The sequence below is a fragment of the Daejeonella sp. AP26 genome (genome assembly GCF_056680515.1).
Window position 1 is genome coordinate 2,939,270 of sequence record NZ_CM155286.1, and the last position, 57,671, is coordinate 2,996,940.

A 57,671-nucleotide genomic window follows, 5' to 3' on the forward strand; every position below is an offset into this window, starting at 1 on the left:
CAATATGACGTAGAAAGCGAATTCCTAATCCTTTTCCTTTTGACGCTCCTTCGATTATGCCGGGGATATCGGCCATCACGAATGACTTGTTATCGCGATAAGACACAATTCCCAGGTTAGGTACTAAGGTAGTAAAAGCATAGTCTGCAATTTCAGGCTTAGCGGCTGATACCACTGAAAGCAAGGTTGACTTGCCGGCGTTAGGAAATCCAACAAGTCCGACATCAGCCAGAATCTTTAATTCCAAAACCATCCACTCTTCTTTACCCGGCTCGCCGGGCTGGCTGTATCGTGGGGTTTGTTGTGTAGATGTTTTAAAGTGGGAGTTTCCCTGACCACCACGGCCTCCGGGGGTTAAGATCTTTGTTTCGCCATCCTGCGTTATCTCAAATACAACCTCTCCGGTTTCAGCATTCCTGGCAATAGTTCCCAGAGGAACCTCTAAGATTTCATCCTCACCGCTCCTGCCCGATTTGTTTCCGCTTGAACCCGTTTGGCCGCTTTCTGCAATAATGTGCTTGCGATATTTTAAGTGTAGCAATGTCCAGAGCTGGCTATTGCCTTTGAGGATAATATGACCTCCCCGGCCACCGTCACCCCCATCAGGTCCACCCTTAGATGTTAGAATATCCCGATGCAAGTGCGAGGAACCTGGTCCACCGTGACCAGACCGGCAACAAATCTTAACGTAATCAACAAAATTGGAGCCCTGCGACATATTGGGAAATGAGATAAAATTAGATGAGGTTGTAAAGACTACCTTTAAAAAGGTGTAAAATTAAAAAAAGCGGACGAAGATCTCATCCGCTTATATTTTATTAGGGAACTGCTTAAAGATCGCTGATCACTCTGCAGATAGAAGCGAATATATCATCCATGTTACCCACTCCGTTTATGCTGCTAAACTTATCCTGAGCCTTGTAATAGCTGGCAACCGGGGCTGTTTTATCATTGTACTCTTCAATACGGCGTGCAATGATCTCCGGGTTAGCATCATCAGGACGACCTGATTCTTTACCACGCAATAGAAGGCGGCCTAAAAGCTCCTCATTACTTACCTCCAGGGCTATCATACAGCAGATCTCTGCATTCTTGCTTTTCAACAATGCATCTAATGCTTCGGCCTGCGCTACCGTGCGAGGAAAACCATCAAATATAAAACCGGCTGCATCTTTATTAGAATCGAGTTTGTTGCTGATCATCCCGATAACTACCTCATCAGGAACCAGAACACCCTGATCCATCAACTTCTTAGCTTCAATCCCCAACTGCGTTCCCTGAACAATTTCGCCTCTAAGGATATCTCCGGTAGAAAGATGAACGAGATTGTATTTTTCAATCAGCTTTTGCGATTGGGTTCCTTTACCAGCGCCCGGTGGGCCAAATAGTACTAGATTCAGCATTCTAATTGGGTTAAAATTTAAAAAAGCCTTTCCGAAATAACGAAAAGGCTCTTGTTTAGTACCGCCTTCGCGGATTGTGCTATGTGCACCTGAAGGGAGTCGAACCCCTAACCTCCTGATCCGTAGTCAGGTGCTCTATCCAATTAAGCTACAGGTGCAATTTCATCTTTTTAAAAACCGTTAGGGAGTTTAAACCCTACACGTGCTTTTCAAACGGATTGCAAAAATATGTTTTCTTTTTAGTTTTATATAAATTATTTTAAAATACAGCTTACCAACCTCATTTTGAATCTTTTAGATACGCGTTTAACTGCTTATTTACAACATCAAGCCCCTCTTCAAAAGAGTGCGGAGCATACCCCAGGTCCGCAATTGTCTTATCCAGCACAAATCCTGTTCGCTTTGGCCTCTTCGCGGATTGATTCAAACTGGCTGAACTAATCGGGTTGATTAACAACTTGTTGAGCTGCCAGTAGTCGGCCACCTTTTCCACGATCTCCAAAATACTCATCATATCTTTCCCGCAAGCATTATACACTCCCTTCGCATTCTTCTTTGCTACTAAAATGCAACAGTCAGCTAAATCCTCGGCAAGTGTTGGCATGCGCCACTGATCATTCACCACATTGATGGAACGTCCATTCTCCAGTTCGCCCTTAGCCCATAATACAATATTTGTGCGGCTCATATCATTCACCACTCCATAAACTATAATGGTTCTTAAAATCGCCCACGAACAATTAGAAGATCTGATGAGCATTTCGCCCTCCAGCTTGGTCGAGCCATAATAACTTAATGGATGAGGTTCTGCCTCTTCTGAATACGGTCCCTCCTCGCCATCAAATATAAAATCAGTTGAAAGATGAATCAGATGCACCTTCAGTTTTTCACAAGTTGCTATCAGGTTTTTAATTGATTCGACATTTGCCGCCCAGCATTCATCCTTATTATTTTCACACTGATCCACGTTGGTCATTGCAGCAGTATGAATGACTGCATCAGGCTTGTATTTGCTGAACACTTCATCAACTTGCTTGCTATCGGTAACATCCAACATCACATACTCATACTGTCCAGTTTGCGGAAACCGGTTAGGCCCTCTACTGGTAGCAATCAATTCGAGTTCCGAATCAGCTGAGATAGCTTCAGTTAATTTCTGACCCAGCAGGCCGTTGCTGCCAGTAACCAGTATTCTTTTCATACTTCAAAGAACACCATTTCTGCCTTAGTATACAATATCAATATCGAGTTTTTAGGTGGCTATCCAATCGTCCGGCTCGCTATTTTAAGCTTTTAATCCTCTGAGATCGTCGTGTAGATTTCGATGCCCGAGCTTATACAGCTCTGATCTCCGGCTTTCGCTTCCATTCACTTTGATCCCATACTTACCATATGCTTACTATATGCTTACTATGTGTTCACTATGTCATCCTTAGATCAAAAACCTGTGAGCACATTGTTATCATATGGTGAGCATATACCTAATTACCTTTCTGAATTGAAGAAGAACCCAATCGCTTCTTTGGCCTGAACAGACAGGTCAAAAAAAAAGCCCCGAATAACGGGGCTTTTGGCGATTATAAAAATTTAGACTAAGCACTTTTATTATTACTCCGGGTAATTGCCACAATAATGACAATAAAAATAGCTACCCCTACTGCCCATACCCACGGTTGCCCGTACCAAACAGCGCCACCGCCATTGGTATTGATATCAACGTCCACTTTTTCAGGAACGGATTGCGCATAAGATGCAACTGAAGTAAAAATTGCGGACACTGCTACAGCGAATGCCACAAAAAAATTAAAGGATCTAAGGTTTCTCATGATGTTGGTTTTAAATTTAATTGATGACATTGATATTACAAATAACTTGCCAGAAACAATATTTCAAATCGGTCAAGAAGCTTAATCAGATAGCAATCATTCCGGATCTGTTTCAGGTGAGAAAAATCTTTTCATTAAGTGTTTGATTTTCGGCTATAAACACTATTTTTGCAGACCCAAAAAACGCCCATATTAGGCGAAACTTTGATTTAATTAAGTTTTACAAAATTTATATGCCAAACTCTGGAAAAATAGCGCAGATCATCGGACCAATAGTGGATGTTAGCTTTACGGACAACGCCAAGCTTCCAAAAATTTACGATGCATTAGAAATTCTTAAGGAAAACGGACAAAAAATCGTTTTAGAAGTTCAGCAACACTTAGGTGAAGATCGTGTTCGTGCTATTGCGATGGACTCTACTGACGGACTTGTTCGTGGAATGCCAGTTACTGATACCGGTTCTCCTATTAAGATGCCTGTTGGCGATCAGATTAAAGGTAGACTATTTAACGTAGTTGGTCAGGCTATTGATGGCATTGGCGAAGTAGATAAATTGGGTGGTTACGCCATTCACAATACTCCACCAAAATTTGATGAGTTATCTACCGATACGGAAGTATTATTTACAGGTATCAAAGTAATCGATTTATTAGAGCCTTATGCAAAGGGTGGTAAGATCGGATTATTCGGTGGTGCCGGCGTAGGTAAAACTGTATTGATCATGGAGTTGGTTAACAACATTGCGAAAGCTTATGCTGGTTTGTCAGTATTCGCCGGTGTTGGTGAGCGTACCCGTGAAGGAAACGATTTACTGCGTGAATTTATTGAGTCAGGTGTAATTAACTATGGTGATGAGTTCAGAGAGTCGATGGAAAAAGGCGGCTGGGATCTGAATTCAGTAGATAAAGAAAAATTAAAAGAATCAAAAGCAACTCTTGTTTTCGGACAGATGAATGAGCCTCCTGGTGCACGTGCACGGGTAGCTTTATCAGGATTAACGGTTGCTGAATATTTCCGTGATGGAGAAGGTGAAGGACAAGGAAAGGATATTTTATTCTTCGTTGATAATATCTTCCGCTTTACCCAGGCAGGATCTGAGGTATCGGCCTTATTAGGTCGTATGCCTTCAGCGGTAGGTTACCAGCCAACTTTGGCAACAGAGATGGGTTTGATGCAGGAACGTATTACTTCTACAAAAAGAGGTTCAATTACATCTGTTCAGGCGGTTTACGTGCCTGCGGATGATTTAACTGACCCTGCACCGGCTACAACATTTGCTCACTTAGATGCTACCACTGTATTATCTCGTAAGATTGCTGAGTTAGGTATCTATCCTGCGGTGGATCCATTGGATTCTACATCACGTATCTTAAATGCTGCTACCTTAGGTGACGAGCATTATGGTACTGCACAACGAGTCAAAGAAATTTTACAACGTTATAAAGAACTTCAGGATATCATCGCCATCTTAGGTATGGACGAGCTTTCTGAAGAAGACAAGTTAGTTGTTGGACGCGCTCGTCGTGTTCAGCGTTTCTTATCTCAACCTTTCTTCGTGGCCGAGCAGTTTACAGGTCTTAAAGGAGTTTTGGTTGACATTAAAGATACTATCAAAGGTTTCAATATGATCATGGACGGCGAAGTGGATGAATATCCGGAAGCTGCTTTCAACCTGGTTGGAACAATTGAAGATGCCATTGAAAAAGGCAAAAAATTAATGGCGGAAACTAACGCTTAACAATTTGCCAATTTGTTTTTGTGCTAATTTGTCAATCAATTAACATACTAACACATTTGCACATTTGCATATTAGACTATGACATTAGAAGTATTAACTCCCGATAAAACAGTTTATCAAGGTCCGGTGACCTCGGTAACGGTTCCTGGTTCTGTTGGATCTTTTGAAATCCTGAAGGATCACGCACCTATAATTTCGACACTCGAGGACGGGAAAGTAATTATTCGCGGCGGAAATAAGCCGGAAGAAATATTGTTTATCACAGGCGGAGTTGTTGAAGTGTTAAATAACAAGATTATAGTACTAGCTGAGGGCGTAGGAGAAACAGTATAATTTCTTTTAACCCCTTAAAAGGCAAACCCGGCAAATTTAAATTTGCCGGGTTTTTTCGTTTGTAAAAATCAAGTATTTGTGATGGCTCCCTAATTTTAAGCAGAAAAAGGCATCAAATTGCCTCTGCCTGTATTTATATACTGAAAACCGAATATGGAATTAGTCTACCCAGTGCAAATTATAGTTCGGCAAAGTCTGATTTGTGTTTAATTTAATTTCGACAATATCGTAACTACCAAATTATGTATCTATTTGATAAATATGCAATTAGGTATTGATTTAATCAGCTTAAGCGTCTACATTGAGAATATCAAAATCACAACAAATAATGAAGGCGCATAACAACATACCCACCGCTGTAATTTCTACTTCCATATTGACCGATCTGGTTCAAATTCGCCTGGTCTATTTATTAACTATTACTCTACTACTAATTATTAGGCAGGCGCTTTAGAGAACCCATAAATACTTTGTATCCGGCGCCTTCTCAATAAAAAGAAAGGCGCTTTTTTTTAAGCGAAAAATTCAAATCATGCATTATTATAACAGCGAGACAGCACTATACTTAAACGGTAAATTCTTAAAAGCTGCACAGACTGGCACTGATCTTTTTGGACAGTCACTTCATTATGGATATGGTGTTTTTGAAGGCATCCGGGCTTATCAAACTCATAATGGTATCCGGGTTTTCAAAGCAAGAGAGCACTATGAGCGCCTCCAGCGTTCATGTGAACTTATTAATATTCCGTACACGTTTGACAATGAGAAACTAATAGACGCCACCTACCGGTTACTGGAACTTAACAATCTTAAAAATGCATACATCCGGCCGTTGATATTTTGCGGTCCGAACATGTCGCTGACCAGCTCTGATAAATCATCCATTATGATCTGCGCATGGGAATGGGATGCTTACCTCGGTAACCGGTTGTTAAAGATGTGTATCTCGAGCTACCAGCGTCCAAATCCAAAGTCTATTAAAGTAGAAGCAAAAGCAACTGGCTATTATGTTAACTCAATATTGGCCACCACAGAAGCGAAAGACCGAGGCTTTGACGAGGCCTTATTGTTGGATATAAATGAAAATGTAGCTGAAGCCCCCGGTGCGAATTTCTTTCTGGAAAAAGACGGCTGCCTGTACACCCCTTCAAAGGGAAGTATCCTTCCCGGCATAACCCGCGCTACCGTTTTTGATATAGGACGTACTCTTGGAATTCCCGTTTATGAAAAGACTTTGACGATAGATGATATTAAAACTGCGAATAGCGCCTTTCTATGTGGTACTGCAGTTGAAATCGTTGGGATTCAGTCAATTGATGACAAGGTTTTCGAAACCGATTGGAAAGACTCATTGGGAGCTATGATTCAACGGACGTACAAAAACCTGGTATTGGAAAAAGAAAATTATGAAGTCATCATTTAATATATGGAACTCAACAGATACAGTAAGACGATAACCTCCGACCCTACTCAGCCAGCTGCCCAGGCCATGCTATATGGTATTGGACTGACGGACGAGGATATGAAAAAAGCCCAGGTGGGTATTGTAAGCATGGGTTACGAAGGTAACACCTGTAACATGCACCTGAACGATCTGGCAAAGACCGTGAAGACCGGCGTGCTGGATAATGAGCTGGTCGGCTTGATATTTAACACCATTGGTGTGAGCGATGGAATATCAAATGGCACCGATGGGATGCGTTTCTCTTTAGTCTCCAGGGATATCATCGCTGATAGTATTGAGACTGTTTGCGGTGCTCAGTATTACGATGGGTTGATCGCCATTCCGGGTTGTGACAAGAACATGCCGGGATCAATTATGGCAATGGGTCGTCTGAATCGTCCTTCCATAATGGTTTACGGTGGGAGCATCCATTCCGGGAAATATAAAAACCAATCATTAAATATAGTTTCGGCATTTGAAGCGCTTGGTCAAAAATTGGCAGGCAACTTAAACGAAGAAGATTACCAGGGAATCATCCGCAATGCCTGCCCGGGTGCCGGCGCATGCGGCGGTATGTACACGGCGAATACTATGGCTTCAGCTATAGAAGCTTTGGGCATGAGTCTTCCTTACAGTTCTTCCTATCCTGCTCTAAGCGAGGAGAAGCAGAAAGAATGTCGGGAAGCAGGCAAAGCAATCAGAAACTTGCTGGAAAAAAATATTCTGCCATCGGATATTATGACCAAAAAAGCGTTCCACAACGCTATTGTTGTTGTAATGGCTTTGGGAGGTTCAACAAATGCTGTGTTGCACCTGATTGCGATGGCCAAGTCGGTCGACCTGGTTTTAACGCTCGATGAATTTCAGGAGATAAGTGATAAGACGCCTGTGATCGCTGATCTGAAACCCAGCGGTGAATATCTGATGGAAGACGTGCATAACGTTGGCGGAGTGCCGGCAATCTTAAAATACCTGCTTAAAAAAGGTATGGTCTATGGCGACTGCATGACGGTAACTGGGAAAACACTAGCTGAAAATGTTGCTGATGCGCTTGACCTTGACTTTGAAAAGCAACGGGTGATTCTGCCAGTTGAAAAAGCGATAAAAGCGACAGGCCATCTTCAGATGCTTTACGGCAACTTATCTCCTACTGGTTCAGTAGCAAAGATCAGTGGTAAAGAAGGCGAACGCTTTGAAGGACCTGCTCGCGTTTTCGATGGAGAGAAGGCTCTGATAGCCGGAATTCAAAGCGGCAAGGTGAAACAGGGCGATGTTGTAGTAATCCGACAGGTTGGTCCCAAAGGCGGACCAGGAATGCCTGAAATGTTAAAGCCTACCTCGGCCATTATTGGTGCAGGACTCGGCAAGTCGGTGGCGCTCATTACAGACGGCCGTTTCTCAGGTGGAACTCATGGCTTCGTGGTCGGACATATCACCCCTGAAGCATGGGAAGGCGGGACAATAGCCTTAGTAAACGATGATGACAGGATCGTTATTGATGCTAAGAACAACTCAATAGACCTGATGATAAGTGATGAAGAATTAGAACTGAGACGCAGCAAATGGCAGCAGCCGAAGCCGGCTGCCACTAAGGGCGTATTATTTAAGTACCTAAAACAAGTGAAAAATGCTAGTGAAGGATGTGTTACCGACGAAGACTAAGGTAGAAGAGACGCTGATCAGTTGCAGCGGATCTCAGATGGTCTTAAAATCATTGATCGAAGAAGGAGTAAGTACGGTATTCGGGTATCCGGGCGGAGCAATCATGCCAATATACGATGCCCTGTACGATTTTGACTCAGCATTAAAGCATATCCTGGTAAGGCATGAGCAAGGCGCTATACATGCAGCTCAGGGATATGCAAGGGCTTCGGGAGAAACGGGGGTAGTATTTGCTACCAGCGGTCCGGGTGCAACAAACCTTGTAACCGGTTTGGCTGATGCTCAAATAGACAGTACTCCGCTGGTATGTATTACCGGGCAAGTGTTCGCTCACCTGCTCGGCACAGATGCTTTTCAGGAAACGGATGTGATCAATATTACCGCGCCTGTTACTAAGTGGAATTACCAGGTTACAGATGCGCGGGAGATTCCGGAAGCTTTAGCAAAAGCTTTTTATATAGCCCGCAGCGGCAGGCCGGGACCGGTGCTGATAGATATTACTAAAAACGCACAGATACAGCTGGAGCAGTTTGAGCCTTACAAAAAGTGTACTCATATCCGCAGTTATAGACCTGCTCCAAAAATAAGGATCGCCCCTATCGAGGAGGCCGCCCGGTTGATCAACGCAGCAAAACAGCCTTTCGTAATATTTGGCCAGGGAGTAATTCTGGGCGGAGCGGAAGAAGAGTTCAAAAACTTCATCGAAAAGACTGGGATACCTGCCGCCTGGACAATCTTAGGTGAAAGTGCGATTCCTACGGACCATCCTTTAAACGTTGGTATGTTGGGTATGCATGGAAACTATGGGCCTAACGTTCTAACCAATCAGTGCGATGTTTTAATAGCGATAGGAATGCGCTTCGACGACCGCGTGACAGGCCGATTAGACAAGTATGCAAAACAAGCCAAGATTATCCACCTGGATATAGACCCAGCAGAAATTGATAAAAACGTTAAAGCTGACGTAGGGGTTTGGGGCGACTGCAAAGCAACCCTTCCTTTATTAACAGACTTAGTTAACGCAAACAAACATCCTGAATGGTTGCAGCGGTTTGCTGATCATGAGAAAGAGGAGAGAGAAATAGTCATTCATGATGAGCTGAATCCACTCAGCGGAGAAATGACCATGGGTGAGGTTATTCGGAATTTAAACGAACTAACTGGTGGCGATGCCATCATAGTTACCGATGTCGGACAGCATCAAATGGTGGCCTGCAGGTATGCTAAGTTTAATTCTACCCGTTCAAACATAACCTCGGGAGGCTTAGGAACTATGGGCTTTTGCCTTCCCGCTGCTATCGGAGCCAAATTTGGCGCCCCTGAGCGAACTGTTGTTGGCATTATCGGCGACGGCGGATTTCAGATGACGCTTCAGGAATTAGGAACCATTATGCAGTCGAAGGTTGATGTTAAGATCATCATCTTAAATAACCGCTTTCTTGGTATGGTTCGCCAGTGGCAGCAGTTATTTAACGACAAGCGCTATTCATCTGTAAATATAGAGAGTCCCGATTTTGTGGCTGTTGCGAAGGCCTATCGGATTGAGGGACAATGTGTCGAGACACGCGATACGTTGAGATCGGCACTGGAAACAATGCTAGCCCATCCAGGATCTTATTTATTGGAAGTGATGGTAGGTAAAGAAAACAATGTTTTTCCGATGGTGCCACAGGGTTGCAGTGTGAGTGAGATTAGATTAAAATAAATAGCCTTGATGCCCTTTAGCAAAGAAAATTATGACAGTCATTAAGATCAATAATTTATCACCCGTCAGCCCGGCGACCGCGAACGGTTCGGCAGATGTAAAACAGCAATATACTTTTACAGTATACACCGAAAATTCAATTGGCATTCTAAGCCGGATAGCGATCATCTTTTCGAAAAGGAAGATCAATATCGATAGCCTGAATACTTCGCCATCAGAGATTGAAGGAATCCACCGCTTCAATATTGTCATTGATGAAACCGCGGAGGTAGTGAGGAAGCTTGCCCGGCAGATAGAAAAGCAGGTAGAGGTTCTAAAAGTATACTTCAATACCAATGAGGAGATCATCTGGCAGGAGCTTGCACTTTACAAAGTGCCCACAGATGTTATTGCTGAAAAAGTAGCGGTAGAACGCTTGCTGAGAGAGTTTGGTGCTACAGCGGTGGTTATCAGAAAGGACTATACCGTGTTTGCTGTTACCGGCCATAAAGAAGAAACAGAGAAACTGGTTGTTGCTTTGGAACCATATAATCTGATAGAATTTGTGAGGAGCGCCCGCGTAGCAATCATAAAAAACAGTCGTGGCTTCCATGAAAAACTGAAGGAGTTCGAGGCATTAGAACCGGGAGAAGAAGTTATTGAAAACGAGTTTCTAAACAAGGGAGACGATGTGTTTACAATGTAATCAGGTTCTGATTAACTAAAAGTATTCCCTTTATAAAGGGTTTGCAAGAAATATAAATCAAAATACAATCAATAAAAACTAAAATAAAAGACATGGCACAAATCAATTTCGGCGGAACAGTTGAAAACGTTGTTACCCGCGAAGAATTTCCATTAGAAAAAGCGCAGCAAGTACTGCAAAGTGAGACAGTGGCTATTATAGGCTATGGTGTTCAAGGTCCCGGACAAGCTCTTAATCAGCGGGATAACGGCATCAACGTAATTGTTGGTCAGCGTAAAAATTCAAAGACCTGGGATAAAGCAATTGCCGACGGATTTGTGCCGGGTGAGACTCTATTTGAGATTGAAGAAGCATTAGAGCGTGGAACCATCATCTGTTATTTGCTAAGTGATGCTGCCCAAATCGAACTTTGGCCAACCGTTAAAAAGCATTTAACACCTGGCAAAGCACTTTATTTCTCTCATGGTTTCGGAATAACGTTCAATGAGCAAACTGGTATAATTCCTCCTGATGGTGTAGACGTATTTTTAGTAGCGCCAAAAGGTTCAGGTACTTCTTTACGCCGTATGTTTTTACAAGGTCGTGGACTTAACTCAAGCTACGCTATCTTCAAAGATGCTACCGGAAAAGCTAAAGACCGGGTAATCGCATTGGGTATTGCAGTAGGTTCGGGTTATCTATTTGAAACAGACTTTAGAAAAGAAGTTTTCAGCGATTTAACGGGCGAACGTGGTACTTTGATGGGTGCGATCCAGGGAATATTTGCGGCGCAATACCAGGTTTTACGTGATAACGGCCACTCCCCTTCTGAAGCTTTCAACGAAACGGTTGAAGAGTTGACTCAAAGCTTAATGCCTTTAGTTGCTGAAAATGGGATGGACTGGATGTATGCCAACTGCTCTACAACTGCACAGCGTGGAGCGTTAGACTGGTGGAAAAGATTCCGTGATGCTACGCAGCCACTATTTGCAGAATTATATGATAGCGTTGCAACAGGTAAAGAATCTCAGAGATCAATTGATTCTAATAGCCAGCCTGACTACAGGGAGAAGCTGGAAGTTGAGTTAGCTGAACTTCGCGAAAGTGAATTATGGCAGGCAGGCAAGGCTGTTCGCAGCTTACGCCCGGAAAACCAGGAGGTTAAAACCGAAGCATAATCGTTTTTTACGGATAAAGTATCTGGTTTTTTAATCTGATGAATTCTTAAAAGGTTAACAGATCCTGATACTTTATTCATTATTATACTAATATCAATAACATGTTACACGACCCTAACCGTATATTTATTTTCGACACCACACTTCGGGATGGCGAGCAGGTACCCGGTTCACAATTAACTACTCCTGAAAAGATTATTATCGGCGAAGCACTGAGTTCGCTGGGGGTTGATGTTATTGAAGCAGGCTTCCCTATTTCTAGTCCCGGCGACTTTAAGAGTGTGATGGAACTATCCAAGATAGTGCGGGAGCCTATTATATGTGCGTTAACTCGTGCTAACAAAGGGGATATAGACTGTGCTGCTGAGGCCCTGAAATACGCTAAACATCCGCGGATACATACAGGTATCGGCGCTTCGGATATACATATTCAGCACAAGTTTAAAAGTACCCGCGAAGAGGTATTGCAACGCGCAGTGGATGCAGTAAAATATGCAAAGACTTTTGTTGAAGATATCGAGTTTTACGCAGAAGATGCAGGTAGGGCTGATAACGAGTATTTAGCTCAAATGATTGAGGCAGTAATTGCAGCAGGTGCAACGGTAGTTAATATTCCGGATACAAATGGTTACTGCTTACCAGAGCAATATGGTGAGAAGATCCGGTTTTTAAAGGAGAATGTTAAAAATATCGATCAGGCAATCATATCTGTGCATTGCCATAACGATTTGGGACTGGCAACTGCAAACAGTATCATAGGTATACAAAACGGCGCACGCCAGGTAGAGTGCACGATTAATGGCATTGGCGAACGTGCGGGTAATACCGCTCTGGAAGAAGTAGTGATGATCCTTAAAACTCATCGCGCTTTAAATTTTCACAATAACATTAACAGTAAACACTTAAGCGAAATAAGCGGAATGGTCAGTCGCATGATGCGAATGCCTGTGCAGGCTAACAAAGCAATTATTGGAAAAAACGCATTTGCACACAGCTCCGGCATTCATCAGGATGGTGTATTGAAGCATCGTGAAACTTATGAAATAATCAATCCTGAAGATGTGGGAATCGACCAGTCAGAGATTATCCTAACTGCCCGTAGTGGACGACATGCACTTAATCATCATTTAGTCCGTCTGGGATATACTCTGGATAGAATTGATTTAGACCAGGTATATGAGCGCTTTTTGGCTGTAGCGGATCTCAAAAAGGAAATCAAGGATGATGATATCTTATTCCTGATGAGTGATGAGACTGATAAGAATTTCAAGAATGGCTTAAAGATTCAACTACTGCAGGTAAGTTGTGGCGATCAGGAAAGCCCGCAGGCGGTTGTACGGTTAAATTACAGAGGCGCAGAACATGAAGCTACTGCCTTCGGTAACGGGCCGGTAAATGCCACCATAAATGCCATCGAAAGCATAGTCGGAAAATACATAGAAATAAAAGAGTTTAATATTCATGCTATGAACGGCGGAAGTGATGATTTAAGTAAAGTAGATATGCGGGTGAGTTATGAAGATCAATCCTATATGGGATATGGCTTCAGTACTGATATCGTAAGGGCTTCTGCAAATGCTTACCTCGATGCGCTAAACAAATTTGTGTAGATCGAATCCTTCAAAAAAACGAGTTCTTTCTAAAAAATAAATCACTATTACTCTGAGCAAAATGAGCAAGACATTATTTGATAAAGTGTGGGACACGCACGTAGTACGTAAGATTGAAGGTGGCCCGGATGTGTTATTTATTGACCGTCACCTGATCCATGAAGTCACAAGTCCGGTTGCTTTTCTAGGATTAAAAAGCAGAGGCATAACGGTTCTGTACCCCGAACGCACGTTCGCTACCGCAGATCACAATACCCCGACGATCAACCAACATTTACCAGTTGAAGACCAACTTTCAGCTAATCAATTGAAAGCACTGGAGTCAAATTCGAATGAATATGGTATCAGTCACTGGGGACTTGGTCATCAAAAGAATGGCATTGTGCATGTTGTGGGTCCCGAATACGGCATCACGCAACCTGGAGCAACTATAGTTTGCGGTGACTCACATACATCAACCCATGGTGCTTTTGGCGCTATTGCATTTGGAATAGGTACTTCTGAAGTGGAAATGGTGCTGTCTACACAGTGTATCATGCAGGAGAAGCCTAAGAAAATGAGGATTAATGTTAACGGCGCGTTAGGTAAAGGAGTTACTCCGAAAGATGTCGCTCTGTTTATTATTTCACAGCTTTCTACTTCCGGTGCTACCGGCTACTTTGTAGAGTACGCCGGGGACGTATTTGAGAACATGAGTATGGAAGGGCGTATGACTGTTTGCAATTTAAGTATTGAGATGGGCGCCAGAGGGGGAATGATCGCACCGGATGAAACAACCTTTGATTACGTGAAAGGTCGCGAATTTAGTCCGAAGGGGGAAGCATGGGATAAAGCAATGGCTTACTATAAAACCCTAAAAACTGATGCTGACGCTACGTTTGATAAAGAGCTATCTTTTGATGGTTCCACTATCGAGCCGATGATCACCTACGGTACAAACCCTGGTATGGGGATGGGTATATCCCACCTTATACCTGATGCGGCTGATGTTGAGGGAGGCGAGGCGACCTATGCTAAATCATTGAATTACATGAATTTCTCTGAAGGGGAATCAATGATCGGCAAGAAAGTAGATTTTGTTTTTGTGGGCAGCTGTACAAACGGCCGCATTGAGGATTTCCGGGCATTTACATCAATTGTGAAAGGGAAGAAAAAGGCAGATGATGTGACCGTGTGGCTAGTTCCCGGTTCGCACATTGTAGAATCGCAAATTAAAGAAGAAGGCTTACTGGACATTTTAACCCAGGCAGGTTTTACATTGCGTCAGCCGGGATGCTCAGCATGTTTAGCTATGAACGATGACAAGATACCCGCAGGAAAATATGCTGTAAGTACGTCGAACAGAAACTTTGAAGGCAGACAGGGGCCGGGCTCAAGAACCATGCTGGCTAGTCCTTTAGTGGCTGCCGCCGCAGCGGTAACAGGAGTAGTAACTGATCCGAGAACCTTTATTTAACCGATTCATTTTCGCGGCATTCATCCGCTCAATATTATCAATATGGCTTACGACAATTTCAACATACTAAGAAGCAGCGCGGTTCCTCTTTCAATCGAGAATGTTGACACCGATCAGATTATACCGGCGCGTTTTCTAAAAGCAACCGAACGAGTCGGTTTTGGAGACAACCTATTTCGCGACTGGCGATATAATCCGGATAATTCGCCTAAGGCGGATTTTGTACTTAACAACCCGGTGTACAGCGGGAAGATACTGGTGGGAGGCAAAAACTTTGGCTCTGGCTCTTCCAGAGAACATGCTGCGTGGGCTGTTTACGATTATGGATTCCGGTGTGTAGTATCAAGTTTCTTCGCTGATATTTTCAGGAATAACTGCTTGAATATCGGAGTACTCCCTGTGCAGGTAAGCGCAGAATTCTCTGACAAAATATTCCAAGCCATCTATAAGGATCCCAATACTGAATTGGAAGTAAATCTTCCTGAACAAACGATTACTCTACTGGCCACAGGCGATAAAGAGCAATTTGAAATCAGCTCGTACAAAAAGGAAAATATGCTGAATGGATTTGATGATATCGACTACCTGCAAAACATCAAAACAGAAATTCAGGAATTTGCCCAACATCTCCCTTTTTGATTGAGATAATTTTATCAAGTACCCAAAAAACGAATAAGCATCGCTATTAATGACTAAACGGAAAATAGAGATAATGGACACTACTCTTCGGGATGGAGAACAAACATCCGGAGTTTCATTTTCCATTTCCGAAAAACTGACAATCACCCAGTTACTTCTGGAAGAACTGCATGCAGATCGCGTTGAAATAGCCTCAGCTAGAGTGTCAAACGGTGAGTTTCTGGCTGTAAAAACAATTATGGACTGGGCGACGGTCAATGGCTATTCTGACAAAATCGAAGTTCTTTCATTTGTAGACAATGGGGTATCTATAGACTGGATGGTGAAGGCAGGTGTTAGAGTTCAGAACCTGTTAACTAAGGGTTCCTTAAATCATTTAACTCATCAACTAAAGAAAACACCTGAACAGCATTTCTCGGAAGTTGCCGATGTCATTGCATTAGCTCACAGTAAAAACATTTTAAGCAATGTTTATCTGGAAGACTGGAGTAATGGAATGAGAAACTCCCCTGAATATGTGCTGGATTATATTGCTTTCCTGGCATCCCAGCCAATTGAAAGAATTTTGTTACCTGACACCCTTGGCATATTAACCCCTTCAGAGACGTTTCAATATGTCTCAGCCCTTACATCAAAATATCCGCATATACATTTTGATTTTCATGCGCATAATGACTACGATCTGGGTACCGCAAACGTCCTAGAAGCAGTTAAAGCCGGTGCAAATGGGTTACATTTGACCGTTAACGGCATGGGTGAAAGAGCAGGAAATGCCTCTATGGCTAGTGTAGCCGCTGTAATCAACGATTTTCTTCCTGAAGTTGAGATTTCTATAAACGAATCTTCAATATATACAGTCAGTAAGTTAGTTGAAACGTTTTCAGGAGTAAGAATCCCGGCCAACAAACCTATCGTGGGCGATAATGTGTTCACCCAAACAGCAGGGATTCATGCCGATGGGGATAGTAAGAACAATTTATACTTCAATGACCTGCTTCCTGAAAGGTTTGGAAGAAAGCGTAAGTATGCATTAGGAAAAACTTCCGGAAAGGCTAATATTGAAAAGAATCTGCAGGAGTTAGGTTTGAAGCTAAACCCTGAGGATTTAAAGAAAGTCACTGAACGCGTCATCGAGTTAGGCGACAAGAAAGAAACGGTAACTACGGAGGATTTGCCTTATATCATTTCGGATGTGTTGAACAGTAATCTGTTCGAAGAAAAGGTTATCGTAGAATCATATGTATTAACAAATTCAAAGGGATTACGCCCCTCGGCAACAATATCTGTGTGTATAGAGGGTACCCTTTTTGAAGAACAGGCGCAGGGTGACGGGCAGTTCAACGCTTTTATGAACGCATTGAATAAAGTTTATGCAAGCAAAAACAGGAGTCTTCCGAAATTGATAGATTATAATGTCAGGATAGCTCCGGGAAGCAATTCAGATGCTTTGTGCGAAACCATTATAACCTGGGAAACAGACTGCAAGAAGTTTGTTACCCGGGGACTGGATTCTGATCAAACAGTGTGCGCGATTAAAGCGACCCAGAAAATGCTCAACATCATTTAATAAGATTAAAACAGATAGAAACTTAGATATCAGGAAATGAAATTAAACATCGCTCTTTTAGCGGGAGACGGAATAGGACCCGAAGTAATAGATCAGGCAGTAAAAGTATCAAATGCAGTTGCAAAGAAGTTTAATCATGAGATCACGTGGACGTCGGCCTTAACAGGCGCTTGTGCAATAGATGCCGTTGGTGAACCCTACCCCGACGAAACCCATGAGATCTGCATGGCAGCCGATGCTGTTTTATTCGGAGCTATCGGACACCCACGTTATGATAATGACCCAAGAGCGACAGTTCGCCCTGAACAAGGTTTACTGAAGATGCGGAAGAAATTAGGCCTTTTTGCTAATGTGCGACCTACTTTCACCTTTCCCTCTTTAATCGATAATTCACCCCTGAAAAGGGAGCGAATAGAAGGTACTGACCTGGTTTTCCTGCGCGAATTAACCGGAGGCCTGTACTTTGGCGAAAGAGGCAGGAGGGATGATGGTAACACTGCCTTTGACACATGCATTTATACAAGAGCTGAAGTTACGCGATTGGCCAAATTAGGCTTTGAGATGGCAATGACACGTAAGAAGAAGTTATGTTGCGTGGATAAAGCGAACGTCCTGGAAACCTCCCGCTTATGGAGGGAAACAGTTCAGGATATGGAGAAAGATTACCCGGAAGTTGAGGTATCCTACGAGTTTGTAGATGCGGTAGCTATGCGTTTGGTGCAGTGGCCTAATTCGTACGACGTCTTGATTACTGAAAACCTGTTTGGCGATATTTTAACGGATGAAGCATCCGTGATCTCCGGCTCAATGGGGTTGATGCCATCGGCATCAATTGGTACTCACACCTCGCTGTTTGAACCCATACACGGCTCTTATCCACAGGCAACGGGAAAAGATATTGCCAATCCATTAGCTACGGTATTGTCGGCCGCTATGATGTTTGAAGATGCTTTTGGCCTGAAAGAAGAAGCAGCTCTTATCCGTGCTGTTGTTAATCAGTCTTTAAACGAAGGTATTGTCACAGAAGATCTGTCGGGCAATGGGAGAGCTTACAAGACTAGCGAAGTTGGTGACTGGCTAGCAAGCAACATCTAAAGTTTACCTTTAGAGGATCATATTTAATATTAACTACTTTGTATCAAAGTCGTTAATCTTAGGAGAGTTATTATCCAAACATTGCAGTAATGAATACCACCTTTGTAATTGTAAACGAAGAAATAATCCCTGCAGCAGAGGCTTCTATTAATATCAGCGATCTCTCGATACAACGCGGCTACGGGATCTTTGACTTTTTTAAGCTGGTTAACGGCAGACCAATATTTTTGGACGATCACCTTGATCGCTTTTACCACTCGGCAGAGCAAATGCGTCTGCCTGTTAAACAAAACAGGGAGCAGCTTAAAAATCTTCTGTATTCATTAATCTCCAAAAATAACCTCCCTAATTCCGGTATCCGCATAACTTTAACAGGGGGGTACTCCCCAGATGGGTTTAGTATATCGAGTCCGAATCTTTTAATTACTCAACAAGCATTCAAAGCTAACATCGAGCTTGCTTCAAAGGGCATTAGACTGGTAAGTTATTCGCATCAGCGCCAATTCCCGCACGTTAAAACCATCGATTACTTAATGGCAATATGGCTGCAAAATTATATTGCCGAAAGTAATGCGGACGATGTTCTTTACCAGCATAACGGCGTAATCGCTGAATGTCCCAGGGCAAATATATTTGTTATTTCAGCTGATGGAGTTGTGTTAACACCTGAGAAAAATATTCTTAAAGGCGTGATAAGAAAACAGGTATTGTCTTTTGCTAGAGCCCGTTATGCCGTTGAGGAAAGAGATATAAGTTTGGATGAGTTATACTCTGCAAAAGAGGTATTTATCACCAGTTCTACCAAGAACATTCTACCAGTCGTTCAGGTAGACGGTCGCATAATTGCGGATGGTACACCGGGCAAAACAACTACTTCCTTACTGGAAGAATTGCTGCAGATCATTTCCCGCCCCACTGATGTGCCAGAAATAGATACAAAGTGAAGGTATGCGAACTCGACCGCACCTTACGTGTTTTTTTCAATCAAATTCTAAAAACTGATTCAGTAAAACCTGAACGCTCTCCCCTTTCTTAAAGGTTCCCGGTTGCAGATTAACTGCTCTTATCTTCACATGCTCACGTTCAAGAAGGAGCTCTTCATAAAAACCTTTGAAAAATACGTCCTTAATCAGATATCGTCGGCTGCTCCAGCTATTTTTAAGCTGAACCCATTCCGGGTAGATCATCACCTTATCTTTAACAGGTTTTAAGCCCAGGCTGCGTGCTTCAGAGGAAGGCAGAACGAATGCGTTGCCCAAAAGACTGGCAGTATAGGTATGCAAAGGGTTAGCATAGATCTCCGACGGGTTACCGCGCTCCATAACCTTACCATCCTTTATAATGATCATATCGTCAGCTAAGGTCATTCCATCAGCAGGGTCGTGCGAAACTAAGATCATGGTAATACCGAGGAAAGAACAAAGGCGGCGGAGATCAGCCCGCAGCTGATTTTTTAGAACCGCATCTATTTGACTGAAAGGTTCATCGAGCAATAGGACTTCGGGTTCGGTAATGATCGCTCTGGCTATGGCTACTCTTTGCTGTTCTCCGCCACTCAATTCTACGATCCGCTTTTCAGACAGGTGATCAATTCCAAGAAACTCCATCATCTCCCAAGTCTTCTGTTGCTTGCCCTTGATGTCTTCGTTAGAAAGCATCCCAGAAATATTATCGTAAACACGGGCGTACAGATTCAGATTGAAATCCTGTGTCACCATCTTCATTGACTCGTGCCCCGGGATTAACTTCTCATGAGGCCCGTCAAGATGTTCACCTTTATATAATATCTCACCCGAATTGGGAGCAAGCAAGCCATAGATCAGTTTTAGTAAAGTACTCTTCCCGCTACCGCTTTCCCCAACAATAGCGACGAAGTCTCCTTTCTTAATTGATATGCTAATATTACTAACGCCGGCTGCCTGGCCTACCTGATAATGTTTACTAACGTTTGATACGGTAATGATCTGATCTGACATGTTTTCAAATATAGCGAAAAGGGACTTCTGAGCCGAAGTCCCTTTGTATTATTGCTCCTTAAAAGTGGTGCTACACAGATTTAAAAGCCGAACATCAACCCAAAGGAAAAATTCTTGAAGTCAACAGGTCCCTGATCATCAGCAAAAACATCATTCATATAGTATTTGGCATATACACCCATTCCACTGTAACCTAAGCGAGCGAATGCTCCATATCTGAAGGGGTTGAAATTATAGTCATCCTTAAACTTTTCCTTTCCCCTGTCATTACTCACCTGTTTAACTTTTCCGTTCAGCAGGAAGCCTACTTCCGGACCGAACACAAAATGGAACTTATTGCCTTTCTCATCATCTTTTGAACGCAACTCGAGGGATAGAGGAACCCGAAGATATTGGCTTGAGAAACGATTCTTCTTAAACTCGATGGGTTCCTGAACATAAGTAAGAGTAGGTTGCTTTTTCTGGAAGGTAATATTCTCTTTCAACCGGATATGATTCCAATCCAGCCCTGCTGCCAGGTACACCTTAAAATAACTGTTAAAGCGATAGCCCATTTGGAACACTTCAAAACCAAAGTTACTTGATTTCCAGGTCTCACGCTCCAGATATGAATTTGCAGGCGACAATGTGAAACTGCCGTTATCTGTATACGTACTTAAGCCAATATCCACACGCGCAAGTGTGAATTGAGCTGAAAACTTGCTTGACGGTTTGAATTCCTTTTCCACGGTGTCCTTCTCAGTAGTATCCTTCTTGCCGAACTCAATAGTGATCCGGTTCCTTTTCTCTTTCTTTAACGTGTCAGCTGTTATTACTACTAAAGTATCCTTTGCTGGTTTCGGCTTTTCCTGGGCTGTTACTGCCCCTGTGCATGCGCATATCAGCGCTGCAATAAATGCTTTTTTCATGTGTTTTGGAATTATTGTGGTTCGGTTGTATGGATATTGCGTATAGAGTCTCTAACTTGATTGCTATTTATTTCTGCTTTTAAATTTTAATGGCCCGATGTTAATTCCTGATACAGTCGAACCTTCCTCGCCGTCTCTGAATTCAATGATCTTATCATCCCGTTTGTCTACCTGGGCAATTACAAAGTTGACCAGTCCCCCAACGCTTTTAATTCTCGGATTTGTTGTTTCGGCCTCTCTGTAATCTTCCACTTTGTTTTCATTAACCTTAGCCATCACTACTTCATCTCCTTCATTCGTTACTGCTTGTTGTTGCTTTGGCACATCGACACTTACCTTTTGGGTAGCAAAAAGAGTCTCTGTGTTGACTGGAGCTTGCGGACTCACTTTTTCTGGCTGGGCTGCCTTATTCAACTGCTTTACTTCACTCTTGGTTACTTGACGCGATACTAAAGAACTTGCCCGCTCAGGTTGAGCTAAGATATTCGCCTTCCTGGAAGATTCATCGATGACCTGGTTTTTAACAGCCTGTCCGTCCAAAGCAGTCACCTTCGTTTGCTTAACCATCACCTGTTCTTGTGGTTTCCCCTGAAGTTTGATCACCTCTGCCGGCTTACTAAGCCACAAGACAGCTGACGTCAATAACACTACACTTGCCGCTGCCATCCAATAAGGTGTAAACGTCTTCTTCCTTTTTTGAACAGGTGTATCTAACTCTTTAGTGATTTTCTCCCATACACTGTTAGAAGGTTCGATTTCCAAGGCCTCAAACCGATCCTTGAATAACCGGTCAAAATCTTTATCCTGCATAGGTTGCATAATTTGAGCCCTCCATTTTGATTAATTTTTCTTTTAAGATTGTCCGTGCCCGGGATAATTGTGATTTAGATGCCCCTTCGCTTATCCCAAGAGTCTCGCCTATTTCCCGGTGAGAATAACCTTCAATCACATACATATTAAACACCATCCGGTAGCCGCTTGACAGCTGCTGCACCAGGTTCATAAGATCCTTTGTTTCCAGCTGGCTCATGTCGAAGGTGCTTTGTGGCTGATCATAAACTTCCTCAATATCCACCACCTTCATGGAGCGCATATTTTTTCGATATGTTTCAATAGCCGTATTAACCATAACCCTTCTTATCCAACCCTCAAAAGAACCCTCACTTCTGAATTCAGAAACCTTGCTGAACACTTTTACAAATCCCATTTGCAGGATGTCCTCAGCTTCATAATTGTCTTTTGCATACCTCATGCAAACACCCATCATTTTGGAAGACAGAGCTTTATACAGATGCTCCTGAGCTTTCCGTTCCCCGCGTTTACATCCGTCAAGTAAACTATCAATTGTAAAAGTCGGCTTCAAATTCATTGGCTTTAAATGTAAGATGATAGAAGCGATAGAAAGGTTGCATGCTAAACAAAAATATATAACATGATTTGAGCCTACTGCAGGTGTTGAACCCATTAAATGATTGTAAGCCCCAAATTTTGCAAGTAGGTATCAGTAGCTTTACAATATCAAAATTTAGAGTTAAATTAAAGTTATGGCATTTATTGATTACTATAAAGCATTGGGCATAGATAAAAAGGCGACTGAAAAAGAGATAAAAGCCGCCTATCGCAAACTGGCTCGAAAATATCACCCTGATGTTAACCCCAACGATAAGGAAGCCCATAAAAAATTTCAAGAAATTAATGAAGCCAACGAAGTATTAAGCGATCCGGAGAAGCGCAAGAAGTATGATCAGTATGGGAAAGACTGGAAACATGCGGACCAGTTTGACAGTGCGCGTCAATCCAGGCCTTATGCTTCCCAGAGTGCAGGTCAGCAGGCACATGGTGAGGGATTTGAACAGGATGATTATTCAGATTTCTTTTCATCAATGTTTGGTAGCGCCTTTGGTGGTGCGGGGAGGCGAACCCAGCCAAAGTATAAAGGGCAGGATTTTAATGCGGAGTTGCAACTTAATTTGAAGGACGTTTATCAAACACATCAGCGAACCCTAACGGTTAATGGTAAAAACATTCGTATCACTATCCCTGCAGGAATTGAAAACGGGCAAACTATAAAAATTAAAGGTCATGGCGGCCCTGGCGTAAACAATGGCCCTAACGGTGACCTGTTCATCACGTTTGTTATCCCTAATGATCCTGAATTTAAACGTATTGGAAATGATCTGTATAAGACCGTAGATATGGATCTCTATACAGCCGTTCTGGGCGGGGAAATTACTTTAGATACCATGAGTGGCAAGGTTAAGCTAAAAATACCACCTGAAACTCAGAACGGGACAAAAGTCAAGCTAAAGGGCAAGGGTTTCCCGAAATATAAACTTGAGGGTCAGTTTGGCGACTTATATATTACCTATAACATTAAAATCCCCACCCATCTAACCGAAAAGCAAAAGCAATTATTCACAGAATTGTCTAAAACTTAATTTAAATCGTCATGCAGGAAGAACTACTCATATCAGCGGATGAATTTTGCACCTGTCATAATATTGAATTTTCATTCATGCGTAATCTCGAGGAATTTGGAATGATTCAAATGATTACAAGACATGAGGCGAGTTATATTCCGGAAAACCAGCTCGAGAAAATAGAGCGTATCCTCCGTCTGCATCAGGACCTCGATATCAATATAGAAGGCATTGACGCTATTTCCCACTTATTGAATCGAATAAACCGGATGCAAACAGAAATCATCACCCTGAGAAATAGGCTTAGGCTCTATGAAGAGTTTTAATAATCAGCTATCCGGCTGAAAATGTTTGCTGGATCTCTTAATCGTGAAAAAAGGTAACATTTCAATGTACAACTCTATTTTCTCACTGGCTATTCCATTCTGTATTCTTTAAATTTATAAGAAAAGCATCATGGAAACAAAGAAATTAATTGCAGTAGTGGGCGCAACAGGCTCGCAAGGCGGGGGTCTTGTTCGGGCCATATTGAATGATAAGAATAGTGAATTTTCTGTCAGGGCAATCACTCGGGATCCCCAGTCTGAGAAAGCCCGTGAGTTGACAGCACTCGGAGCTGAAGTGGTAGAGGGCAATATTGATGATCCCGAAAGTATTAGAAAAGCATTTGAAGGAGCTTATGGAGCTTACCTGGTTACTTTCTTCTGGCATCACATGTCTCCCGAAAAAGAGATAGCGGAGGCAAAGAACCTCGCCCAGGCAGTGAAAGACGCCGGAGTTCAACACGTAATCTGGTCAACGCTGGAGGACACGCGCAAATTCATTCCGCTCGATGATGACCAAATGCCTACGTTACAGGGTAAATATAAAGTTCCTCATTTTGACGCTAAAGGAGAATCTAACAAATTTTTTACTGAGCTACAGGTACCAACAACGTTCCTTCATACTAGCTTCTACTGGGACAACTACATAAACTTTGGTATGGCTCCTAAAACGGGAGCGGATGGAAACCTGGCGATCACTTTTCCGATGGGCGATAAAAAACTTCCAGGCATGGCGGCCGAAGATATTGGGAAATGCGCTTATGGCATTTTCAAACGTGGTTCAGAGATGATCGGTAAAGATGTAGGAGTCGCCGGCGAGCATATTACAGCTGCTGAAATGGCTGAAGCCTTTTCCGAAATCCTTGGCAAAAAGGTAGTCTACAACGAAGTGACCCCAGAGGTCTACGGAAGGTTTGGTTTTCCCGGAGCGGATGATCTGGCCAATATGTTCCAGTTTAACCGAGACTTCGAAGAGGAGTTCTGCCGTAAGCGGGATATTGAGTTCTCGAGGTCATTAAATCCGGAGTTGCAGGACTTCAAGGCATGGTTAACCAAAAATAAAAAGCTAATCCCTATTGAAGAATAATGTCGACGAGAGCTATTGTTTGTTGCCTTTCAACCGGTAATATTTAACAATTTTTACCGTCATCATGATTATTGCAGCAAATAATACCAAGCCAGCTAGTCCATACATCCAGTCGACCGCACTTTTCAATATCACCGTAAAGACAATTGCAACAAGCAAGATTGTAGCAACTTCATTCCAAAGCCTTAGCTGAGTTGACGTCCAGCGGAATACTTCCTGCTTGAACTGGTTCATAATATTCTGACAAAGGAAGTGATAAGCCAGCAAGGCAACAACAAAGCCGATTTTGACCAGCATCCAGTTTAAAGACAATAGAGAGGGGTTTACATAGAGCATTCCTATTCCGGCAAGTACAGCAAGTACCATAGCCGGAGTAGTGATGTAATACCAAAGTTTATGCTCCATTATAGCAAACTGCTTTCTGAGAATCAACTTTTCCTGCTCAGGTTTATCATTTGCTTCAGCATGATATACAAACAGACGAACAATGTAAAATAACCCAGCCATCCAGCTAATAACGAAAATGATATGGATCGCTTTTAAATACAGGTAGGCCATTGGGGTTAATTGTTACTGGTAGCTTCTATTTTCAACGGACTATTTTTTCGACGTTTTGAAACTTGTTTTATCACATCGCTATGGTCAACCACATTTCCTTCCTCCATATCGTTTAACCCCTCTTCAATCTTAGCTATAAAGATTAATCTTTCAATCAGATCTTCAGATTAAAAGTCTCGGGCATCTGGCTGAGAACGTTTATAACTTTGCTCTTTTGCATGAATTAAATTTAAGGAAACTAGCAAGGTTAATACCTGAATTCCTTTACCACCTCCACTGCATATTTCACGTTATCAAACGGAATATCCGGCATTATTCCATGCCCGAGATTGCAAATAAAACCATTCTGTCCGCGCATCCTTTCGAACAGGCGATGAATCCGCTCCTTGATCACTTTTTTATCTGCGTACAACACATGTGGATCAAGGTTACCCTGAACAGCTATATTCTGAGGCAAACGGTTTTTAATGTCCAGAAGATCGGCATTCCAGTCAACAGAAACAACATCCGGATTCGCTTCAGCCATCAAAGGCGCAAATACTGAGCTCCCTTTACAGAAAGAAATTACAGGAATATCTTTGCGATTTAAACCCGCAATAATTTCAGTGACATACCGATGTGAAAACTCTTTATAATCATCCCAGCTTAAAGCTAACGCCCAGCTATCGAAGATCTGGACTGCATTTACACCGGCAGCAATTTGCATATTTAAATAGTCAACCGTAACCTTCGCAATCTTTGACAATAAACTATGCGCCATTTCAGGATGGTTGTGCAACATCAGCTTGGTCAGTTTGAAGTCTTTCGATGACCCACCCTCAACTAAATAACTCATCACAGTGAATGGAGCACCGGCAAAACCAATTAAAGGTATCCGGCCGTTTAACCGCTGCTGAATAACCTTTATAGCATCCGCAACATACTGCAATCTGTCGCCAACATCAATCAGCAGGTTATCTACATCCGATTGATTGCGTACAGGGTTTGCAAATCTCGGGCCCACTCCCTGCGTAAAACTCAGGTCACCGCCCATGGCCTCACCTGTAACCAGGATATCAGAAAACAAGATAGCTGCATCAATATCTAAAAGATCAACCGGCAGCATCGTTACATCAGCAGCTAATTCCGGAGTTTTGCACATCTCCAGGAAAGAATATTTATTTTTTATTTCCCAATACTCAGGCATAAAACGCCCGGCCTGGCGCATCATCCAAATAGGTGGCCGCTCTGTTTGCTTCGAAAAAGCAGCCTTCATGAAAAGGCTGTCGCTTATATTTTGATTATTCAAACCCGTTGTAAATTAATTTCCTGTTCTATATTCTGTATAATACTTTTTACTCTCGATGTGATCTTAAAGGTTTTCGCTTTTTCCACATAAATCTTCGCCCGCTCCGAATCCTTCTTCCTTAGATTTAAATTCGCAAGATGCACCAACACGATAGCCTTATCGTTCTGGTTGCGCAGGGGGAAATTGCTGGCTATCTGAAAATGTTTTTCAGCCTCCGCATAATTGTGCCGCTGAAGTTCCAGGTTGCCGTAAATAAACTCGTAAAAACCGCGGCGATGACGACCTAGCTTATCCGGATCTTCAATCTCTTTAAGCAGTTCCTCAGCTTCAGCGTAGTTCTTCTCATGAAATTTGCGGGCAGCAATTACCACGGTACCTTCCTTAAAATAGCCCCAAATCAGCAGAACTATACCAAGTGCACAGACTGCCGAAATTTCATAGACCTGTTCATAAAGTGTCCATGCTAATAGAATAACTCCTACCGCTATAACCCAGATTCGGGCCTTCCTTGTTAACATTTATTATTGCGAGTTATCCGTGAATTTATATCCTACTCCCCTGATCGAGTGAAAATATGTAGGATTCTTTTGATCAGGTTCAAAGTATTTACGGAATGTCAGAATAAAATTATCAATAGTTCTGGTTGAAGGATAAACGTCATAATTCCAGACTGTCTCAAGGATTTGCTCCCTCGACACGGCTTCGTTCCGACGCTCTATCAGAAGCTTTAGTAGCATTGTCTCCTTTTTGGTCAGCGGGGTAATGCTTCCGTCTTCATTCTTTAATTCGAATGAATTAAAATAAATGGTTTTATCGCCAATCTTATAAGAATTAAGTTCTTTTAAGTCGTCTCCCTTTAAGCTTCTTTTCACCAGAATACCGACACGAAGGATCAATTCCTCGAGGTTAAAAGGCTTTACCAAATAATCGTCAGCACCCTTTTTAAGACCTAGAACGCGGTCTTCACTGGTATTTTTAGCTGTAAGGAACATGATCGGGACCTCGGAATTTTCAAGCCGGATGGTTTCAGCCACCTGGAAACCGTCGATCTCTGGCAACATTACATCCAAGATGATCAGGTTAAAGCGTTCCTCTTTGAAGATCTTGAGTGCTTTCTTACCATCAGTTGCTGTTGACACCTTGTAGCCTTCCAGCTCAAGGTTTAATTTGATGGCTTCCAGAAGATGCTCTTCATCTTCAACCAAAAGGATACGTTGCTTACTTGCCATGTGCGTTAAATATAACTTCGAAAACCGTTCCCGAAGGATGATTGTTTTTCACTTTAATATGAGCCTGGTGTTTATCCAAAACCTGTTTAACAATAAACAGGCCTAATCCAGTCCCCTTTGTCTTACGTGTGTCCTCACTTCCTACCCGGTAAAACTTTTCAAAAATACGCGATTTTTCCGTATCCGAAATTCCGATCCCCTTATCTGCCACTTCAAAGTGCACATGTCCATTATTCGAAAAAAGTTTAACGACTACTTCTGCGCAAGGCGGAGAATATTTAACCGCATTCTCAATCAGGTTGGTTACAACTGACGTTAAAGCAAATTTATCTCCGGTCATCTTGATATTTCTTTGCAGCTCAGTTGCTATAATCTGCGAATTACAACTGTGAACCTGAAGGCGCTCGGCAATTCTTTCCACAAGCTCAGAAAAATCAAATACTTCCTTTGGGAACGTATATGAGTTATTCTCGATCTTGGTTGCGATAAGCATATTTTCAACCAGGTCATCCAGACGTTCGATATCCTTAAGCGAATTATTAATGAAATATTGCTGCTTCTGCAAATCCAGATCTCGTTTTAATATGGTTTGCAAGTACAATTTTATCGACGCCAATGGAGACTTTAACTCATGAGTTACAGACAGCAAAAAGTTATTTTGCTGAGTATGCAGCTTACGTTCCTTGTTAAGTGCCCTGTGCAATTTATAAGCGCCTACTATAAAGATCATAAGGAATACGGCAGTCTCTCCGAGGATCATCCCCATACGCTGAGGTTCTGACTTGATCAGCAAAACACCCCACCACACCAATTGCGCAAAGGCATAAATGATCAGGAAATTAAAAATAACTAATGGCTTCTTCATTTCTTATTTCCGAATCTTCTTAAATCGAATGGGCTATTTATTTCTGAATACAATATCAAGACTTTCAACAATAGCCCGTTTCGCTTTTTCAAGTTCTACTTTAGTGTGTGCCGAGGAAACAAACCCAACCTCATAGCCAGAGGGTCCCAGATAAATATTCCGGTTTAACAATTCCCGGTGCATAATCTTGAACTTTTCCATGCTTGAGGGATCAATTTCCTCTGCAGTCTTTATAGTTTCTTTATCTGTAAAGGCAAACCAGAAAATAGAACCGATAGAAAACACTTTGAATTTATAGTTCCTCGCTGTTGCAAAACGCTGAATAGACTCAGTAAATTCTTGAGTCTTTTTGTTCAGATCCTTATAAAAAGAAGGTCGCAATAACTCGGTCAACTGAGCCAGACCTGCTGCCATTGCCACCGGATTACCGGATAGAGTACCTGCCTGGTAAACCGGTCCCTCAGGTGAAATATGACTCATTATTTGCACAGATGCACCATACATTCCCACCGGCAACCCTCCGCCTATAATTTTGCCGTAAGTAACGATATCCGGTTTAACATCGTAATGCTTAGCGGCGCCTTCAAAGCCAAGCCGGAAGCCGGTAATTACCTCATCAAGGATTAGAAGCGTTTGATTTCTTGTACAAATGTCTCTTAAAAATGCAATGTACTCTGCATCCTGGATCAGTAAGCCATTGTTAGCCGGTACACCCTCTATAATTACCGCAGCAATCTGGTCTTTGAACTGTTCGAAAGCCTGCTCTACAGCTGACCTATCGTTCAGTGAAACCACTATCGTTTCATCTGCAAATGACTTCGGGATACCAGCTGAAGAAGTTTCACCAAAAGTAACCAGTCCTGAACCAGCCTTTACAAGCAGCGAATCAGCGTGCCCATGGTAACAGCCTTCAAATTTTAAGATCTTATCCCGTCTAGTATAGCCCCTTGCCAGCCTGATAGCCGACATAACAGCCTCTGTTCCAGAACTAGTAAAACGGATTTTTTCAACGTATTTATTATTCTTTAAAATGAGAGCAGCAAGATCGTTTTCCAGGGCCGTAGGAGCGCCAAAGCTCATCCCATTTTGCATTGCTTCAGTAACAGACTCTCTTACTTTTGCATTGTTATGCCCCAGGATTAATGGGCCCCATGATCCGCAAAAATCAATAAATTGATTTCCATCTGCATCCCATACATAACAACCATCGCCTTTTTGAATAAAAAGAGGCGTTCCGTGTACTGACCGGAATGCCCTTACCGGTGAATTTACTCCCCCGGGGAAATACGTTTTTGCCTTTTCATAAAGTTCGGCTGATTTTTCTCTTACAATGTCCGGTTTTCCGGTTGTTGAAACCGGGGGGTCATCTTCCGATCCTGAGAATATTTTTTTTAGAGAGTCTAACATGATAAAAATTGAAAAGCGTCAATTCAAAAACAAACGGCAAAAAGGTTAGTGGTAATTCTTAATTTATAATTGTCTACATCCAGCCATTCTCTAATATCTCGCGGGCATGATAGGTAATGATGATGTTCGCACCTGCACGGCTAAAAGCGTACATGTTTTCCATTATCACTTTTTGTTCATCAACCCAGCCATTTCTGGCCGCAGCCTTAACCATCGAATATTCACCCGATACATTATAACAAGCTACAGGCAAATTTGTATTTTCTTTTAAACGATGAATAATGTCCAGGTAAGCCAAAGCAGGTTTTACCATCAAAATATCAGCTCCTTCTTCCTCATCTAAAAAAGCTTCCCTCATTGTTTCACTCGGGTTTCTAAAATCCATCTGATAGGCTTTGCGATCACCTTTGCCCGGAGCTGAATCGGCTGCTTCGCGGAAGGGGCCATAATATGCGGAGGCAAACTTAATGCTATAACTCATAATGGAGGTATTTTCAAATCCCGCGCCATCCAGTTTCTGACGAATACCCAGGATACGGCCATCCATCATGTCCGATGGCGCAACCATATCAGCCCCTGCTTCAGCATGAGATAAAGACATCTTAGCCAACACTTCAACGGTTGCATCATTTTGCACATAGTCATTGTGTAATATACCACAGTGCCCGTGAGTAGTATAAGCACAGGTACATACATCGGTAACTACATACAGGTCGTTTCCAAATGCTTTTTTCAATTCGGTAATTGCGTTTACAACTACCGACTTTTCGCTGTAGGCCGAGCTTGCATCCTCGCTTTTTTCCTCGCCAACGCCAAATAGCAAAACCTTGTTGATGCCTAGTTTCAGCGATTTCTCAACATCCTTAACCAGAGTGTCAACCGAGAAGTGGTTAATCCCAGGCATTGCATCAATGCCATGAGTGATATTGTTCCCGGGTACCACAAAATGCGGATAAATGAACATATCTTTCGATAATCGGGTCTCGGCAACCATCTCACGCACTATAGGTGATTTTCTTAATCTTCGCGGACGAATTAGCATAGGGATAGTATTTATAAGATTTTGCTCATGAAAATCTCCGGGTAAATATTTTAGAAATCCAGGCCAAATACAGCTTCGGCAAGCCCAATTTCGTCTGGAGAGTACGGCAGGGTATAAGAAACTCCCATTTCATCAAACTTTTTACCGGTAGATTTGCCGATACAAACAACTTTCTGTCCCGGCTCGAGTAGATTGTCCTGGAAGTAAGCCTCCACATTTGACGGACTCGTAAAGATCAGCACTTCGGCAGAAGAACCTTCTACCCGCTCATCCATAACCGTTTCGTACACTGGAAGGTCTATAATTTTACTCTCTGAACTTAGTGCCTGCTGCACAGTACGCAAAGAATCTTTAGCACCAGGGAATAAAACCGTTGATCCATTTGCCCGGAGAGCAAATTTTTCAGCGATATCTGAGGTATCAATTCCCTCATCCTCACCGTTGAAATCTGCCGCTTTTCCAAACCTTCTTAAAGTATCTTCTGACGCCCGGCCCAGTACACCAAACTTTACAGCTTTCGGTAAAGCAGGCTCAAGCTTAAAAAAGTACTCTATTGCATTCTTACTGCTAAAAAAGATCCACTTTACATACTTTAATATAAACGGATTCAACTTATTAATTGTCGGAAACGTCTTAATAAGCGAGCGATCCTCAATATGGATCTGGTGTCTTTCTAAGGCCCGCCGTAAATAACTGCTCTCAGGCAAATTGCGGGTGATAAAAATATGCTTAGGGTATCGTCTCTTACTGTCAAATTTCGCTACGATCTTTTCGGCAAGCCCATCAGTATGAGCAGCCTCGGTAAATAACCGGTCAGGAAAATCATCGCCATCATTCGCTTTCGCTGTCCAGACCTGGAACATACCTTCATCGTGGCGGCAATAGCAGCCTAAAGGCATCTGACAACCGCCTTTAAACATATTTAAAACCTTGCGTTCCACCGCTATCTGTTCGGCTACAGCCGGATCGTTTATTGATTGCAGCGTGTCAAACAGCTCTTTATCGCTTTCGCGAATTTGTAGCGCCAATACACCCTGCGCAGGTGCCGGAACTAATTCCGTAGGATCAATTTCTTCAACATGAAATTCGGAAAGATCAAGATTCAGACGTTGGATGCCTGCCTTGGCAAGCATGATCGCATCATAATCTTCATCCCGTAACTTTTGGATTCGGGTAAGAACATTACCGCGCAGATCGTTAATTTCAAAGTCGGGGCGTACGGCTAAAAGTTGAGCTTTACGGCGATTGGAAGAAGTTCCTACCATGCCCCCAAATTTTACAGAAAGTTTTTGCTGGATATCAACGCAATCCTTCAAAATCAACAGTAATTCCGAAGGATGTTCACGCTCGGAAACCGCCGCTACTATAAGCCCTTCAGGATGATTGGTGGGAAGATCTTTATGCGAATGGACCGCCAGATCGATAGTGCCATCCAGCAATTCCTCTTCCAGCTCTTTGGTAAAGAACCCCTTACCTTCCAGCTTGTCGAAGCTCAAATTCAATATCTTGTCACCCTGCGTTTTGATAATCTTGAGCTCAGCCTCAACGCCAATCTCTTCTAATCTTGACTTAACATAATTGGCTTGCCATAATGCTAATTCACTTCCGCGGGTACCGATAATTATTCTTTTTGCCACTTTACAATAAAATTGTCCGGAATAAATTTACTCCAAACATTGAAATAATAGGATGATTATTAGGATTCGATCCAGAAGACCGATCAGGATTTATACGTTATTAACCAGAATATCTTTCGCCATGATCATCGGAACACTAATATACTTCTTCTCCATATAGTTAATGATCTTGTCTAAGACATCGCGCGAATTTTGGTCAAGACCTTCCAGATCCTGCGCAAAAATAGAATTAATGGCCAGACTTTTAATTTCCTTAATCTTTTCAGGAACCTCGCGCATGGCAATTTCGATGCGACGTTGCTTTAAGATGGGACCAAATTCAACGATGTTCTTTTCGATAATCCGTTCGGCATTAATCAGCTCGTCATAACGTTCCTGCAGGTTGCTGTTAGCAATCTCCTGCAAGCTATGTACTTCAATAAAATGAACCGGGTAATTTGATACTACCTCCGGACAAGTGTCATTCGGTACGGCTAAATCAACTATTACTTTCTTTTCAGTTTCGCCGTTTAACAACGACTGATATATTTCTTCGGTTATAATGGGTTCAACTGAACTGGTACAAGTAATAATTACATCGAAACCCTTCTTATAATCCTTAAGGTCGTGCAAATCGTAAGCTTCACCCTGAAGTTCATTTGCCAGATTTACAGCTTTTGATTTTGTCCGGTTAAATATGGCAAAGTTCGAAAATTTGTGCTTTTTTAAGTACTTGGCAATATTTTGATTTGTTTCGCCTGCTCCGATAATCAAAATGCGGGCATTTGAACACAAATTAAACTCCCGCAATTTTCTATAAGCTAAGGAAACAACTGAAATTGGTTTCCTCGAAATGTTGGTATCTGTATAAACTTCCTTGGCCGTTTTAACAACCCGGGCCATGATCAGCCTCAGATAATCACCCGTGAAGCCACTTTCTTTACAGGTATTATATGCCTTTCTTACTTGCGCCAGAATCTCTTTCTCACCTACAACCAAACTTTCCAATGAGCAGGAAATTCGTAATAAATGGTTTAAAGCTTCATCAGACTCGTAAACCGAGACCTGCTTTGAAAAATCTTCAAGTCTTTCTTCAGGAACGCAAAAGTTTAGAGTACGAATAAAGTTCTGTATAAACTCCGGTGTGATGTCTGCCGAGGCGGTAAACACAAATTCCACGCGGTTGCAAGTGCCTATGTAGAAGATTTCAGTAATTTCGAACTTGGTTTTTACCGCTTGCAGTCTTTCTTCGAGGGTCTCGTTACAGATTACAAACTTCCCCAAGTCCTTCAGGTTTATATGTTTGTGCGTAAACGCTATGACTTTTAGATCTTTCAACTACCGATATCCTATTGTTATGAACAGCAACAAAAGTAATCAATAAGCCATGCCGTACGTGTCACTTGTTTGTCAAACGCACATATTTAGAAAGGTTATAAATAATTGTTAAAAAATGTTAAATTTTAAAACCTGAAAACAGCCAAATTAGCGAATTTAAGGCTGTTTCCCGATTTATAGTGTTCAATATTAATGCAGTCACACAATCAATAAATTTAAACGTTATGCCGTTATGATCTTGCAACAAACCTTTATAATCCCCGGCTCTGGTGGTAAGCCCATGCTGGCTGATTTGACATATGACAATGATCACAAAAATGCACCAATGGTAATTTTTGTACACGGGTTCAAAGGGTTTAAAGACTGGGGAACCCACAACATGGTTGCCGAGTATTTTGTGCAAAAAGGTTTTCGCTTTTTTAAATTCAATTTCTCACATAATGGAACTACACCTGAAAACCCCATCGACTTTGCCGATCTCGGTTTATTCAGCGATAATACATTCACTAAAGAATTTTACGATCTCGACCAGGTGATCAACTTCGTTGGTAGTGGCAAAGAGTTCAGTCCGGCTGTCCAGGTAAGCCTGATTGGCCATAGCCGGGGGGGAGGTATTTGCATCATCCAGGCAGCCAAAGATCCACGGGTAAATAAACTAATCACCTGGGCTGCGATAGCTGATTTCAGCAGCTTATGGAAAAGAGATCAACTTGCCGAGTGGCGGGAAAAGGGCGTGATTTACACTTATAACACACGTACCAAACAGAATACCCCATTAAAGGTCAACCTCCTTTACGATTTGGAAAAACATCATAAAGAATATAATATCCTCGATGCTGCGGCAAGGATAAATATCCCCTGGCTTATAATTCACGGCGACGAAGACGAGAATGTATTATTAACCGACGGCCAGCGGCTACAGGATCGTAACAAAGAATCCGAATTCATGATCATACCCTACGCAAATCATGTTTTCGGAGCTTCGCATCCCTACGCCAAAGAAGAAATGCCCCTGCAGTTGCAGCTGGTTTGCGAGAAGAGTGTGGAGTTTTTGACTGAGTAGGTATTTCTTTCAGAAAACCAGCTGCTATTATTTACCTTATAATAATAAAGTGTAAATTTAAAAGATATGGCAACACTGATTATTGAAGGTAACGATAGCTCAAAATTGAAATTACTAGCTACTTTGGCGAAGGAGTTAGGTTTATCCGTAAAAAAAAGATCGACGTCAGATAGAATACTTAATGAAGAAACTCTTGCTGCGCTCGAAGAATTGAATGCTGGCAAGGGTAAAAAATTTGACACCGTACAGGCTTTATTTGATAGCATAAAGTAAAAAGGTGTACAGCATCATAACCTCAAGCAAGTTTCTTAACGATCTAAAACTATTAAAGAAACGTTCCCTAAAAGATTTTAACCATTTGCATGAGGTAATTGGTGTCCTTGCGGAAAAAGGAGTCAAAGGACTTGACAAAAAGCATTTGCCTCATAAACTAAGCGGCAGGTATCAAGGTCTCTGGGAGTGTCACGTGAAGTCAGACTTGCTTTTAATTTGGCGCGAAGACGAAACTATTTATTTGATTGAACTCGTGCGTTCCGGCACGCACTCAGATTTATTCTGAACGTCGCAAGACGGGATGATTTTTCCCACTCAGTCTTTTTCTAAACTCTCCACCTCTATCCAGTTTCCGTCTTCACGAATAATGTCAATCAGTTCGTTCAGAGCATTCTCTGTGTTAACGTTCTTCTTCACCACTTCCTTACCCCTGTATAAGGTGATCTTTCCCGGACCGGTGCCTACATATCCGTAATCCGCATCGGCCATTTCACCCGGGCCGTTAACAATACAGCCCATAATGCCAATCTTCAAACCTTTTAAATGATCGGTGCGGCTGCGGATCATCTGCGTCGTTTCCTGAAGGTCAAATAAAGTGCGCCCGCAACTCGGACAAGAAATGTATTCCGTTTTTGAAATTCGTGATCGGGTAGCCTGCAGGATCCCGAAGGATGTAGTCAATATCGTCTTCAGCGGAATCGAAGGTGCCTGCGCCCATATTCCATCGCCTAATCCGTCGAGCAGTAAACCGCCCAGATCGGTGGCCGCATATAACTGAAAGTCTTCAGGGGTACTCAGATATTCAGCTTTGGAGTCAATAAGGTCATTAACATACTTGCGGCTGATAATCACCGGAACCTCGATTCCCGCCTCCATCAGCTTAAAAAAGGCCTGCCGCTGATCAGCAAGCCCATGTTTGCTGTCCGTTTCTAAAACAAAAACCAGGGTATGATCTGGTTGAACCTGGTTGAACAGTTCGCTACCAATTTCCTGATTGCTGACACATACCAGGTTTAAAGACCGGTCATGAACATTTGCTTCAATAAACTCCGTTAAACTGTATAAAGGATGACAATTGGTTTTGTCAGCCAGACTTTGCCAGGTACTGTAATTATATAGTTGCTTCAGATTTCCCGGTAGGGAAAAAGAAGGTAGTTCATCGGCCAGGTAAACAAAATCGGTGGACTGCTCGCCCATGTTGTACTTGTCGAGAATGGCAGAATACACATACCCTACCCCTGTTAAAACCGCAGGATCTTTCAAATTCTCTTTCGAAACATCAATAATCACCCGCGGAACCTGGTGTCCTCCGATAAAGGTATTTAACTCGGCCGTTTTACGCTTGTCATAAACATAGGGGCTGAAATTACCAGGAAAAGTATTTTGAACAACCGGTGATCCTAACAAATCTGTTTGACCAGCAATATTCAGCCGATTGTGATATCTGTTAGCTAAAGCAATTGCTACGGGAGCTTCAAATTCCGGATCTTCAGTTAAGGAAACCCGTATAGTGTCACCTAAGCCATCTTCCAGTAGAGTGCCAATACCAACGGCCGATTTAATCCTGCCGTCTTCACCGTCACCTGCTTCAGTAACGCCCAGGTGCAAAGGATAATTCATCCCTTCTTTCACCATAGTTTCTACCAACAAACGGTAGGCTTGAACCATCACTTGCGGGTTACTCGCTTTCATGGAAACCACCAGATTGTAGTAGTTCATGTCCTCGCACATCCGCATAAACTCCATAGCTGACTCTACCATCCCCTGCGGCGTATCACCGTAATGGCTCATGATACGATCAGATAAAGAACCATGATTGGTACCTATGCGCATGGCAGTACCATACTCTTTGCAAACCTTTACTAACGGCGCAAATTTCTGATAGATGCGTTCCAGCTCGGCCTGGTACTCAGTTTGAGTGTATTCGAAATTTTCGAAGCGCTTCTTATCAGCATAGTTGCCCGGATTAACCCGTACTTTTTCGACAATGCGGGCAGCCGCCTCGGCAGCATTCGGGGTAAAATGAATATCAGCAATAAGGGGAACATTGTAGCCGCGATTCCTTAATTCCTTTTTTATCAGTGCAAGATTCTTTGATTCCTTAACACTTGGCGCTGTAATCCGCACATACTCACAACCTGCATCCACCATCCGTATCGTCTGTTCAACGGTACCGATGGTGTCCATTGTATCAGTTGTAGTCATACTTTGAATGCGAATGGGATTATGAGCGCCCATGGCAATGTCGCCAATGAATACTTCACGGGTCAGAAACCTTGAGTAGGTGGTTAAGGAATTACAATAGCGGCCTTTTAAAATATTTAAAGTCTCAGGAATCATGCAAACAGATAGAATTTCACAAAAATACACAATCAAACGCTTACACCGTTGGCCAGATTGTAAAAGACAGAATTAAAGAATCTCATGTGTCTGTCAGACAAATTAATTTGACTGTTGGTACCACAAAATACTCCCCTAAAATTGGTTACCAAAAGATCAGATCATTTTCATGATTTACACTGAATATATTTTCAACAACTCCTGATAAAAGTTCACTTGTAGAATGCTAGTAGTTTGCTAGTACTTTCTTACTGGCAAACTACTAGGAAACTACTAGGAAACTACTAGGAAACCCCTATGAAAGCTTGTTGAAAATCAACTTAAAATTGAAATTGTTAAGAACAAAAATCGGTCCTTCCGGACTTCTTTTCCAGTGAGTAAAAAAGCCAGGAGATTTAAACGGTTTGAGGTGAATAAAACCTTTAAGAAAATGGGATTAGGCTCCCATCGCATAGACCACAATATTGACCCCAAACTTGGTGTTGTCTTCTGCTAAGAACCGCTTATTTCGGAAATCGTAGTCCCATTCGCAGCCATAATCTTTGTTGCTGTAGAGAACCGAGATTCGGCCATTCACTTCTATGGCTTTGAGGTAATCATGCACCAGGTCATCGCCCCAGCCGTTTAATTCGAATGAAGTTGTGGGTGGGCCTTTTTCAAATTTGAAAAAAGAATTATAGATTCGGTGGTCGTTGGGAATTTTCTTCAGCGCTTTCGGACCGAACAGAGCGGCCATTTGAGCTTCAAACGAGCGGGCGAAAAGGCCGTCAATATCATGGTTGCAGTCATCTACAAATACGAATCCTCCGTTTTGGACATACTTTTTGAAGTTCGCTTTTTCCTTTGCATCAAACTGGACTAGCTTGTGGCCGCTTAGATAAGCGAAGGGATACAGGAACAGTTCTTCGCTGGCCAGGTCAACCACTTTCTCTTCCATGTTAATCGGGATGGTGGTATACTCAAGTAAGGAATTGAGGATATTTGAGGGCATCCGCTGATCGGTATCCCAATTACCGGATCGGTAGCGTAACCTCGCAAACGTAAATTTAGACGCAAACATTCCCCTAAAATAGGGCATTAAAGCAAATCAGTGCTTAAATAATTAATAGAGTACTTGTAATTTCTATGATACTAATGGCTTAAGTCCCGTTTATTATTAAAATATTTCTAATTTTCTGCGAATAAAGTTCCGTTCTAAACTAATTTTTTATCCGTTGGAGATTTCAGAAAATACCGTTGGCCAATTATTGAACAAGCTTCCGCAGCTCCGGAAGGAAATCGCAAAAGTGATTGTCGGACAGGATCATGTGATTGAAGAGATGATCATCGCTTTGATGGCTGGCGGGCACTGCCTGGTTGAAGGAGTACCCGGATTGGCTAAGACATTAATGGTGCGGACATTGTCGCAAGCACTTGACCTTTCATTCCGCCGTATACAGTTCACACCCGACCTGATGCCTTCAGATATTATCGGCACGGAAATACTGGAGGAAGATCATGCAACGGGTAAACGCTTCTTTAAGTTCAATAAAGGTCCGCTCTTCGCTAATATCGTGCTGGCAGATGAAATAAACCGTACCCCGCCCAAGACACAATCCGCCCTGTTGGAGGCTATGCAGGAATTCGAGGTCACGTACGGCGGACAAACATACCCGCTCGACAGGCCTTTCTTTATCCTGGCTACGCAAAACCCGATCGAGCAGGCAGGAACTTATCCCCTTCCGGAAGCGCAACTGGACCGTTTTCTCCTGTATATTAAGATCGGTTATCCTAGCGCAGAGGAGGAATTCGGGATCCTGAACAGTACAACTGGTTCGATTAAAAATACCGTTAACCCGGTCCTGAATGGCGAAGATATCCGTCAGCTGCAGGCGCTGATCAGGGACGTGACAATCAGCGATGATCTTATTGAGTACGTCAGCACGCTGATCCGTTCGACGCGGCCGGAGACGACCGACATACCATATATCAAAGATTGGGTACGCTGGGGGGCGGGCCCAAGAGCGGGTCAAGCTCTCATACTTACCGCCAAGGCTCGGGCGTTATTTAAAGGGCGCTATGCGGTACTCATGGAAGATCTCCATGCGATGGCTTACCCGGTATTGCGCCACCGGATTTTAATGAACTTCAAGGCCGAAGCTGAAAACATCACCACCGACAAGGTTGCGGCAGAACTAATCAAAACCGTGGAAAGACCCAAAGTGCTAAGCCCGCTTTAAACTCCTGCTTCAAATTTTCCTGTCATGAGCAAAGTATTAAATCCCCAAACCATCATGGCCATTAAGGACCTCTCCTTAGCGGCAAAAATGATCATTGACGGATTTATGACCGGAATAAACAAAAGCATTATTAAAGGCCCTGGAATGGAGTTCAGCCAGTACCGCAGCTACCAGCCCGGCGACGACCTGCGCTGGCTGGACTGGAAGATGTATGGCCGGTCTGACCGGTATTATATCCGCGAGTCGGAAATGGAAACGAACATATCGGTTCGCTTACTAATCGATGCAAGCGGCTCCATGAATCATGAGGATGCGGGTATCACAAAGATAGATTATGCACGTTACCTGGCCGCTGCCCTGGCCTACCTGGCGCACCTGCAGAGCGATGCGGTGGGTCTGTATTTATTTCATGAGGGCGAGTTGAGTTCGCTTGCATCCCGGCAGGACTTCCAGCATCTGTCGCGACTGTTTTATCATTTAGAAAATTTAAAAGCCGGCGGGCACTTCACTTCAGAAAGCCAGTTCGACGATATCTACACCCGTTCGCGAAAGCGGGAACTTCTAATTTTCATCACTGATTTCTATGAACAGGATGGCGAGATCTTCAAGCTCCTCGACACACTGACCGCATTGAAGAACGAGGTAGTGGTGTTTCACCTGATGGGCAGGAATGAGCTGGAACTCGATTTCAAAGGCTTTACCACCCTGGAAGACCTTGAAACCGGCGAAACCGTTGAGTTTAATTCCGGCTCGGCAGAGAAACTCTATAAAGAGAATCTTGAAAAGCACCTTTCAAATGTGAGGACACAGTTGCTGGAACGAAACGTAGCATATAAGCTTCTCAGGACGGATGAGCCCTTAGATCAGGCTTTACGTGAATTTCTGAAGCAACGAAATAATATAAAAATATAGATTCTGTGCTGCAGCTACTTAACCCCATATGGCTTTTGGCAATCGGCGCGATCATCATCCCGCTGGCTATCCACCTGTGGAGTCTAAAGAAAGGCCGGACACTGAAGATTGGGAGTATTCAGCTGTTAGGCGAAAGTTCAAAGCAAAACTCCCGAAGCCTTCGCTTCCAGGATCTGTGGTTATTACTCCTGCGCTGTTTGTTGTTGATTATTCTGGCGTTACTGCTCGCCGCTCCCCTGGTCATCAGGAAAATGCCGGCAGAAAAAATTAGGGGTTGGATACTGCTGGACAAGGATCATTTGGAGGAGAGTTACCAGGCATTTAAACCCACGATCGATTCGTTGGTGAGACTCGGCTTCGAAACTCATTACTTTAACCCGCGATTCGAGAAATTCAATTTAACCGACACCGCTGAAATTATTGATGATGACCGACGGGGTTCATTACCGCAACTTTCCTACTGGTCGCTGGCACGGGCTCTGGATGAACAGTTGCCCGCCAACGCAAGCGCTTATCTATTCACAAATGATCGGATGAGCAGATTTGCGGGAAGTCGTCCGGTATTAAAATCAGGATTTATCTGGAAGACTTATAGATCTTCAGATTCCGTCTTTAATAAAATTGCCGAAGTGTTCCTAACGCAAGGGGATAGTTTGAGGATTGTGCTGGAGCAATCAACACCAAGAGGTGTAACTTATTCTTTGGAAAACACATCAACAAAAGACCTGAATCCCGCCTATGAATTGACTTCCGTTAACCGAACGGCGATCCGGTTCAATTCATCCCAGGGCGTTGAAAACCATCTGGACAGTTCATCCGTGGCCATCGACACTTCGGAATTGCGTATTGCCTTATATACTGATAAGCATCGCGCCGACCTTGCTTATGTAAAGGCGGCGCTTGAAGCCGTTCGGAGTGTTAGCCAGCGCCGGATCTCCGTAAAAAGTTTTTCTGACCCAGACAACCTTCCGGCAGGTTTAGACTGGATCTTCTGGCTTTCGGAATCTCCTTTGAAAGAACAAATTAGAAACAGGGCAAAACATGTATTCACCTATCAGCCCGGAAGGACATTAGCCACAAACAATGCCTTGATAAGTAGTAATGATGCTTCCTTTGATCATAAAAATACCCGACTTTACAAGAGAAAGTCTGTAAATGATCCTGACAAACAAGATCCTCTGTGGGAAGATGAGACGGGAAATACGATTTTATCGCGCACATCAATCGCTAAGCAATCAGAATATAAATTTTGTAGTCGCTTTGATCCTGAGTGGAATGATCTTGTTTGGGAGCCCCGATTCCCGGAGGCTTTGCTGCGGCTTATTTTAAACCGGCATGAAAACACTTTTGACCAGGCACGTAATGACACACGCTCCATGTCACTTTCGCAGATCGTACCTGTCAGAGCCATGCAAGTGTCGTTGCAGCCTGAAGAAATGAGATCAGAAGAGACGCATTTGGATAAGTACTTATGGATGTTACTCGCGCTGTTGTTCGCAATAGAACGATGGTTTACGCACAAACGGAGATCGATAACCGCAAATGGCTAAGACTGGAAAAGAATATATCCTTGCTATCCGCAGAACATGGTGGTTGAACCTTTTGATGACAGGGGTGCTGATTGCTATGGGTTGCACGGCTGTTATAGTCAGTTTTCTTTACCGGGCAGGTGATATTTCGTTACTCTGGGCTGTCCCACTATTTGCCGCTATCCTGTTTGCCATCTTCAAAATCGAAAAACGCTGGGAGGTCAGTGATACCGACGTCTCTCGCTTTCTCAATGAACGTTTCCCGGAGCTGGAAGAAAGCACGCAGTTGTTTTTAAAACCACAAAATTCATTAAGCTTACTTGAAAAAATTCAATCGGCAACTATTGAACAGCGAATACCGGCGCTGCCGGCTATAAGACACAAGTCTTTATTCTTTAGGATAGCGGCGGTTTTAGGCTGTATGGCTATTGCGTATACTATTTGGTTATTCCCTCTGGATACTGTAGAGAAGTCAACGTCATCTTTGGTAGCAAAGTCTAATGTCATTTCGCCTACAGCTAAGCCGGTTGTGCTTCCCGCAAAGGTCCGCTCCGCAAAGATCTCGATCATACCACCAGTTTATACGCGTAAGACTACCCGTAATCAAAAAGAATTTGCTTTAACCGCCGAAGACGGTTCGCAGATAGTTTGGCGCATCGAGACCACGGAACCTGTTACTGCCTTAAGTTTTTTATTCAATGATAAAGAAAAGGTAAGCCTGCAGGCGATTAATAAAAAGAAGACCTTGTGGCAGGTTCGCAAGACCCTAACGGCGCCAGGTTTTTACCAGGTGAAGGTCAATGAGAAGCTATCTGATCCTTATCCTTTGCAACTTATCAAAGATCAGGCTCCCGTTATTCGCCTCATCGCACCTGAACAATATACTACTATTGATTTTGGCCAACCACAAAGGACTATATTGAAGGTATCTGTAACCGATGATTATGGGGTCCGCAGCGTTGTTATCATGGCAACAATTGCCAGCGGTCAGGGCGAGGGGGTCAAATTTAAGGAACAGCAGTTGTCTTTTTCGTCAGACTTCAAAGCACTTAAGCGCAGCTACGACCTTCAGAAGACAATTGACCTGAAGGCACTGGGCTTGGTTCCGGGCGATGAACTTTATTTCTACATAAAAGCCCTCGACAACTTTAACCAGGAAAGCAGGTCAGAATCATACATTGTTTCTATTGCGGATACCGCCGAACTAATGAGCATGGACGGAATGGCGAGTGGGGTGAGTTTGGTTCCGGAGTATTTCAGGAGCATGCGCCAGATCATCATTGATACGGAGAAGCTGATTAAAGATCGCTCTGTCATAAGCACTTCTGAATTCAGTGACCGCAGCAATAACCTGGGTATCGATCAAAAGCTTCTGCGTTTGCGATATGGGAAATTCCTGGGTGAGGAAGGCGGAGAAGAAGATCACGAAGAACACAGTGATGAGGAACCCGCGGCTTTTGGCAATACCGACGCGATACTGAATGAGTACGGCCATAATCACGACAATGCGGAAGATGCTACTTTCTTTGAGCCGGAACTGAAATCGCAGCTTAAAGCCACGTTAACGGAGATGTGGAACTCGGAACTTCGCTTAAGAACCAACAGACCTTCGGAGGCTTTACCCTACGAATACAAAGCTTTACGCCTATTAAAGGATCTTCAACAAAAGTCGAGAGTGTATGTAGCTAAGACTGCCATTAGAACTACTCCTCTTAAAAAAGAAACCCGCTTAAGCGGAGAACTTGACAAGATCATTAATCCATTCAATTTAAAAAAGCTCCCTACTCAGGAAGACCCACTGGATGCTTTAAAACAAATGCCCGGAGTAATCTACAAGTTGGGAAATAAGGAGAAGCTTAACAACAACGACCTCCAAATTGTAGCCAAAGCCAATACCACGCTAAGCAGCAAGGCAGTAGCAAATCCATCAAATTATTTAGGGGCGGTAGTGGCCATACGTAAAATAATGAATGGCAAGTATAATTCATTAAGACAATTGGATCTAAAACTTGTTGAACGGGCCCTGCAGCGTGCAATAGGAACTACTTCCCGACTACCTCAGCCTCATTCCCGGGAACTTAGTTCAGACCTTTCGGAACAATATTTCAAAAACCTTAATAATTTACGCCGGTAAATATGGATTGGAACTACTTGGTAATTGCAATCTCCTTGATCCTGATCTTTTTGCTCGTGCTGCTGGAATGGCGAAGAAAGGCGCGCAAGAACCTGGCCTTGCGGATACTTGCTTCTGTACTTGCGGTAGCGGCATTGGCATTCATCGCCCTTCCGCCGAGGTATCAAAGGGATAATAAGTCAGACGATGCAAAAACAGTTGTTCTATTAACGCAAGGTTTCCATAAAGACAGTCTTTCCGGATTTTCCAACCCGCTATTCATCGCCAGCGACAAAAAACTGTTAGACCAACCAGGCATCAAGAGTGGCATTCATGTTCCTTCCCTCGACTACTTTTTGTCAGTGAATTCCAACATAAAGTTACTCCATATAATAGGCACAGGCCTGCCGGATGAAGAGCTTGCGTTGCTGGGAAATACCGGTGTCCGCTTTCACCAGTCCGTACCGGCGTTTGGATTCCAGCAAGTAGCCTGGCGGTCGTTGATCAAAAGCAGCGACAAGTTGGTAGTTTCTGGAAAGTTTAATAATACGTCCGGTAAGGATGTTAAGATTATGCTTCAGGGGCTAAGCAGCAACCTCGACTCCGCGATGATCAGCGCAGACAGCTTGGGAAAATTCAAATTAAGCTGTGCTCCCCGACAGCTTGGTACAGCTATCAATTATTTAGTTGTGACGTCAGGTAAGGATACCCTCTCAGTAGAAAAGGTTCCATTGCAAGTTGAGCCGGTGAAGCCTTTGAGGATCTTTATCCTTTCATCAGCCCCCAGCTTTGAAGTGAATTTTTTAAAGCGATGGCTTGCAGAAAATAAGTTTCCCCTCGCCTTTCGCAGTAAGATTAGTAGTGGAAAGTTTAATACTGAGTTTCTAAATATGGATCCGGTAGCTCTTAACTTTCAGTCCACTACGCTGGATAAGTTTGATGTAGTTATATCCGACGAAAATTCGATCAACGAGTTAAGTCGGCCGGATATTTCTTCTTTGGGGAATCATGTGAATCTGGGGCTGGGCTTACTGATCATAGACGATGAGGACGTCAAACTCCGGGGAGCTTTTGGAACTCCATTTCCTGTCCTGCCGATCGCTGATGCGAAAACCATTTCGGTCAACTTTCCCGACCTTCAGTTTCCGACATTGCTTCCTGGCATTGGAGCAAATCACCTTGCTCCGCAACCCTATGACCAGCCGTTGGTATGGGATGGTAAGAACCGCATCCTTGTGAATAGCTCGAATTCGGGCTTAGGACGCATTATTTTCAGTACACTAAACAGCACCTATTCCTTAAGTCTTTCAGGAAACAGCACTGCATATGGGTCAATATGGGCTTATTTAATTGAGAAAGCTGCACGTCAGCAAAAGCCGGATAACCTGATCCGGATTGTTGATCGTTTTCCGGTGGTCGATCACAAAGCGGAAGTAGTTTTTAATAGTAAATCAGCTGAAGTTCCTGAGCTTTCTACAGACGAAACTGAAATAGCTTTGAAGCAGAATGCCGATCTACCGCAGCAGTGGCAGGGTTTTTATTGGCCGGTTAAATCAGGCTGGAATACCTTAAAAACTGCCGATGGGGATAACACGAAACAGTTTGTCTTTGAGCAGGGGGACTGGTTGAGCGTAAGAAATGCCCTAAATGCGTTAGCCACCAATAGATTCGCTGAACAATCAGCCAAAAGCCCGGCGAACGGCCCATTTGATTCTCAAGATATACGGGAAAAAGTACCACCTATATACTTCTATCTTCTTTTACTCGGTTGCTGCAGTTATTTGTGGATTGAGCGAAAGTATTTGTAGAGGGTGGTTTACTTATTTATTTCGAATAAGTACATTGAACTTTTATACCATTGAAACCAGACATATAACAATAAACCTAAACTGAATATTTTGAAAAGAAGAGACTTTATTTACCTCTCGGGAATTGGGATTGGCGCTTCGATGCTTCAATCTGTCCCCGGATTTGGTCGGGAGATCTCGATGGAAGAGGCTTTAATTCCTGTTGATCCGGCACTAAAAAAACAGCTGGCCGATGTCGCCTTAAACGCCGCCCGTTCAAAAGGCGCTACGTATGCCGATGTACGCATTGGGCGCTACCTGAACCAGGTGGTTGCCACGCGTGAAAAACGGGTCCAGGGAATCGCCAATACGGAGTCATATGGTGTAGGTATCCGTGTATTAGCTAACGGAAGCTGGGGATTTGCCGCTACTAACATCGTCACTTTAGATGAGATCGCTAAAACGGCTGCAAAAGCAGTAGCCGTTGCCAAAGCAAATGCAAAGATCCAGGGCACGCCTGTACAATTAGCTCCGCAGAAAGGTTACGGGGAGGTGTCCTGGAAAACCCCTATTCTGAAAAATGCTTTCGAAGTTCCTGTTGGAGAAAAGATAGACCTGCTGATGGCAAGCAATGCGGCTGCTATGGCAGCGGGGGCTAACTTTGTCAACTCAGCCATCTTTGCGGTCAACGAGCAGAAATATTTTGCTTCCACAGACGGATCGTATATCGACCAGGATATTCACCGGATTTTCCCAACTTTCACAGTAACAAAAATTGACAAAGTTTCAGGAAAATTTGTTACCAGGGATTCCTTGAGTGCCCCAATGGGTTTGGGATATGAATACATTGAACCGCGGGCTGCGAGCAAAGTCAGCGGAATTGTTACTCGCTATAAAGATCGCTATGATATTCTGGAAGACATAAAATCGGCAACTTCAGATACAGCTCAGAAATTAACTGCAAAATCTGTTGAAGCAGGGAAGTATGATCTGGTGCTGGATCCATCTCACTTGTGGCTGACCATTCATGAATCGGTAGGCCATCCTTCTGAATTAGATCGGGTTTTAGGCTATGAAGCCAATTACGCAGGAACGAGCTTCCTCACGCTGGATAAATGGGAATCTAAAAAATTCAATTTCGGAAATAGCCTGGTGAACATTACCGGGGATAAGACGGAACCTGGTTCGCTGGGAGCAGTGGGCTATGATGACGAAGGTGTCAAATGCAAAAAGTGGGATATTATAAAGGACGGAATATTGGTTGACTACCAGGCAACACGTGACCAGGCACACATCCTTGGCCTTAAGGAATCTCATGGGTGCAGTTATGCACAGGGCTGGGACGATGTTCAATTCCAGCGCATGCCAAACGTTTCACTACAGCCGGGCAAAAAGAAACTAAGCGTCGACGACATCATTAAGGATGTAGAGAAGGGTATTTACATTATTGGTGATGGGTCCTACTCTATCGATCAGCAACGATATAATTTCCAGTTCGGCGGGCAGACTTTCTATGAGATCAAAAACGGGAAAATTACCGGGATGCTCAATGATGTAGCTTACCAATCAAACACCCAGGAATTTTGGAATTCCTGCGCGGCAATTTGTGATGAAAGTGATTATCGGCTTGGCGGAACATTCAATGATGGAAAAGGCCAGCCTTCGCAGTCCAGTGCGGTGTCGCATGGCTGTCCAACAACTCGTTTTAACGGTGTAAACGTAATTAATACAGCACGAAAAATTTAATTATATGGCGATTTTAAGTAAAGAGGAAGCACAGGCTGTACTCAAAAAAACATTAAGTTTTTCAAGGGCCAACGAATGCGAAGTAAGTTTAAACGGTTCTGAAGGTGGCAATATCCGCTATGCACGGAATGCCGTCTCTACGGCAGGCGAAATAAGTACCATGGAACTGGCCGTGAGTTCGACTTTCGGTAAGAAAACAGGCTCGGCAACAATTAACGAATTCGATGATGCCTCACTGAAAAAGGTTGTGCAAAGAGCGGAAGAGCTTGCAAAGCTGGCGCCTGAAAACCCCGAATACGTCTCGGTTATGGGACCCCAGTCTTACAAAGAATCCGTTACTCATATTGCGGCAACAGCGGCAATCGATCCTGATGCCAGGGCAGAAATGGTTTTAAAGAGTCTACAGGTGGCCAAAGACGCGAAGCTGGAAGCGGCAGGTTTTCTGGAGAACTCTAATCGTTTCAGGGCGATCATGAATTCAAAAGGCTTGTTCGCCTATAATAATGATACTGATATTTCCTTTTCTGTAACTACCCGTACGCAATCCGGTACAGGATCAGGTTATGTAGAGCAAAGCTTCAATGATGTTAGAAAACTTGACACTCTGGCTCAAACGCGTATTGCATCGGGCAAAGCAACGCGCTCCGCAACTGCAAAAGCCATTGAACCCGGGAAATACACGGTCATACTGGAGCCACTGGCTGCTAAAGACATGCTGGAGAACCTTGTGAGAGGATTTGACGCCCGCAGTGCAGATGAAGGCCGAAGCTTTATGAGTAAAAAAGGCGGGGGCACTCGTTTAGGCGAACAACTGTTCAACGAGCAGGTGACTATTTATTCAGATCCTTTTCATCCCGAACTACCCGGCTCAACCTGGAGCGGCGATGGCCGGCCTCAGGAACGTACTGTTTGGGTTGATAAGGGAGTAGTAAAAAATCTGAGCTATAGCCGTTACTGGGCACAGAAACAAAATGTGGAAGCAATCCCTCCCGCCCGTGGAGTGATCATGGAAGGCGGCGATTCTTCTCTGGAAGATCTAATCAAGGGCACGGAAAAAGGCATCCTGGTGACCCGTTTCTGGTATATCCGTTCAGTGGATCCACAAACATTACTGCTGACAGGCTTAACACGTGACGGTACTTTTTATATCGAGAATGGCAAAATTATGTTCCCGATCAAGAACTTTCGATTTAATGAAAGCCCGATCATCATGCTTAACAACGTAGAGGCTTTAGGAAAACCAGTACGAAGCGGAAATATGATCGTGCCGCCGATGAAGATCCGGGACTTTACGTTTTCGTCGTTATCGGATGCGGTGTAAATGAGCTTTCAGCGATCAGCGGTCAGCTACGGCGGTCAGCTATCAAACTTTAGAATCAGCTCTCAGCATTCAGAGTTCAGTTATCGGTACTATTAGGCCTGATAGCTGAAGGCTGACAGCTGATAGCTATACAGCAATCATTATTTTGAAAAGAAGAGACTTTATTTACCTTTCAGGGATTGGCTTAGGTGGGGCCATGTTGTCAAACATACCTGTCTTCGGCCGTGATATTTCTATCAAAGAATCTTTAATACCTATAGACACGGGGTTGAAGAAAAGAATGGCTGATGTTGCATTAAACGCTGCCAGATCTAAAGGGGCTACTTATGCCGATGTACGAATCGGGCGCTACCTGAACCAGTTTGTGACCACCCGGGAGAACCGCGTAGACAATATCAGCAATACAGAATCCTATGGTATGGGTATCAGGGTTATTGCCAACGGAAGCTGGGGCTTTGCCGCGATTGATCAGCTTGATGACGATAATATTGCCAGAGCTGCCGGAGTAGCTGTACAAATTGCCAAGGTTAACTCCAAGCTGCTGATGGAACAGGTAAGACTTGCTCCTCAGAAAGGCTATGGTGAGGTGAGCTGGAAAACCCCAATTGAGAAGAATGCTTTCGAGGTTCCACTCAAGGAAAAAACCGACCTGTTGCTATCAGTTAACGATGCTGCCATGAAAGGAGGTGCTACGTTTGTCAATTCATCTCTCTTCCTCGTGAACGAACAGAAGTACTTTGCCTCCACCGAAGGATCTTATATTGATCAGGACGTGCATCGATTGTGGCCAACGTTTACGGTTACTAAAACTGATGCAAAGACCGGAAAGTTCGAGACCCGTAATGCTCTTAGCTCGCCGATGGGCATGGGTTATGAATATTTGATCCCGAACAAAGACGAAGAGATCAAAAGTGTTCAGACACTTTATAAGAATCGCTATAACATGGTCGAAGACGCAACTACCGCGGCACGGCAGGTTGAAGAAAAATTGAAGTCTAAACCTGTGGAACCCGGCAAGTACGACCTGGTAATCGATCCTACGAACCTGTTCTTGACAATCCATGAGTCGGTGGGACATCCTACGGAGCTTGATCGCGTGCTTGGATATGAAGCAAACTACGCTGGAACCAGCTTCTTGACTCTGGATAAATGGGAATCAAAGAAATTTAACTTCGGGAGCAAGATGGTCAACTTTGAGGCGGATAAAACTCAGGAACGTTCGCTTGCTGCCGTAGGATACGATGACGAGGGAGTGAAATGTAAAAATTGGGATATCATAAAAGACGGCGTACTAGTAAGCTACCAGACTATTCGCGATCAGGCGCATATCCTGGGACTTGAAGAATTGCAGGGTTGCTGCTATGCCGACAGCTGGAGCAGTGTGCAGTTTCAGCGAATGCCTAACGTCTCCTTAAAGCCGGGTAACACACCGCTTAGCATTCAGCAAATGATAAAAAATGTTGACAAAGGCATTTATATACTGGGTCGTAATTCATATTCAATCGACCAGCAGCGCTACAATTTCCAGTTTAGCGGTCAACTTTGCTATGAGATCAATAAAGGAGAAATTGGCGGTTTGTTGAGCGGAGTAGCCTATCAATCGAACACGCAGGAATTCTGGAATTCCTGTTCGGCCATTTGCGACAAGAGGGATTACCGCTTGGGCGGCTCGTTCTTTGACGGTAAGGGACAACCAAGCCAGGTAAGCGCAGTTTCGCACGGCTGTTCTACTACTCGCTTCAACGGTATAAACGTCATCAATACAGGAAGGAAGTTATAGTTGTGCAGGTAAAGTAAAACTCAGGTTACAAACCGGAGGCTAATGACTTCGTGCTAAATATTTAGATATATTTATCTATCAAACAACCAAACCTTAAATGAAAAGAAGAGACTTTATGTATCTGGCAGGGGTGGGTGCTGCAGCGACCATGATGCCCACAATTCCTGTCTGGGGCCGAACCGTTGAGCCGGAAGAAATGCTCGGGAGCATCGATCCGGCCCTCAAAAAAAGGATGTCTGACGTGGCGCTAAATGCGGCGAGAGCCAGGGGTGCCACGTATACTGATGTCCGTATTGGCCGTTACCTGAATCAGTTCGTGGTAACCCGCGAAAACAAGGTGCAGAATATCGTCAATACAGAATCTTACGGTATGGGTGTGCGCGTAATCGCTAACGGAAGCTGGGGATTTGCTGCGACAGACAAGATGGATAATGACGGGATTGGGAAAGCGGCTGAACTTGCTGTAGCCATCGCTAAAGAGAATTCCCGCCTGCTAACCTCTCCGGTTGAACTTGCGCCTCAAAAAGGCTATGGTGAAGTAAGCTGGAAGGCACCGATTGAGAAGAATGCTTTTGAAGTACCGGTTAAAGAGAAGGTGGATCTGCTATTGTCAGTTAACGACGCGGCGATGAAAGGAGGAGCTAATTACGCTAACTCTATTCTTTTCCTGGTAAACGAACAGAAATACTTTGCTTCGACAGATGGTTCATATATCGATCAGGACGTGCATCGCATCTGGCCTACTTTTTTCCTGACTAAGATCGATTCAAAGACCGGAAAGTTTGAAACGCGAAATGCATTAAGCGCTCCCATGGGCATGGGCTATGAATACCTGCAGGCACGTCCGGAAGATAAGATCAAAGGAATTACGACCTTTTATAAGGGAAGATATGACATGCTGGAGGATGCTAAAGCAGCAGCCGGACAGTTAGGTCAGAAACTTACTGCTAAATCAGTAGAGCCTGGTAAATACGATCTTGTACTTGATCCTTCGCACTTATGGCTGACCATTCACGAGTCGGTTGGACACCCTACAGAACTGGACCGGGTACTGGGTTATGAAGCCAACTTTGCGGGCACCAGCTTCCTGACATTGGATAAGTGGGAATCTAAGAAGTTCAACTTCGGAAATAAAATAGTAAACCTGTATGGTGATAAGACGCAGAAAGGTTCATTAGGCGCTGTCGGTTATGATGACGAAGGAGTTAAGACTAAAAACTGGGATATCATCAAAGATGGCACGTTGGTTAATTACCAGGCAATCCGTGACCAGGCGCATATCATTGGATTAGATGAATCTCAAGCGTGCTGCTATGCGGATAACTGGAGCAGTGTGCAATTTCAACGGATGCCTAATGTTTCGCTGAAGCCGGGGACTCAAAAGAAGAGCATCGACGATTTGATAAAAAATGTAGAAAAAGGAATTTACATTGTTGGCGACGGATCATTCTCTATAGACCAGCAACGGTATAATTTCCAGTTTGGCGGCCAGCTATATTACGAGATTAAAGATGGCAAAATTGGCGGAATGCTTAAAGATGTAGCTTACCAGGCGAATACCCAGGAATTCTGGAATGCCTGTACGGAGATCTGCGATGAAAATGATTATCGTTTAGGGGGATCATTCTTCGACGGCAAAGGTCAGCCTTCACAGAGCAGTTCTGTCTCGCACGGCTCATCAACAACCCGTTTCAACGGAATTAATGTAATTAACACCGGAAGAAAAATTTAAGATTAACCGACATGCCAATATTAAATAAAGAACAAGCGCAGGCGCTGCTGAAAAAGGTACTGAGCTACTCCAAAGCCGACGAATGTGAAGTTAATTTAAACGGCTCTGATAACGGCAATATCAGGTATGCCCGCAATTCGGTTTCTACCAGCGGTGGTATCAGCCAAAACAGCCTGGTAGTTTCTTCAGCCTTCGGCAAGAAACTTGGAGTCGCTACGATAAATGAATTTGATGATGAATCATTAAAAAAAGTCGTTTCCAGAGCTGAAGAGCTTGCTAAACTTGCTCCTGAGAATCCGGAGTATGTTCCCTTTATGGGACCGCAGACGTTCAAAGAATCAGCCACCTATGTCGAGTCAACGGCAGCTATCACGCCAAAAGAGCGGGCCGACGCAGTGGCTGAGAGCCTAAAAATCTCGAAAGATAACAAGCTTACGGCAGCAGGGTTTCTTGAAAACAGCACGGGCTTTGCCGCCATGATGAATTCAAACGGCCTATTTGCTTATAATAAAGCCACTAACGTAAATTTCAATGTTACCCTGCGTACCGAAGACGGAAAAGGCTCTGGCTATGCTACGAAAGCCTTTAACGACTTTGGTCAGCTCGATGTGAAGTCGGCCACGAAAGTTGCCGCAGATAAAGCCACGAGATCTGTAACTGCAAAGGCGATCGAACCCGGCAAGTACACTGTGATACTGGAACCGGCAGCCGCTCTGGTTTTGCTGGAAAATATGTTCTTCGGGATGGACGCCCGGCAGGCAGATGAGGGCCGCAGTTTTATGAGTAAACCGGGCGGGGCAACTAAATTGAGAGAGAAACTGGTAGATCAACGGGTCAATATCTACTCAGATCCTTTTAACGCGCAGTTACCAACCAGCACATGGAATGGGGATGGCCGTCCACAGGAGAAAGTGCAATGGATTGATAGGGGTGTCGTTAAAAACCTCTATTATAGCCGCTACTGGGCGGAGAAGAAAGGTGTCAAAGCTATTCCCCCTCCTGACGCTCTAATCATGGAAGGAACTAATCAGTCGCTGGAAGACCTGATCAAAAGCACTGAAAAAGGAATCTTAGTAACCCGCCTATGGTATATCCGGACTGTTGATCCGCAGACTGTTCTTCTAACGGGCCTTACTCGAGACGGTACATTTTATATAGAAAACGGAAAGATCAAGTTTCCGGTTAAGAACTTCCGTTTTAACGAAAGCCCGATCATTATGTTGAATAATTTGGAAGCCCTGGGCAAACCTGAACGCACTGTCAGCGGCGAATCAGGCACGAACGCCCTAATACCACCAATGAAGATCAGAGACTTTACGTTTTCTTCGTTATCTGATGCGGTATAGTTGTTATTAGCAGCAGGAATAAGGAGCAGAAAATCTAAACTTTTCGCTCCTTATTCTTTTTAAAATGGATTATATCAGGCGATCCTTCGTCACAAGAGTCGAGGCTATCTTATCGTGCAGACATTGTTGCCTTCTATCGAAAAATCCCATTAGATACCCTATTCCTAAGGTTAAAATACAGATCAGCTTTGAAAAGTTACGGCCGAACGCTTGTGCACCAGTGATCCGGTTACCTGCTTCATCAGTTACTTTTATGCCCATTAAGATTTTACCGAAAGTGGCTTGCTTAGGTGAAGCTTCCATTATAGAGCCATAAAGAAGTTTAGTGAGGGGGATAATTATTAAACCAGCCAGGACAGCGACAATCTTAACATCCCTGCTTTCGAGAAACAAGATGGTAAAAAATACGATTAAGGAAAAAATAGCAAAAAGGATAAAATAGTCTATGATGACAGCCAGCAGACGAACATCCAGTGTGGCAAAATATTGCGGTACAGCCTTATTAACTTTTAAATTCAGGATAGCCCTTAAGTCAGGGATCTCCTGTGCTTCCTTGTAATCATCCATTCGTGCAGTCTTGACGAAAGTATCTGCACGGATGCCTAGTTCTTTTATCTCTTCGAGGGAATATGGGCCTTCCGGTTTACCATTAATTACAACTATATAGTCGGGCATAGAGGAAGAAAGATTGAGCCTAAAAATAACAAAAAACAGGCGACTTACGCCGCCTGTTAGTGTTGCCAATTTTCTGATTAGTATCGCTGTACTTCAAAGCTTGATAAGCCGCCCTTTAAATTGATTGAAATCTTCTTTGATGACGTATTGTAATTTGATGTCTGATAGCTGCCGTCTGCCTGTTTTTGAAAGCCCGAAAAGTCTTTGGCTGACAAACCAGTATCTACTGTAATACGGCAGGCCGATGTTTCCGGAACCTTGATCACAACTTCAGCCACTCCGGTTTCAACCCTAACATTGGTAGTTGTTGTCGGTTGTGGTAAGGTTACCTTGAATGACGCGGCGCCGCCCTTTAATGTTAGATCTTGTATTTTGTAAGAACTAAGGTCAAAATCAGTTTCACCGGCACCCATTTCCACGTTGATATCCCAAAGAGGCTTGGTATTCAGCTTGATGCGCACTTCGTTTCCATCCATATCGTCCATGTTCCATTTTTGCTTCTTATTACGCATCCGGAAATTAAGAACTTCTACAGAGTCTCTGGATGTTTTTTCGAGAGTGTAGTTTCCGAAATTCTGCTTCACTTCTGCATCAAATAGATTTTCGGTACTATCGTCTAACCTATAGCTGGTGGCACCGCCGTTTATATTTAACTCTGCTCGTGTGATACCACCGGTAAAAGGCTCTGTAAAAGTGTTTGCCGTGCTCCAGTTAGCGCCATTTTTTGCGACAGTATCATTGTCATTATGATCAAACCTAAACCACGATCTGCCCAGGGTGCTGTGATTAGGACGTGTTCCCTGGTATCCGATAAAGATTAATGCGATTAAAGTTAGGGTTACCGAAAGAATAGATCCTGTGGGATTATTTAGCCTGCTTAAAAGCATATTAGCACCTGACAGGATGAAGATGATGGGCCAAAAGCGCCATACTGATCCCCAATAGAAATTAATTACCCCAAAGTTGCTAAGTAAAAATATCAATCCTATAAAAATGAGGATCAATCCCCAGATGACTTTCTCTGTTCTCATAATTGTCGTTCTTAATAAATAAGATTATAATTTGGGTTCTTCTTCCTGAATTATTGTTCCTGTGGAGCTTGTCGTATTCGCATCATCTGCTGGATTTCTTGGTTCCTCTCTATACTCGTGCCTTTTGCTGGTTTTAGAGATGATCAATATTCCGGGGATAATAAATACCAGGGGCCATAACTTATCAAAGTCAAACCAGTAAGGAATTATGTTGAATTCGTCGAACAGGAAGAAGGCTCCGAATCCAACCATAAATAGCCCCGCTATCATTCGTCCATTACCGCTTCTGCGAGCCTTGTAAGCATCCTGAGGTGGTTCGGGAACTGCATATGGGCTGTTTGACGCAGGCTGATCACGGTCTTCATAAACGCGATAGTCTGCGTTGTACTTTCTATATCCCGAATTATATGCTCCGGGCAAGTAAGGTCTGGCCGGAACAGCAATCCACAAGATAATGTAAGCGATTACTCCGGAGAAACCTGCAAGCGTTGCCACAATGAAAGCAATTCTTATCCAGGTTACGTCTACATCGAAATAATCTGCTAAGCCCGAACAAACACCTGCTAAAATTTTGTCTTGTTCGTTTCGTTGAAGTCTCTTTTCCATAATTGTGTGTTATTAATATTGGTTTGATTTATGATTGATTCTTAAATTATTATGATCTGGCTGTATAGTCTGATCCTTGACGAACCCGGTAATCCACATCAAACCGACCGCCGTTTGAGTAATAATGGCTGGCCATAGAGCGTTTGACAGGAACCACTATCCATAAAAGAATGTATACCAATCCTCCGGATAGTCCCGCAAGGAATGCTACAATAAAGGCTACGCGAATTAGAGTAACATCTATCTCGAAATAGTCTGCTAAACCTGAGCATACTCCTGCCAGCATTTTGTCTTGCGTATTACGTTGAATTCTCTTTTCCATGATCGTATTTTTTGACTGTTTGATTTATGATTTGCTTTAGTGATCTAAATTTATGATTCAAATGTACATTACACACATATGCAAGCCTATATCAAACAGGCAGATCAGCCCATGTTCTCGGTAAAAGGGCGGAAAAGGTCGGTGAACGAAGATGGTTTATAGATTACCGTCAGAGATCGCCCAGCAGAGGTCTTATAATGATCTCGTCAACATTAGCACCTGCAGTCATATTCAGGCACGCTAAGATGGACCTGGCAATATCATCCGGATCGACAAAACGATTTGCGGGAATGGTAGTACCCTCCCAGGATCCTGTTAGAGTAGACCCCGGAACCACTGCCGTTACCTTAACTCCCGAAGGCATTAACTCGTCTCGAAGCACTTTAGTCAATCCCAACAAAGCAACCTTACTGATGCTGTAGGAACCTGCGGTAACGATAGGCTTAATACTAGAGATAGAACAGATATTGATGATATGACCCTTTCTAGCCAGCTGCA

53 protein-coding genes and 1 tRNA gene (2 of these 54 running past the window's edge) are annotated in these 57,671 nt (G+C 43.3%); 29 read left to right on the forward strand and 25 right to left on the reverse strand.

The features are described from left to right. From obgE to AC1MCB_RS12540, 5 genes are all read right to left on the reverse strand, one after another. Positions 1 to 718 carry the 5' portion of a GTPase ObgE gene (obgE, locus tag AC1MCB_RS12520; RefSeq protein WP_479965062.1) on the reverse strand. The gene continues 278 nt to the left of window position 1, outside the view, so only the first 718 of its 996 coding nucleotides appear in the window; its start codon is at positions 716 to 718; its stop codon lies beyond the left edge, outside the window. A gap of 112 nt (positions 719 to 830) precedes the next feature. Further along, positions 831 to 1,403 carry an adenylate kinase gene (locus AC1MCB_RS12525; RefSeq protein WP_479965063.1) on the reverse strand — a complete coding sequence of 191 codons (573 nt, stop codon included), beginning with the start codon at positions 1,401 to 1,403 and terminating at the stop codon, positions 831 to 833. Positions 1,404 to 1,487: 84 nt separating this feature from the next. Continuing rightward, positions 1,488 to 1,561, reverse strand: a tRNA-Arg gene (locus AC1MCB_RS12530). 122 nt (positions 1,562 to 1,683) lie between these two features. Continuing rightward, positions 1,684 to 2,604: an SDR family oxidoreductase gene (locus AC1MCB_RS12535; protein WP_479965064.1), complete on the reverse strand. Its 921-nt coding sequence runs from the start codon at positions 2,602 to 2,604 to the stop codon at positions 1,684 to 1,686. A 391-nt stretch (positions 2,605 to 2,995) separates the two neighbouring features. Next, entirely contained in the window at positions 2,996 to 3,229 is a 234-nt protein-coding gene (locus AC1MCB_RS12540) for a hypothetical protein (protein ID WP_479965065.1), read from the reverse strand. A gap of 233 nt (positions 3,230 to 3,462) precedes the next feature. Between AC1MCB_RS12540 and atpD the strand changes: the two genes are divergently transcribed. The 13 genes from atpD to AC1MCB_RS12605 all read left to right on the forward strand — a co-directional run bounded on the left by atpD (position 3,463) and on the right by AC1MCB_RS12605 (position 19,265). Next, positions 3,463 to 4,968 (forward strand): F0F1 ATP synthase subunit beta, encoded by a 1,506-nt coding sequence (gene atpD / locus AC1MCB_RS12545; RefSeq protein ID WP_479965066.1) that lies wholly within the window; start codon positions 3,463 to 3,465, stop codon positions 4,966 to 4,968. A 78-nt stretch (positions 4,969 to 5,046) separates the two neighbouring features. After that, positions 5,047 to 5,301, forward strand: coding sequence for an ATP synthase F1 subunit epsilon (gene atpC, locus AC1MCB_RS12550; protein WP_479965067.1), 255 nt, complete (start codon positions 5,047 to 5,049; stop codon positions 5,299 to 5,301). A gap of 532 nt (positions 5,302 to 5,833) precedes the next feature. After that, entirely contained in the window at positions 5,834 to 6,724 is an 891-nt protein-coding gene (locus AC1MCB_RS12555; protein WP_479965068.1) for a branched-chain amino acid transaminase, read from the forward strand. Positions 6,725 to 6,727: 3 nt separating this feature from the next. After that, positions 6,728 to 8,407, forward strand: a complete 1,680-nt coding sequence (gene ilvD, locus AC1MCB_RS12560) for a dihydroxy-acid dehydratase (RefSeq protein WP_479965069.1) — start codon at positions 6,728 to 6,730, stop codon at positions 8,405 to 8,407. Then, complete coding sequence (gene ilvB / locus AC1MCB_RS12565) at positions 8,373 to 10,112, forward strand: biosynthetic-type acetolactate synthase large subunit (RefSeq protein ID WP_479965070.1); 1,740 nt, start codon at positions 8,373 to 8,375, stop codon at positions 10,110 to 10,112. Before ilvD ends, ilvB begins: the two co-directional genes overlap by 35 nt. A gap of 31 nt (positions 10,113 to 10,143) precedes the next feature. After that, the gene (ilvN, locus tag AC1MCB_RS12570) at positions 10,144 to 10,797 is read left to right on the forward strand and encodes an acetolactate synthase small subunit (protein ID WP_479965071.1); all 654 of its coding nucleotides are present in this window, start codon (positions 10,144 to 10,146) and stop codon (positions 10,795 to 10,797) included. A 92-nt stretch (positions 10,798 to 10,889) separates the two neighbouring features. After that, a complete protein-coding gene (gene ilvC, locus AC1MCB_RS12575; RefSeq protein WP_479965072.1) occupies positions 10,890 to 11,954 on the forward strand; it encodes a ketol-acid reductoisomerase in 1,065 nt (354 codons plus the stop codon). Between the two features lie 101 nt (positions 11,955 to 12,055). Beyond that, positions 12,056 to 13,564: a 2-isopropylmalate synthase gene (locus AC1MCB_RS12580; RefSeq protein ID WP_479965073.1), complete on the forward strand. Its 1,509-nt coding sequence runs from the start codon at positions 12,056 to 12,058 to the stop codon at positions 13,562 to 13,564. A gap of 61 nt (positions 13,565 to 13,625) precedes the next feature. Continuing rightward, positions 13,626 to 15,020: a 3-isopropylmalate dehydratase large subunit gene (gene leuC, locus AC1MCB_RS12585; protein WP_479965074.1), complete on the forward strand. Its 1,395-nt coding sequence runs from the start codon at positions 13,626 to 13,628 to the stop codon at positions 15,018 to 15,020. Between the two features lie 42 nt (positions 15,021 to 15,062). Then, positions 15,063 to 15,659 carry a 3-isopropylmalate dehydratase small subunit gene (gene leuD / locus AC1MCB_RS12590; RefSeq protein ID WP_479965075.1) on the forward strand — a complete coding sequence of 199 codons (597 nt, stop codon included), beginning with the start codon at positions 15,063 to 15,065 and terminating at the stop codon, positions 15,657 to 15,659. Between the two features lie 49 nt (positions 15,660 to 15,708). Beyond that, positions 15,709 to 17,226: an alpha-isopropylmalate synthase regulatory domain-containing protein gene (locus AC1MCB_RS12595; protein ID WP_479965076.1), complete on the forward strand. Its 1,518-nt coding sequence runs from the start codon at positions 15,709 to 15,711 to the stop codon at positions 17,224 to 17,226. 36 nt (positions 17,227 to 17,262) lie between these two features. After that, a complete protein-coding gene (leuB, locus tag AC1MCB_RS12600) occupies positions 17,263 to 18,321 on the forward strand; it encodes a 3-isopropylmalate dehydrogenase (protein ID WP_479965077.1) in 1,059 nt (352 codons plus the stop codon). An 89-nt stretch (positions 18,322 to 18,410) separates the two neighbouring features. Beyond that, positions 18,411 to 19,265, forward strand: coding sequence for an aminotransferase class IV (locus tag AC1MCB_RS12605; protein WP_479965078.1), 855 nt, complete (start codon positions 18,411 to 18,413; stop codon positions 19,263 to 19,265). 36 nt (positions 19,266 to 19,301) lie between these two features. On the opposite strand, the gene AC1MCB_RS12610 is transcribed toward AC1MCB_RS12605, so the two are convergent. From AC1MCB_RS12610 to AC1MCB_RS12625, 4 genes are all read right to left on the reverse strand, one after another. Further along, entirely contained in the window at positions 19,302 to 20,297 is a 996-nt protein-coding gene (locus AC1MCB_RS12610; protein WP_479965079.1) for an ABC transporter ATP-binding protein, read from the reverse strand. An 80-nt stretch (positions 20,298 to 20,377) separates the two neighbouring features. After that, entirely contained in the window at positions 20,378 to 21,205 is an 828-nt protein-coding gene (locus tag AC1MCB_RS12615) for an outer membrane beta-barrel protein (protein ID WP_479965080.1), read from the reverse strand. A 63-nt stretch (positions 21,206 to 21,268) separates the two neighbouring features. Next, a complete protein-coding gene (locus AC1MCB_RS12620) occupies positions 21,269 to 22,015 on the reverse strand; it encodes a hypothetical protein (RefSeq protein ID WP_479965081.1) in 747 nt (248 codons plus the stop codon). Beyond that, on the reverse strand, positions 22,005 to 22,574 hold the full coding sequence (locus tag AC1MCB_RS12625; RefSeq protein ID WP_479965082.1) for an RNA polymerase sigma factor: 570 nt from the start codon (positions 22,572 to 22,574) through the stop codon (positions 22,005 to 22,007). The genes AC1MCB_RS12620 and AC1MCB_RS12625 overlap by 11 nt, the downstream gene beginning before the upstream one ends. A 175-nt stretch (positions 22,575 to 22,749) precedes the next feature. On the opposite strand from AC1MCB_RS12625, the gene AC1MCB_RS12630 reads away from it, so the two are divergent. From AC1MCB_RS12630 to AC1MCB_RS12640, 3 genes are all read left to right on the forward strand, one after another. Continuing rightward, positions 22,750 to 23,643, forward strand: coding sequence for a DnaJ C-terminal domain-containing protein (locus AC1MCB_RS12630; protein ID WP_479965083.1), 894 nt, complete (start codon positions 22,750 to 22,752; stop codon positions 23,641 to 23,643). Positions 23,644 to 23,654: 11 nt separating this feature from the next. After that, the gene (locus AC1MCB_RS12635) at positions 23,655 to 23,951 is read left to right on the forward strand and encodes a chaperone modulator CbpM (RefSeq protein ID WP_479965084.1); all 297 of its coding nucleotides are present in this window, start codon (positions 23,655 to 23,657) and stop codon (positions 23,949 to 23,951) included. Between the two features lie 130 nt (positions 23,952 to 24,081). Continuing rightward, on the forward strand, positions 24,082 to 25,035 hold the full coding sequence (locus tag AC1MCB_RS12640; RefSeq protein WP_479965085.1) for an NmrA/HSCARG family protein: 954 nt from the start codon (positions 24,082 to 24,084) through the stop codon (positions 25,033 to 25,035). Between the two features lie 12 nt (positions 25,036 to 25,047). On the opposite strand, the gene hemJ is transcribed toward AC1MCB_RS12640, so the two are convergent. The 9 genes from hemJ to hemA form a co-directional block, all read right to left on the reverse strand. Further along, a complete protein-coding gene (gene hemJ, locus AC1MCB_RS12645; protein WP_479965086.1) occupies positions 25,048 to 25,593 on the reverse strand; it encodes a protoporphyrinogen oxidase HemJ in 546 nt (181 codons plus the stop codon). Positions 25,594 to 25,840: 247 nt separating this feature from the next. Beyond that, positions 25,841 to 26,848: a uroporphyrinogen decarboxylase gene (hemE, locus tag AC1MCB_RS12650; RefSeq protein ID WP_479968739.1), complete on the reverse strand. Its 1,008-nt coding sequence runs from the start codon at positions 26,846 to 26,848 to the stop codon at positions 25,841 to 25,843. Positions 26,849 to 26,877: 29 nt separating this feature from the next. Then, positions 26,878 to 27,399, reverse strand: coding sequence for a tetratricopeptide repeat protein (locus tag AC1MCB_RS12655; RefSeq protein ID WP_479965087.1), 522 nt, complete (start codon positions 27,397 to 27,399; stop codon positions 26,878 to 26,880). Between the two features lie 3 nt (positions 27,400 to 27,402). Then, entirely contained in the window at positions 27,403 to 28,110 is a 708-nt protein-coding gene (locus AC1MCB_RS12660; protein ID WP_479965088.1) for a response regulator transcription factor, read from the reverse strand. Next, on the reverse strand, positions 28,100 to 28,975 hold the full coding sequence (locus AC1MCB_RS12665) for a sensor histidine kinase (RefSeq protein ID WP_479965089.1): 876 nt from the start codon (positions 28,973 to 28,975) through the stop codon (positions 28,100 to 28,102). The genes AC1MCB_RS12660 and AC1MCB_RS12665 overlap by 11 nt, the downstream gene beginning before the upstream one ends. 33 nt (positions 28,976 to 29,008) lie before the next feature. Next, the gene (gene hemL, locus AC1MCB_RS12670; protein WP_479965090.1) at positions 29,009 to 30,382 is read right to left on the reverse strand and encodes a glutamate-1-semialdehyde 2,1-aminomutase; all 1,374 of its coding nucleotides are present in this window, start codon (positions 30,380 to 30,382) and stop codon (positions 29,009 to 29,011) included. A gap of 73 nt (positions 30,383 to 30,455) precedes the next feature. Further along, positions 30,456 to 31,424 carry a porphobilinogen synthase gene (hemB, locus tag AC1MCB_RS12675; RefSeq protein WP_479965091.1) on the reverse strand — a complete coding sequence of 323 codons (969 nt, stop codon included), beginning with the start codon at positions 31,422 to 31,424 and terminating at the stop codon, positions 30,456 to 30,458. A 50-nt stretch (positions 31,425 to 31,474) separates the two neighbouring features. Next, the gene (gene hemC, locus AC1MCB_RS12680; RefSeq protein ID WP_479965092.1) at positions 31,475 to 33,061 is read right to left on the reverse strand and encodes a hydroxymethylbilane synthase; all 1,587 of its coding nucleotides are present in this window, start codon (positions 33,059 to 33,061) and stop codon (positions 31,475 to 31,477) included. Between the two features lie 90 nt (positions 33,062 to 33,151). Then, positions 33,152 to 34,378, reverse strand: coding sequence for a glutamyl-tRNA reductase (gene hemA / locus AC1MCB_RS12685; protein WP_479965093.1), 1,227 nt, complete (start codon positions 34,376 to 34,378; stop codon positions 33,152 to 33,154). A gap of 232 nt (positions 34,379 to 34,610) precedes the next feature. On the opposite strand from hemA, the gene AC1MCB_RS12690 reads away from it, so the two are divergent. The 3 genes from AC1MCB_RS12690 to AC1MCB_RS12700 all read left to right on the forward strand — a co-directional run bounded on the left by AC1MCB_RS12690 (position 34,611) and on the right by AC1MCB_RS12700 (position 36,000). Continuing rightward, positions 34,611 to 35,441 (forward strand): alpha/beta hydrolase family protein, encoded by an 831-nt coding sequence (locus AC1MCB_RS12690; RefSeq protein WP_479965094.1) that lies wholly within the window; start codon positions 34,611 to 34,613, stop codon positions 35,439 to 35,441. A 66-nt stretch (positions 35,442 to 35,507) separates the two neighbouring features. Then, positions 35,508 to 35,714, forward strand: coding sequence for a hypothetical protein (locus AC1MCB_RS12695; RefSeq protein ID WP_479965095.1), 207 nt, complete (start codon positions 35,508 to 35,510; stop codon positions 35,712 to 35,714). A gap of 4 nt (positions 35,715 to 35,718) precedes the next feature. Further along, complete coding sequence (locus tag AC1MCB_RS12700; RefSeq protein ID WP_479965096.1) at positions 35,719 to 36,000, forward strand: type II toxin-antitoxin system RelE/ParE family toxin; 282 nt, start codon at positions 35,719 to 35,721, stop codon at positions 35,998 to 36,000. 29 nt (positions 36,001 to 36,029) lie between these two features. Here the strand turns inward: AC1MCB_RS12700 and ispG are convergent, their stop codons facing one another. Continuing rightward, positions 36,030 to 38,054 carry a (E)-4-hydroxy-3-methylbut-2-enyl-diphosphate synthase gene (gene ispG, locus AC1MCB_RS12705; protein ID WP_479965097.1) on the reverse strand — a complete coding sequence of 675 codons (2,025 nt, stop codon included), beginning with the start codon at positions 38,052 to 38,054 and terminating at the stop codon, positions 36,030 to 36,032. A 436-nt stretch (positions 38,055 to 38,490) separates the two neighbouring features. After that, entirely contained in the window at positions 38,491 to 39,132 is a 642-nt protein-coding gene (locus AC1MCB_RS12710) for a DUF4159 domain-containing protein (protein ID WP_479965098.1), read from the reverse strand. 136 nt (positions 39,133 to 39,268) lie between these two features. Here AC1MCB_RS12710 and AC1MCB_RS12715 point away from each other — a divergent pair, with 136 nt between their 5' ends. The 10 genes from AC1MCB_RS12715 to AC1MCB_RS12760 all read left to right on the forward strand — a co-directional run bounded on the left by AC1MCB_RS12715 (position 39,269) and on the right by AC1MCB_RS12760 (position 54,539). Beyond that, positions 39,269 to 40,273 (forward strand): AAA family ATPase, encoded by a 1,005-nt coding sequence (locus AC1MCB_RS12715; protein ID WP_479965099.1) that lies wholly within the window; start codon positions 39,269 to 39,271, stop codon positions 40,271 to 40,273. A gap of 24 nt (positions 40,274 to 40,297) precedes the next feature. Beyond that, entirely contained in the window at positions 40,298 to 41,185 is an 888-nt protein-coding gene (locus AC1MCB_RS12720; RefSeq protein ID WP_479965100.1) for a DUF58 domain-containing protein, read from the forward strand. Positions 41,186 to 41,220: 35 nt separating this feature from the next. After that, positions 41,221 to 42,735, forward strand: a complete 1,515-nt coding sequence (locus tag AC1MCB_RS12725) for a BatA domain-containing protein (protein ID WP_479965101.1) — start codon at positions 41,221 to 41,223, stop codon at positions 42,733 to 42,735. Further along, positions 42,728 to 44,848 (forward strand): hypothetical protein, encoded by a 2,121-nt coding sequence (locus AC1MCB_RS12730; protein ID WP_479965102.1) that lies wholly within the window; start codon positions 42,728 to 42,730, stop codon positions 44,846 to 44,848. The genes AC1MCB_RS12725 and AC1MCB_RS12730 overlap by 8 nt, the downstream gene beginning before the upstream one ends. A gap of 2 nt (positions 44,849 to 44,850) precedes the next feature. Then, positions 44,851 to 46,635: a hypothetical protein gene (locus tag AC1MCB_RS12735; RefSeq protein WP_479965103.1), complete on the forward strand. Its 1,785-nt coding sequence runs from the start codon at positions 44,851 to 44,853 to the stop codon at positions 46,633 to 46,635. A 90-nt stretch (positions 46,636 to 46,725) separates the two neighbouring features. After that, complete coding sequence (locus AC1MCB_RS12740; protein WP_479965104.1) at positions 46,726 to 48,360, forward strand: TldD/PmbA family protein; 1,635 nt, start codon at positions 46,726 to 46,728, stop codon at positions 48,358 to 48,360. Positions 48,361 to 48,364: 4 nt separating this feature from the next. Next, complete coding sequence (locus AC1MCB_RS12745) at positions 48,365 to 49,681, forward strand: TldD/PmbA family protein (RefSeq protein ID WP_479965105.1); 1,317 nt, start codon at positions 48,365 to 48,367, stop codon at positions 49,679 to 49,681. A gap of 145 nt (positions 49,682 to 49,826) precedes the next feature. Next, on the forward strand, positions 49,827 to 51,461 hold the full coding sequence (locus AC1MCB_RS12750; protein ID WP_479965106.1) for a TldD/PmbA family protein: 1,635 nt from the start codon (positions 49,827 to 49,829) through the stop codon (positions 51,459 to 51,461). Positions 51,462 to 51,558: 97 nt separating this feature from the next. Further along, a complete protein-coding gene (locus AC1MCB_RS12755) occupies positions 51,559 to 53,193 on the forward strand; it encodes a TldD/PmbA family protein (protein ID WP_479965107.1) in 1,635 nt (544 codons plus the stop codon). A gap of 11 nt (positions 53,194 to 53,204) precedes the next feature. Beyond that, positions 53,205 to 54,539 carry a TldD/PmbA family protein gene (locus AC1MCB_RS12760; RefSeq protein ID WP_479965108.1) on the forward strand — a complete coding sequence of 445 codons (1,335 nt, stop codon included), beginning with the start codon at positions 53,205 to 53,207 and terminating at the stop codon, positions 54,537 to 54,539. A 69-nt stretch (positions 54,540 to 54,608) separates the two neighbouring features. Here AC1MCB_RS12760 and AC1MCB_RS12765 read toward each other — a convergent pair whose 3' ends face one another. From AC1MCB_RS12765 to AC1MCB_RS12785, 5 genes are all read right to left on the reverse strand, one after another. Then, on the reverse strand, positions 54,609 to 55,214 hold the full coding sequence (locus AC1MCB_RS12765; RefSeq protein ID WP_479965109.1) for an RDD family protein: 606 nt from the start codon (positions 55,212 to 55,214) through the stop codon (positions 54,609 to 54,611). Between the two features lie 77 nt (positions 55,215 to 55,291). Further along, entirely contained in the window at positions 55,292 to 56,245 is a 954-nt protein-coding gene (locus tag AC1MCB_RS12770) for a LiaF transmembrane domain-containing protein (protein WP_479965110.1), read from the reverse strand. Between the two features lie 24 nt (positions 56,246 to 56,269). Beyond that, positions 56,270 to 56,851 carry a PspC domain-containing protein gene (locus AC1MCB_RS12775; protein ID WP_479965111.1) on the reverse strand — a complete coding sequence of 194 codons (582 nt, stop codon included), beginning with the start codon at positions 56,849 to 56,851 and terminating at the stop codon, positions 56,270 to 56,272. 49 nt (positions 56,852 to 56,900) lie between these two features. Further along, positions 56,901 to 57,173 carry a PspC domain-containing protein gene (locus AC1MCB_RS12780; RefSeq protein ID WP_479965112.1) on the reverse strand — a complete coding sequence of 91 codons (273 nt, stop codon included), beginning with the start codon at positions 57,171 to 57,173 and terminating at the stop codon, positions 56,901 to 56,903. Positions 57,174 to 57,342: 169 nt separating this feature from the next. After that, on the reverse strand, positions 57,343 to 57,671 hold the 3' portion of the coding sequence (locus tag AC1MCB_RS12785; RefSeq protein ID WP_479965113.1) for an SDR family NAD(P)-dependent oxidoreductase. Its footprint extends 373 nt past the window's final position; only the last 329 of its 702 coding nucleotides appear in the window; its start codon lies beyond the right edge, outside the window; it ends in the stop codon at positions 57,343 to 57,345.

Coding starts and splice junctions, on each gene's coding strand:
- AC1MCB_RS12525 (WP_479965063.1), bottom strand. CDS start 1,403: ATGCTGAATCTAGTACTATTTGGCCCACCGGGCGCTGGTAAAGGAACC.
- AC1MCB_RS12535 (WP_479965064.1), bottom strand. CDS start 2,604: ATGAAAAGAATACTGGTTACTGGCAGCAACGGCCTGCTGGGTCAGAAA.
- AC1MCB_RS12540 (WP_479965065.1), bottom strand. CDS start 3,229: ATGAGAAACCTTAGATCCTTTAATTTTTTTGTGGCATTCGCTGTAGCA.
- atpD (WP_479965066.1), top strand. CDS start 3,463: ATGCCAAACTCTGGAAAAATAGCGCAGATCATCGGACCAATAGTGGAT.
- atpC (WP_479965067.1), top strand. CDS start 5,047: ATGACATTAGAAGTATTAACTCCCGATAAAACAGTTTATCAAGGTCCG.
- AC1MCB_RS12555 (WP_479965068.1), top strand. CDS start 5,834: ATGCATTATTATAACAGCGAGACAGCACTATACTTAAACGGTAAATTC.
- ilvD (WP_479965069.1), top strand. CDS start 6,728: ATGGAACTCAACAGATACAGTAAGACGATAACCTCCGACCCTACTCAG.
- ilvB (WP_479965070.1), top strand. CDS start 8,373: ATGCTAGTGAAGGATGTGTTACCGACGAAGACTAAGGTAGAAGAGACG.
- ilvN (WP_479965071.1), top strand. CDS start 10,144: ATGACAGTCATTAAGATCAATAATTTATCACCCGTCAGCCCGGCGACC.
- ilvC (WP_479965072.1), top strand. CDS start 10,890: ATGGCACAAATCAATTTCGGCGGAACAGTTGAAAACGTTGTTACCCGC.
- AC1MCB_RS12580 (WP_479965073.1), top strand. CDS start 12,056: ATGTTACACGACCCTAACCGTATATTTATTTTCGACACCACACTTCGG.
- leuC (WP_479965074.1), top strand. CDS start 13,626: ATGAGCAAGACATTATTTGATAAAGTGTGGGACACGCACGTAGTACGT.
- leuD (WP_479965075.1), top strand. CDS start 15,063: ATGGCTTACGACAATTTCAACATACTAAGAAGCAGCGCGGTTCCTCTT.
- AC1MCB_RS12595 (WP_479965076.1), top strand. CDS start 15,709: ATGACTAAACGGAAAATAGAGATAATGGACACTACTCTTCGGGATGGA.
- leuB (WP_479965077.1), top strand. CDS start 17,263: ATGAAATTAAACATCGCTCTTTTAGCGGGAGACGGAATAGGACCCGAA.
- AC1MCB_RS12605 (WP_479965078.1), top strand. CDS start 18,411: ATGAATACCACCTTTGTAATTGTAAACGAAGAAATAATCCCTGCAGCA.
- AC1MCB_RS12610 (WP_479965079.1), bottom strand. CDS start 20,297: ATGTCAGATCAGATCATTACCGTATCAAACGTTAGTAAACATTATCAG.
- AC1MCB_RS12615 (WP_479965080.1), bottom strand. CDS start 21,205: ATGAAAAAAGCATTTATTGCAGCGCTGATATGCGCATGCACAGGGGCA.
- AC1MCB_RS12620 (WP_479965081.1), bottom strand. CDS start 22,015: ATGCAGGATAAAGATTTTGACCGGTTATTCAAGGATCGGTTTGAGGCC.
- AC1MCB_RS12625 (WP_479965082.1), bottom strand. CDS start 22,574: ATGAATTTGAAGCCGACTTTTACAATTGATAGTTTACTTGACGGATGT.
- AC1MCB_RS12630 (WP_479965083.1), top strand. CDS start 22,750: ATGGCATTTATTGATTACTATAAAGCATTGGGCATAGATAAAAAGGCG.
- AC1MCB_RS12635 (WP_479965084.1), top strand. CDS start 23,655: ATGCAGGAAGAACTACTCATATCAGCGGATGAATTTTGCACCTGTCAT.
- AC1MCB_RS12640 (WP_479965085.1), top strand. CDS start 24,082: ATGGAAACAAAGAAATTAATTGCAGTAGTGGGCGCAACAGGCTCGCAA.
- hemJ (WP_479965086.1), bottom strand. CDS start 25,593: ATGGCCTACCTGTATTTAAAAGCGATCCATATCATTTTCGTTATTAGC.
- hemE (WP_479968739.1), bottom strand. CDS start 26,848: ATGAAGGCTGCTTTTTCGAAGCAAACAGAGCGGCCACCTATTTGGATG.
- AC1MCB_RS12655 (WP_479965087.1), bottom strand. CDS start 27,399: ATGTTAACAAGGAAGGCCCGAATCTGGGTTATAGCGGTAGGAGTTATT.
- AC1MCB_RS12660 (WP_479965088.1), bottom strand. CDS start 28,110: ATGGCAAGTAAGCAACGTATCCTTTTGGTTGAAGATGAAGAGCATCTT.
- AC1MCB_RS12665 (WP_479965089.1), bottom strand. CDS start 28,975: ATGAAGAAGCCATTAGTTATTTTTAATTTCCTGATCATTTATGCCTTT.
- hemL (WP_479965090.1), bottom strand. CDS start 30,382: ATGTTAGACTCTCTAAAAAAAATATTCTCAGGATCGGAAGATGACCCC.
- hemB (WP_479965091.1), bottom strand. CDS start 31,424: ATGCTAATTCGTCCGCGAAGATTAAGAAAATCACCTATAGTGCGTGAG.
- AC1MCB_RS12690 (WP_479965094.1), top strand. CDS start 34,611: ATGATCTTGCAACAAACCTTTATAATCCCCGGCTCTGGTGGTAAGCCC.
- AC1MCB_RS12695 (WP_479965095.1), top strand. CDS start 35,508: ATGGCAACACTGATTATTGAAGGTAACGATAGCTCAAAATTGAAATTA.
- ispG (WP_479965097.1), bottom strand. CDS start 38,054: ATGATTCCTGAGACTTTAAATATTTTAAAAGGCCGCTATTGTAATTCC.
- AC1MCB_RS12710 (WP_479965098.1), bottom strand. CDS start 39,132: ATGCCCTATTTTAGGGGAATGTTTGCGTCTAAATTTACGTTTGCGAGG.
- AC1MCB_RS12720 (WP_479965100.1), top strand. CDS start 40,298: ATGAGCAAAGTATTAAATCCCCAAACCATCATGGCCATTAAGGACCTC.
- AC1MCB_RS12730 (WP_479965102.1), top strand. CDS start 42,728: ATGGCTAAGACTGGAAAAGAATATATCCTTGCTATCCGCAGAACATGG.
- AC1MCB_RS12735 (WP_479965103.1), top strand. CDS start 44,851: ATGGATTGGAACTACTTGGTAATTGCAATCTCCTTGATCCTGATCTTT.
- AC1MCB_RS12745 (WP_479965105.1), top strand. CDS start 48,365: ATGGCGATTTTAAGTAAAGAGGAAGCACAGGCTGTACTCAAAAAAACA.
- AC1MCB_RS12755 (WP_479965107.1), top strand. CDS start 51,559: ATGAAAAGAAGAGACTTTATGTATCTGGCAGGGGTGGGTGCTGCAGCG.
- AC1MCB_RS12760 (WP_479965108.1), top strand. CDS start 53,205: ATGCCAATATTAAATAAAGAACAAGCGCAGGCGCTGCTGAAAAAGGTA.
- AC1MCB_RS12765 (WP_479965109.1), bottom strand. CDS start 55,214: ATGCCCGACTATATAGTTGTAATTAATGGTAAACCGGAAGGCCCATAT.
- AC1MCB_RS12770 (WP_479965110.1), bottom strand. CDS start 56,245: ATGAGAACAGAGAAAGTCATCTGGGGATTGATCCTCATTTTTATAGGA.
- AC1MCB_RS12775 (WP_479965111.1), bottom strand. CDS start 56,851: ATGGAAAAGAGACTTCAACGAAACGAACAAGACAAAATTTTAGCAGGT.
- AC1MCB_RS12780 (WP_479965112.1), bottom strand. CDS start 57,173: ATGGAAAAGAGAATTCAACGTAATACGCAAGACAAAATGCTGGCAGGA.